Here is a 50,267-nt window from a genome sequence, read left to right on the forward strand (position 1 = left end):
CCGCCCCGGGGTCTCGGGGGGTCGGAGGGGCGCGGGCGGGGGGCGGGGCCCACCCCCCACCAAGCCCCAAAACCCGCGACAACGCCCCACGGCCGCGCCGGGCGCCGTCCGCGGTGGCCGCCGCGATCGCCTGCTGGATGGCGTCGAGCCGCCGGTGGACCGCGTCGATGTCCCCCCGCGTCGCGGACATCCGCGCCGGTTCGAGCCAGACGACGATGCTGCCGCCGGGACCGAGGCCCGCCTCGGCGACGTCGCCGGCGCCGTCGGCACCCTGGGCGCGGAGGGCAGCCTCGACGTCCGCGCGCCGCAGCCCCTCCCGCCGCAGCGACCGGTCCAGGAACCGGCCGTGCCGGATCAGCGGGACGTCGGAGCCCTCGAACAGCCGGACGGCCCGCTCGGAGCGGGACACCACCCGGACGACGACCGCGTTCGTGGCGACGAGCACCGCGGCGGCCAGCAGCCCCCCGGCGACGCTGTCGTCGGGCCCGATGAGCGCGTTCTGGACGACGGTGGACAGCAGCAGCACGACGACGAGGTCGAACGAGTTCAGGTGGGCCAGGTTGCGCTTCCCGGCGACCCGCAGCAGCAGGGCGAGCGCCGCGTAGACCGCGACGGTGCGGAGGACCTTCTCGCCCGCGGGGACGTCGAGGGTCCAGACGTCCGACACGGTCCGGGGCCGTCCGGGTCACGCCGAGGCGCGGGCCCGGCTCCAGGCCGCGCGCGCCTCGGCGGTGGTGGGGTCGAAGTCGGCCTTGGTCCGCCGGAACAGGTCCTGCAGGTCCCGCCAGAGCTGGTCGGCGGACGGGCGCCCCCAGAACCAGTAGCCGCAGTAGACGCGGTCGATCACCAGTCCCGGCGCCAGCACCAGCGTGTGGGGCACGGTGGCCGGGTGGTGCGGGTCGGTGTACTCGTCGATGCCCAGCGCCCGCTGGACCGCGAGGTCGCCGTCGGAGAGGAAGGTCCACCAGGCGCCGGTGGAGCTCTTGAGCTTGTAGGTGTCGTGCAGGTCGTTCGGCACGATCGTGACCAGCGAGGTGAAGGCGATCGGGAGGACCTCCTGGAGCCTGAGCAGCTCCCGGTGGTGGGCCCGCTCCCGGGGGCAGTGCTCGCCCCGGCCGAGCTGCAGCACCATGGCGTCGGAGCCCTGCAGCTGCGACAGCCGCCACGGGGTCCCGTTCTCGTCGGGCAGCTCGAAGTCCGGCACCACGGCGCCGACGTCCAGTCCGGTGCTCATCGGTCCTCCTCGTCGCGGGGACCGACGCCGCCGATCCCGGTCCGGATGCGGTAGACGCTCGTGGGCGCCGTGACGTACAGGGTGCGGCGGTCCGCGTCGCCCCAGGCGAGGCCGACCGGGCGCTCCGGCAGGTGCAGCGTGCCCAGGTGCCCGCCGTCGGGGGACAGCACCCGGATCCCGGAGCGCCCGCAGACGTACAGGTCGCCGTCCCGGTCGACGGTGATGCCGTCCACCGCGTCCTCGCCGCCGGCCGGGTGGACGACCACCCGGCCGCCGGACAGCGTGCCGTCGGCCGCCACGTCGTAGCGCACGACCGCCGGGCGGGCGGGGTCCCGGTCGGCGACGTAGAGGTGCCGCTCGTCGGGGGACAGGGCGATCCCGCCGGGATCGGTGAGCCCGTCCTCGACGAGGCGCACGACGCCGTCGCGCACGCAGAAGACGCCGCTGGACGGGAGCTCCCGCTCCGGGTCGTCGGCGCCGCCGGGCAGGCCGGACGGCGGATCGGTGAAGAAGAGCGTGCCGTCCGAGCGGTACACCAGGTCCTCCGGGCTGTTCAGCCGCCGGCCCTCGTGGCGGTCGGCCAGGACGGTGGTGTCGCCGTGCGGCTCCACCCGCAGCACCCGGCGGTTGCCGTGCTGGCAGATGGTCAGCCGCCCCTGCGGGTCGACGGCCAGCCCGGCCGAGCCGGGCGCGGTGAACCGGCCGATGTCGGTGCCGGCGTAGCCGCTGTGCGACCGGAACACCGTGACCCCGCCCCAGGGCGTCCACCGGTAGACGTGGTTGGTGGCGGGCGAGCTGAACAGCAGGGCGCCGTCGGCCGTCCACACCGGGCCGGCGGTGGACTCGAGGCCGCCGGCGACCCGCTCCGCCCCTGCGCCCGGCTCCAGGACGGCGTCCAGGCCGGCGTCCGCCCGGGTGGTCCGCAGCAGCACCGGCTCGGTCCGCCGCGCCCGGTCGGCCGGGTAGAGGTCCAGCGTGGCGCTGCGCAGCCAGATGTAGTTGCGGGGGGAGGCGGAGACGGGGCCGTTGGCGCCGAACACCGCGATCCGGAAGGTCTGGCCGGGCCGGGCGTCGTCGGTGAGCACCACGCGGTTCGGGGCGTTGAAGCCGGCCACCACCTGGCCGCCGGTGTCGCCCAGCGCCACGGGCAGCCGGCCGTCCACCCAGACCTCGGCGTAGTCGTCGACCACGACCTCGAAGACCACCGTGGTCCCGGTCGGGTCCAGGTCCCCGACGCGCTCGGGGAGGGTCACGCTCACCCGGTACCAGTTGAAGCAGACCCGCCCGCCGGCCAGGCGCAGCTGCGTGTCGCCGGGCGAGAGCACCCGCCAGGCGGAGTCGTCGAAGTCGGCCGCCCCGGCGTGCGGCAGCACGTCGAAGGTCCGGTTCGGCACGTCGCCCGGGCCGAGCGGGTCGGCCGGCGAGCCGACCTCGACGAAGTCGATCTCCTCGACCCGGGCGTCGCTGTACCGCCAGGTGGCCCCGACCAGCGCGGCGCCCTCGTCGGTCTGCAGGTCGACGACCGCGGCCGGGGCGCCGGGCAGCAGCTGCGGCGGCCGCGGCAGGTCGGCGGCCGGCCGGTGGCCGGTCGGCGCGGCCGTGGGGACGGCCGTGGAGGTGGCCGCGGACATGACCGTGGCCACGGCTACGCCACCACCTTCGTCACGAGGTACAGGAAGGGGTCGGAGACGTCGACGAACTGGTGCGGCACGCCGGCCGGGACGACCAGCACGTCGCCCTCGCCGAGGTCGTGGGCGGTCCCGCCGTCGAGCGCCTCGGCGCGCAGCTCACCCGGCCCGACCTCGTGCGCGGAGCGCATCGTGCCCCCGGTGACGACCGTGGCCCGGCCCTGCACGACCCGCATGACGTCGACCACGGCGGCGTGGTACTCCACCGCGCCCGGGGCGGTGCGCCGTCCGGCGTCGACCTGGTAGCGGGCGGTGTCGACCAGCAGTCCGCCCGAGCGGAACCGCTCCTCGACCTCGGGCGCGGGGACGAGGACGGCGTCCTGCACGCCGGCGCCGGAGGCGGCCCGCCGGCCGGCGTCCCGGCCGATCTCGGCCAGCTCCTGGTCCTCGTCGGCCGAGGACGCGCCGCTCACGCCCACGGCGCCGACGACGTGGCCGTCGACCTCGATCGGCATGCCGCCCTGCAGCGGCACCGCGCCGGCCAGGTGCAGCGCCGACGGGCGCCCGCCGGAGGCCTGCTGCTCGAAGTCCCGGCTCGGGCGCCGGTAGAGCGCGGCGGTGCGGGCCTTGTCGGTGGCGACGCCGACGCTGGCGACCTGCGCCGCGTCGGGGCGCCACAGGTACACCAGGTCGCCACCCGCGTCGACGGCCGCGGCGACCGGCGCCACGCCGCGGGAGGTGGCCGCGTCGGCGACGGCCCGGATCGCGACCTGCGCGGCGGTGGCGCCCAGCGCCGGCACCTCGCGGGTGCTGAACGGCGCGGCCGCGCCGGCCAGGGAGACCGCCTCGTCCTCGTCCGGGGTCTCGCCGCTGGTGCCGATCGCGCCGACGACCTGGCCGTCGACCGTCAGCGGCACGCCTCCGGTCAGCGCCCGCGCGCCGTGCAGCGCCAGCGCGCCCAGCCGCCCGCCGGTCACCTGCTCCTCGATCTCCCGGCTCGGCCGCACGAAGACCGCCGCGGTCCGGGCCTTGTCGACGGCCACCTGGTCGCTGGCGGCCTGGCTGTCCTCCGTCCGGCGCAGGGCGAGCACCCGCCCCGCGGCGTCGACGATCGCGATGACGACCCGGTGGCCGTGCGCGGTCGCGTGCTTCTCGGCGGCGGCGAGGACCGCGTCCACGCCGACGCCGTCGAGGACCCTGCGCGTGCGGACCGCGGTCATGGCGGTCACGCTCCTCTCGTGTTCAGGACGGCGACCCACACGGCCGTGTCCGCGGTGATGAACAGCCGGTCGCGGTCGCGACCGCCGAAGGTGAGGTTGACCGCGCCGGGCACGGCGAGCCGCCCGAGCAGCGCTCCGCCGGAGGTCAGCACCCGGACGCCGTCGGGGCAGCAGACGTAGAGCCGGCCGGCCACGTCCACGGCGAGCCCGTCGGGGGTGCCCGTGGGCGTGGTGTCCACGACCCGCCGCGCGGCGAGCGCGTCCCCGCCGACGACCTCGTAGGCGTAGACGTGGTGCGGCCGGTCCCGGTGGTGGCTGCCCGGCTCCTGCTCGGCGCCGCTGTCGGCGACGTAGAGCACCGTCCCGTCGGGGGAGAAGACCAGCCCGTTGGGCTTGTCGAGGTCGTCGGCGACCACCCGCAGCCGGCCGGTGGCGGGGTCGAACCGGTACACCGCGTCCGGCAGCTCGGGCGCGGGACGGAAGCCCTGCAGGTGCCCGTACGACGGGTCGGTGAACCAGATGGTCCCGTCCCGGTGCACGACGACGTCGTTGGGGGAGTTCAGCGGACGCCCGTCGTGGGCGTGCACGACCGTCGTCGTCGCCCCGGTGGCGGGGTCGAGGTGCGCCAGCCGGGCGGGGGAGTCGGGGCCGCCCTGGTCGCACACCAGCAGACCGGACCTCCACGCGGTCATCCCGTTGGGCGCGACGACGGTCCCGGGCACGGTCGTCACGGGATCGGCGCCGGCGCCGGCCCGGTCACCGTCCAGCGCGACCCGCCGGACCAGCGCCCCGGGCGGCCGGCCCCGGGGGGTCGTGGTGACGTAGAGGGCGTCGTCGCGGGGCAGGTACGTCGGGCCCTCGTGCGCGTCGCACCGGACCAGGACCGCCAGCGACGGGGACGTGCCCGTGACGGCGGCGAACCCCGCGTCGTCCGCGACGACGGCGTCCGCCGACAGACCGGTTGCCATCGCCCCTCCTCCCGTCCCCCCGACCGCGGGGGGCTCGTGCACCGGCTGTCCCGGGTCGGCCGCGGGCGTTTCACCACCTCCTCGTCCCGCCGTGCTCGGCCGGGCGTGTAACCGATCCCCGGGGTGCACCGACGTCAGGGGTGCAGGGGCTGCCGTCCGGGCGGTTCCCCCGAGAGGTCAGGGGTGGTCGGTCATGGCTCCCAGGACGACAGACGGGTCCGGGCTGGTCGAGCTGGCCCGCCGCGAGCACGGCGCCGTCGAGGTGACACTGCTCTGGGACCGGGGGACCGGCGCCGCGGTGGTCGTCGTGTGGAACTGGGACACCGGCACCTGCCTCCGGCTGGAGGTCGAACCCGGGCGGGCCGGCTACGCGTTCGCCCACCCCTACGCGGTCGCCGCCGAGCAGGAGGTGTCCTCGGGTGACGTCCTCCAGGCGGCCTGACCGCAGCGCCGGCGCGGCCCGGCGCCGGAGGTGGCTGTGGCCGGCCGCGGGCCTCGCCGTCCTGCTCGCGGTGGTGCTGGTCTGGTTCCAGCCGCAGAAGCTCCTCTACGGCCAGCGGGTCGACGAGGCCCTGCCGACCGTGGCGGCCGGACCACCGGGGAGCGCCGCCCCCGGCGCATCGTCCGGCGCGGCGACGGCGCCGCAGCCGCCGGTGGAGCTCGCCTCGGGCGGCTTCGTCTCCCGGGAGCACGCCACGAGCGGCACCGCCCGGGTCCTGCGCCTCGCCGACGGGCGGGTGGTCGTGCGGTTCGAGGACTTCGCGACCTCCAACGGGCCGGTGCTGGTCGTCTGGCTGTCCCCGAACCCGGCGCGGGGGGAGGAGGACGCGTTCGGCGACGGGCACGTCGCGCTCGGGCCGCTCAAGGGCACCGCCGGCGACCAGAACTACCTCGTCCCCGCCGGCGTCGACACCTCCGCGTACGCGAGCGTGGTCGTCTGGTGCGACCGCTTCGACGTCGTCTTCGGCGCGGCCGACCTCGCGCCGCCCGGCTGAGCACCCGACCCACGAGAGGCACGTCATGGCTGATCCGATCCACCCGCTGCGCGACCACCCGCGGATGGCGGCCGAGACCGGCCGGGTCGAGCCCGTCCCGCGGCGGATCCGGGCCACGCTGGCCGGGCGGACGGTCCTCGACACCACGCGCGCCCGCTACCTGTGGGAGATCCCCGCCTATCCCCAGTACCTGGTGCCGGTGGCGGACGTCGATCCCGCCTGCCTGGTCGACGAGGGGTCCGAGCAGCACTCCGCGCACGGCACCGCCCGCCGCCACGGGCTCCGCGCCGGCGGGGAGGACCGGCCCGGCAGCGTCCGGGTCTTCGGAACCGACGCCGCCGAGGGGGTCGCCGGGACCGCCCGCTTCGACTGGACGGCGCTCGACGCCTGGTACGAGGAGGACGAGCAGGTCTTCGTCCACCCCCGCAGCCCCTACGTCCGGGTCGACGCGCTGCGGTCCCACCGCCACGTCCGCGTGCAGCTCGACGGGCAGGTCCTCGCCGACAGCCGGAGCCCGGTGCTGCTCTTCGAGACCGGACTGGTCACCCGCTACTACCTCCCGCGCACCGACGTGGCGTTCGAGCGGCTCCGCAGCAGCGACACCCGGACGGCCTGCCCGTACAAGGGCGTCACCTCGGAGTACTGGTCGCTGCGCGGGGACGGCGGGACGCCGGCTCCCGAGGACGTCGCCTGGTCCTACGCGTTCCCCACCCAGCAGGTCGCACCGATCGCCGGTCTCGTGGCCTTCTACAGCGAGAGGGTGGACGTCGAGGTCGACGGGGTGGCCCTGCCGCGAGCCCGGACCCGCTCCACCTGACCCGGCGTGCCGGGGAAGGGGGACCAGCTGCTCCGGCGTGGTGACCGTGGGGCCGCGGTGGCGACCTGGCAGTGGCGCCTCGTCCAGGTCCTCGACAGGAGGATCGACGTCGACGAGGTCTTCGGGCCGATGACCGAGCAGGCGACCCGCGACTTCCAGAGCACCTCGGGCCTCGCCGTGGACGCCGTCGACGGCCACGCACCCGAGCCGCGATGGTCCGGGCCCTCGGCCTCTGACGCGCACGGGGCGTCGGGGTGGATCGTCCGTACGCACGTCCTTCGAGCGGAGGTGGATGGCGATGACCGGGCAGCAGAGGTGCGACCTCGTCCTCGAGGGCGGTGGCGTCAAGGGCATCGGCCTGGTCGGCGCCCTCTCGGTGCTGGAGGAGGCCGGGTACCGCGTCCAGCGGGTCGCCGGGACCTCGGCCGGGGCGATCGTCGGGTCGCTGGTCGCCGCGGGGACCCCTGCGGCGCGGCTGGCCGAGATCATGGCCGGGCTGGACTGGCGCCGGTTCCAGGACAGGAGCCTGGTGGACCGCATCCCGATCCTCGGCAAGGCGCTGTCACTCGCGTTCGACAAGGGCCTCTACGAGGGGCGGTACCTGCGCGACTGGCTGGTCGACCGGCTGGCCGAGCGCGGGGTGACCACGTTCAGCGACCTGGCGATCACCCCGGAGCAGGACCCGGGCTCCGCGCTGCCACCGGAGAAGCGCTACCGGCTGACGGTGGTCGTCTCCGACGTCACCTGCGGCCTGATGCGCACCCTCCCGGCGGACTACGACCGCTACGGCCTCGTGGCCGACGACGTCCCCGTCGCCGACGCCGCGCGGGCCTCGGCCTCCATCCCGTTCTTCTTCGAGCCGGTGACCCTCGACGACGTCCGGGAGAGACGGAAGGTCGTGCTGGTGGACGGCGGGATGCTGTCCAACTTCCCGGTCGGGGTCTTCGACCGCCGCGACGGCCGGCCGCCGCGCTGGCCGACCTTCGGGATCAAGCTCTCCGCCAGGGGTCCGGCCACGCCGCCCGGGTTCGCGGTGCGCGGCCCGGCAAGCCTCAGCCTGGCGTTGCTCAAGACCCTGATCGGCCACACCGACCGGGCCCACCTCAACGACCCGGACGTCGTCGAGCGGACGATCTTCGTCGACACCGACGGCGTCTCGGCGACCGACTTCGACCTCGACCGGGCGACCGCCGACCGCCTCTACGAGAACGGCCGCACCGCCGCGCGGCAGTTCCTCGACACCTGGGACTGGGACGCCTACCTCGCCCGCCGCACCACCCGGCTGGGGGCCGAGCCGAGGATCCCGCAGCAGGCGCCGGCGCCCGACACCCTGGAGGCAGCACCCGGCACCTGACGGCCCGGCCTCCCCGGACACGGGCGAGGCGCGCACCGCCGTGGTGGACTCGTTCCCTCGGACGGCCGCGGCGTCGTCCGCAGGCGGCTGCAGAAGTGGCGTCGTGCGGGTGCGGCCACGCGGGCTCGTCCTGCTCGCTCCCGCCGCCGGGTGGGCCGCCCGGTTCAGTCGGGCTGGTCGACGCAGAGGATGTTGCCCTCGCTGTCGGTGAACCAGGCCGCCCGCCCCATCCCGGGGATCGAGGCGATGGGGCCGGCCCACTCGACACCGGGCATGTCGTAGTGCTCGAACCGCACGCCCTTGGCCTCGAGGTCGTGGACCTGGGACTCGATGTCGTCGACGTGGACCTGGGCGAGCGTGTGCCCCGCCCGCCCGGCGAAGTCGGTGCGGTAGACGGTGAAGCTCGTCCCGCCGGTGGTGCGGTACGTGAGCTGGACGCCCTCGACCTCGGCGACGGGGGTGAGGCCGAGCTTGTCGGCGTAGAAGTCACGCGCCCGGTCGAGGTCGCTGGCCGGGATGTTCGCCTCGACGCGGCTGTCGTTCAGCATGGCCGGCTCCGGTCGGCTCGGTGGAGTTCCCCCGTGCGGACGCCCGGACGGTAGACCCGCGGCCGGGCCGGAGGAAGGGTCCCTGGTCACGGGTGCGGCGCGGGCGGATCCGGCCGGTCGGTGCCTCGCTACGGGGACCCGGCGGTCGCCGGGCCACGGCCCCGCAGCAGCGTGGCGGTGACCCGTCGCACGCGTGCCACGACGGCGTCGGCGTCCTCGTCCGTCGAGCCGAACTGGCCGTCGGCGAGGAGGGCGGCGTGGCCGTGGGCCACGGTGAGGACGTCGACCGCCAGGTCCCTCGCGGCCTCCTCGTCCGCGTCGCCGTCGGGCCGGGCGGCGAGCGCCCGGGCGGCTGCCAGCCAGGTGCCGTAGCTCTGCAGCGCCGCCTCGGCCAGCGCCGGGAACCGGGACTTGGTGACCTCGGCGCGGAACAGGGCACTGAAGAGGGCCGGCTCGTCGACGGAGAACCGGACGTAGGCGGCCGCTGCCGCGCTGAGCTGCGCGGCCGGGTCGGACTGCCCGGCGATCGCGGCGTCCAGCCGAGGCCGGAGCACCTGGTGGGCCCGGACGCCGACGGCCGCCAGCAGCGACTCCTTGTCCGGGAAGTGCCGGTACGGAGCGCCGACGCTCACGCCGGCCCTGCGCGCGGCCTCGGCCAGGGAGAAGCCGTGCACCCCCTGCTCGCGGATCAGCTCGATCGCCGTGTCGGTGAGCACCGCCGGGAGGTCGCCGTGGTGGTAGCCGCGCTCCGGTCCCGACGTCTTGACGCTCCTGGGCATGCATGTCACCTTAGTGACCGCAATGTATGTAGTACTCACATACATCTCGGAGGGAGCCCGACGTGCCGCACACGTGGGAACACCAGTCACGGCCGGACCTGCACGGGGCGGTGGTCCTCGTCACCGGGGCGAGCAGCGGAGTGGGGGCAGCGACGTCGCGTGCCCTCGCGGAGACGGGAGCCCACGTGGTGCTCGCGGTCCGCGACCCGGACAAGGCCCGCGCCGTCGTCAGCCGCATCGCCGACACGGTCCCCGGTGCCTCGCTCGAGATCGCGCGGGTCGACATGGCCGACCTCGGGAGCGTCCGGGCCCTGGCCGAGTCGGTCGCGCGCCGCCACGACCGTCTGGACCTGCTGGTGAACAACGCCGCGGTGGCGGCCGTCCCGCGGCAGGTCACCGTCGACGGCCTCGAGTTGCAGATCGCCGTCGCCCACTTCGGCCACTTCGCGCTGACCGGCCGCCTGCTGCCGCTGCTGCTGGCCACCCAGGACTCACGGGTGGTGACGGTGACCAGCGGCATCGCCGCCAGGCCCCGGATCGACCTCGCCGACCTGCAGTCCGAGCGGGACTACCGCCGCTACCCCGCCTACGCCCAGGCCAAGAGCGCCAACATGCTCTTCGCCCTGGAGCTGCACCGCCGCCTGGAACGGGCGGGTGCCGAGACCCGCAGCCTCGCCGCGCAGCCGGGGTGGACCCGCTCGGGACTGGGGCCGGGGGACACCGCCGGCCGCGTCGAGCGGGCGCTCATCGCCGTCGGCAACGCGCTGTTCGCCCACGATCCCGAGGTGGGCGCGCAGCCGATCCTGACGGCGTCCCTCGCGCCGCTCCCCGGAGGCACCTTCGTCACGCGCCGCCGCCTGAACGGCCTCAAGGGCGCCCCGGTGCCGGTGGCACCGGACCGGATCCCGGCCGATCCCGAACAACAGTCCGGCCTGTGGGCAGCCTCGGAGGCGCTCACCGGCGTGACGTTCCCCCTGTCCCCCGCGGGGTCGCCCGGTGCGCCGGTGTCGGGGGAGGAGGTGAGCCGGCCGTGAGGACGGCCCTGGTCACCGGGGCCACGAGCGGCATCGGCCGGGCCACCGTCGAGCGGCTGCTGCGGGACGGCTGGCACGTCCTGGCAGCCGGCCGGCGCGCCGGGCCCCTGGCTCCGCTCGTCGAGGCCGGCGCCCGGCCGGTCGTCTTCGACGTCACCGATCCCGCCGGCACGCGGGTCACCGTCACGGAGGCGGTGGAGGCGTCCGGCGGTCGGCTCCACGCCCTGGTCAACGCCGCCGGGTACGGCCTCTACGGTGCCGTGGAGGCCACCGACCTGGACCGGGCGCGGGACCAGCTCGAGGTCAACGTCCTCGGCCTGGTCGCGGTGACGCAGACGGCGCTGCCCTCCCTGCGCCGCGCCGGGGGAGGCGTCGTCGTCAACATCTCCTCGGTGGCCGGCCGGATGACCACGCCCATGGCGGGCTGGTACTCGGCCTCCAAGTACGCCGTCGAGGCGCTCTCCGACGCGCTCCGCGCCGAACTGCACGACGACGGCATCCGCGTGGTCGTGGTCGAACCCGCCGCGATCGCAACGGGCTTCGAGACCGTCGCCCTCGCGCACGCCCGCCGCAACAGCAGCCCCCGCTACGCCCGGATGGCCGACGACCTCGAGCGGCTGGTGCGCGACGGGTTCCGCGGCGCGCCACCTCCCGACGTCGTCGCCGACGTCGTGGCCCGCGCCGTGAGCAGCCCGCGGCCCCGGACGCGCTACCTCGTGCCGCGCCAGGCCCGCGCGCTCGTCGCTGCCCGCGGCCTGCTCGGCGACCGCGCCTTCGACGCGGTGATCCGTCACCGCATGCGCTCAGGGCGACCGCGGACGCGGAGTGGCGCGATGGCCTGAGGGCCTCCTCGCGCGACGAGACCCTCGTCGTCGTGGACGGACCGCCGTCTGAGCGCGGTGAGCGGCCACGGCGGTGCACACTCGCTGCACGGGACGGTCGGGCGGGACGAGGCGGCGGGCAGGACCGATGACGGACACAGGAGTGGACGGTGTGACCGTCGTGCGCGGCGGCACGACGGTGCTGAGCGACGTGACGCTGCTGGCGGCCGACGGCGAACTGCTCGTGGTGCTGGGCCCGTCCGGCAGCGGCAAGTCGACGCTGCTGCGTGCCGTCGCCGGTCTCGAGGAGGCCGGCTCCGGCGACGTGCTGATCCGGGGCCGCCGGGTCACCCGGCTGCCGTCCGCCGAACGGCACGTGGCCATGGTGTTCCAGTCGTCCGCCCTGTTCCCGTTCCTCGACGTGGCGCGCAACCTCGGGTGGGGACTGCGGGTGCAGCACCGGCCCGAGGCAGAGGTGCAGGAGCGGGTCCGCGGCCGGGCCCGGCAGCTGCGGCTCGGCCGTCTGCTGTCCCGCCGGCCGGGTCAGCTGTCCGGGGGCGAGCGCGGGCTGGTCGGCATCGGCCGAGCGCTCGTGCAGGTCCCGGACGTCTTCCTCCTCGACGAGCCCCTCGGCGACCTCGACGCCGTGCAGCGCGTCGAGGTCCGGCGGCAGATCGTCGCGGCCGTCCGTTCCCTCGGCGTCCCCACCTTCTACGTCACCCACGATCCGGCCGAGGGCCTGGTGATCGCCGATCGGGTCGCGCTGCTGCACGAGGGCCGCATCGTGCAGGTGGGCAGGCCCAGGGAGTTGTACGAGCGGCCGGTGGACCTGTTCGTCGCCGAGTTCATCGGCGACCCGCCGATCGGGCTGCTGTCCGCCCGGCTGGTGTCCGCCGGTGGGCAGGCCGGCTTCCAGGTGGGTACCCGGACCCTGCCCCTGTGGCAGGCGGTGCCGCCGTCGCTGCTCGACCACGTCGGCCGCGAGGTCGTCCTCGGACTGCGCGCCGAGGACGTGCACGACGCCCAGGCCGGTTCCGACCCGGACGCCGTCACGCTGGACGGGGTGGTGAGCCACGTCGAGTACACCGGGCGGCACCACGTGGTCGCGGTCGTGGTGGACGCTGCGCCGGACGACCCGGACGGCGGACCGCCCGGAGGCGGTTCCTCCGGCGGCATCCTGCACGCGTTCTTCCCGCCGCGGGCGGTGATCCGCCCCGGGGACGCGGTGCGGGTCACCGTGGACGCGACTCGCGCGCACGTGTTCGACCCCGCCACGGGCCGTGCGCTGCACCACCCTCTGGATCGGCGCTGAGCACCACCGCGTCGAACGCCGGACTCCCCGTCCGCGCCGGCCGGCTTCCTGGCCCGGCTCGGCTGCACCCGCATCGGCTCCCGGCATCTTCGGGGAGCGGACCACGAAAGCGCTGTTCAGAGCGGCTGAACCGCAGGCCAGCGTCGAGCCTCAGTGGGTGGGTCATCGGGCGAGTTGTCGCGTCCGGACCGGCACGGAGGTATCGGTCAGCCGTAGACGTCGGCACGGTGCGAGATGCGCACGACCCGGACGAGGACCTCGTCGTCGTGGATCGAGTAGACGACGCGGTACTGGCCCCGTCGCGCGGACCAGTAGCCCTCGAGATCGAAGCGCAGCGGCTTGCCGACGCGGTACGGGTCCGCAGCCAGCGGCCCGTAGAGGAAGTCGACGACCGCGACAGCCACCGGCTCGGGGAGGTCGCGCTCGATGGCCCGCTTGGCCGCTGCCGAGAGGACGACGGTGTACCGACCCGGGCCGATCACCGCCGGCGGGCCGCGAGTGCGGCCCGCACCTCCGCCTCTCCGTAGGCCTCGCCGCCGGCCATCTCCTCCTCTGACTGCCGGATCTCCGAGCGCGCTCGAGGGTCGGACAGGATCTCCAGGGTCTCCATCAGGGACTCGTAGTCCTCGACGGCCAGGATGACCGCGACGGGGCTGCCGTTCCTCGTGACCGTGACGCGTTCGTGCGTGCCGGCGACCTCGTCGATCACCTGACTGAAGTGCGCCTTGACCGCCGCCAGCGACCGCGTCGTCATGACCACAATCATGGTCAGCCAGCGGGCGGCGGTCAAGGACCTCGGCCGGGAGGCCGGTCAGCTCGTCGAGCACTTGCTCGCGGCCGAGGGGCGATCAGCGAGCAGGAGGAACAGTGGACGCGCCAGCCGCTGCGCTCGATGGTCCACGGTGTGTCGGAACTCGGTCCCAGGAGCCCGGGGAGGCGACCGGAGGAGTACGCCCGATCAACTGCAGGACGTGGGTTGTCCGTCGAGTGATCGCTGTGCTCCCCTGGCGTTGAGCGCCGACTCATCCATCCGCGCTGGTAGGACGCTTGGCCCTGCTCGGTTGGACCCGCATGGGTTCGCCCGGCATCTTCGGGTAGTCCGGCGGATAGGGGAGGTCGCCCAGGCCGGCGTCCCTCTCCTGCCGCTCGGCGAGCTCCAGCAGCGGCTCGATGCCGAACGCGTGCCCAGCCAGCCCGGCGTGCTTGTCACCGACCGCCGTGAAGCGGGCCGGCATGGTCAGCACGTCGAAGTCGGTGGGGTGGACGTCGGGCAGCTCGTCCCAGTCCAGCGGGGCCGAGACCGGCGCGTGCGGCTTGGGCCGGATGGAGTAGGCGGAGGCGATGGTGCGGTCCCGAGCCATCTGGTTGTAGTCGATGAAGATCTTCTGGCCGCGCTCCTCCTTCCACCACGACATGGTCACGCGGTCGGGCAGGCGCCGCTCCAGCTCGCGGCCGAAGGCGATCACCGCCCGGCGCACCTCGGTGAAGGTCCAGCGCGGCTGGATGGGCACGTACACGTGCACCCCCCGCCCGCCGGAGGTCTTGGGCCAGCCCTCCATGCCGAGCTCGTGCAGCAGTTCCCGTACGTGCGGGGCCACCCAGACGGCGTCGGCGAAGTCGGTGCCCGGCTGCGGGTCGAGGTCGATGCGGATCTGGTTCGGCGACTCGACGTCGTCCTTGCCGACCGGCCACGGGTGGAACGTCAGCGTGCCGAGGTTGGCGCACCACGCGACGACGGCGACCGAGTCGGGCGCGATCTCGTCGGCGGTCCGCCCGCTGGGGAAGGTGATGTGCGCCGTCGGCACCCAGTCGGGGGCGTTCTTGGGGACCCGCTTCTGGTAGAACGCGTCGCCGGTGTTGTCCACCCGCGTCGACAGCCGGGCCCCCTCGAACACCCCGCCGGGCCAGCGCTCGAGCGTGGTGGGCCGGTCCCGCAGGGCGAACAGGATCCCCTCGCCGACGGCGACGAAGTACTCGACGACGTCGATCTTGCGGATGCCGCGCTCGGCGAAGTACGGCTTCTCCGGGTTGGAGACGCGCACCTCGTGCCCGTCGATGGTCAGGACCACCGCGTCCTTGCTGCTGCTCGCCATCCGTCAGCTCCCGGGGCCGGGGCGGCTCAGGCCGGGCACGTCAGCCCGTCCTGCGGCGCCGTGAGGTCGATGAGGTAGGCGTTCACCGCCGTCGTGACGCACTCGGTCTTCGGGTAGGCGGTGTGGCCCTGTCCCTGCCAGACCACCAGCACGCCCGCGGTGAGGTCCTCGGCCATGTTCTCGGCGCCGGGCAGCGGGGTCACCGGGTCACCGCTGTTGCCGACGACGAGGAGCGGCGCGCTGCCCTCGGCGTCGCGCTCCGGCAGCGGCGTGCGAGGGGCGTCCCACACCCCGCAGGTGTAGAGGCTGGAGGCGGCACCGGCGCCGAAGAGCGGGTAGCGGGTCACCCAGTCCTGCGCGAGGGCCAGTACCTGCTCCTCCGACCAGGTCTCGTCCTCGGGGGTGTCGGCGCAGTCGATCGCGATGCTCGCGTCGGTCTGGTTGGTGTAGGTCCCGTTGGGCAGCCGGCCGGTGTACCGGTCGGTGAGGGAGAACAGCCCCGCGGCGTCGCCGTTGTTGCGCGCGGCGGCCAGCGACTGCGACAGCTGCGGCCACGAGCCGGGGTCGTACATGGCCGCGAGCACCGCCGTGAAGACCACCCCGGGCGTCGCCGTCCGAGTCTCGCCGGGGACGGAGCTGGGGATCGGTGTGCCGGCGGCCTGGGCGAGCAGCTCGTCGAGGAAGCGGCGCGGCTCCCCGCCGAGCGGGCACCCGGAGACCAGCCCGGTGCAGTTGGCCGCGAACGCGTCGAAGGACGCCTCGAGCCCGGCGGCCTGCGACTCGACCCGGGTCTGCGGGTCGGCGTCGGGGTCGACCGCGGCGTCGAGCACCATCGCCCGCACGTTCTCGGGGAACAGCTCGGCGTAGGTGCTGCCCAGCGTCGTCCCGTAGGAGTAGCCCAGGTAGGTCAGCTGCTCGTCGCCCAGCGACTCCCGCAGCAGGTCCATGTCGCGGGCGGTGTCGGCGGTGTTGAACGTGCCCAGCGCGTCGCCGTACTCCTCGGTGCAGGCCTCGGAGATCTCGTCGGTGATGGCCAGGACGTCGTCCATCTGCTCCTGCGTCGTGGGTCGCGGCTCGGCGGCGGTCGAGCGGTCCTTCAGCTCGGCCGGGATGCACTCCACCGGCGTGGACAGGCCGACGCCGCGGGGGTCGAAGCCGACCAGGTCGAAGCGGCGCAGCACGTCCTCGGGCATCGACAGCGCCAGGCTCAGCGCGGCGTCGGCCCCCGACCCGCCCGGGCCTCCGGGGTTGACCAGCAGCGAGCCGATCCGGTCGGTCTGCCCGGCGAGCGTGGCCCGGACGAGGAACAGCGGCAGCGTGGGGCCGTCGGCCTCGTCGTGGTCGATGGGCACCTCGGTGCGGCCGCACTCGAAGAACAGGTCGCGCTCGCTGCCGGGCGTCCCGGCGATCAGCTGGGTGATCTGCGCGTCACAGTCGGTCCAGGCGATCGGCGCGGCCTCCACCTCGGCCGGCGCCGACGACTCCGCCGCCGACGAGGCCTCGGCCTCACCGGCCGACTCCGAGAACGAGGTGCAGCCGGTGACCGCCAGGAGCAGTCCGGTCGAGGCGGCGAGCACACCGCGGCGCAGACGCATGATCACCACGGTAGGAGGCCGGTGCCAGGGGTGCAGGGCGGTGTCCGGGACCTCACCCCGAGAGGACCTCGGCGAGGTCGTAGCGCACCGGGACCTCGAGCTGGTCGTAGGTGCAGCTCACGGCGTCGCGGTCGGGACGCCAGCGCAGGAACTGCCCGGTGTGCCGCAGCCGCCGGCCCTCGAGCTGGTCGTACTTGATCTCGACGACGAGCTCGGGCCGCAGCGGCACCCACGACAGGTCCTTCTTCGCGTTCCACCGGCTCTGCGCGCCCGGCATCCGGTGCTCGCCATCGGCCTGCAGCTCGGCGTTCGCCCACTCCCGCCAGGGGTGGGTGTCCAGGGCGTCGGTGCGGTAGGGCGCCAGCTCCTCGACCAGCTCGGCGCGCCGGGCCATCGGGAACGACGCCGCGACGCCGATGTGCTGCAGGCCGCCGTCGTCGTAGAGGCCCAGCAGCAGCGACCCGACCACCGGCCCGCTCTTGTGCCAGCGGAACCCGGCGACGACGCAGTCGGCGGTGCGCACGTGCTTGACCTTGGTCATCAGCCGCTGGTCGGGGCCGTAGGGCAGATCCGGGGCCTTGGCGACGACGCCGTCGAGTCCGGCGCCCTCGAACTCCTCGAACCAGCGCCGCGCGGTCCCGGCGTCCTGCGTCACCGCCGTCACGTGCACCCGCTCGTGGGTGCCGGACAGCACCTCGCGCAGCCGCGCCCGGCGCTGCGCGAACGGCGTCTCCATCAGCGACTCGTCGCCCACCGCCAGCAGGTCGAAGGCGACGAAGTGCGCCGGGGTCTGCTCGGCGAGCAGGTCGACCCGCGACTTCGCCGGGTGGATGCGCTGCAGCAGTGACTCGAAGTGCAGCCGGTCGCCCTGAGGCACCACGATCTCGCCGTCGACGACGCAGCGCTCCGGCAGCGCCTCCTTGACCGCGGCCACGACCTCGGGGAAGTAGCGGGTGAGCGGGCGCTCGTTGCGGCTGCCGAGCTCGACCTCGTCGCCGTCGCGGAAGACGATGCAGCGGAACCCGTCCCACTTGGGCTCGTAGAACGTCCCGTCCGCCGTGGGCAGCGTCGTCGTGGCCTTGGCCAGCATCGGCTTCACCGGCGGGAGAACGGGCAGGTCCATGCCGGCCAGTCAATCAGCGCTGTCCGACGGTGCACAGGACGACGTCGACCGAACGGGTGGCGCGGCCCGATCCACGAGATGACCAGATGACCAGACTAAGTGCATGACGGTGTCGGTCGGGGTGCACGAGGCGAAGACGCACCTGTCCCGGCTGCTCGAGCGGGTCGCGGCCGGTGAGGAGGTCGAGATCACCAACCGCGGGCGCGTGGTCGCCCGCCTGGTGGCCCCCGCACGGCGCACGCCGAACTTCGGCTTCGACCGCGGCAACGTGTGGATCGCCGACGACTTCGACGAGCTGCCGGAGGACCTGCAGCGGGCGTTCGAGGGCGAGGAGTGAGGGTCCTCCTCGACACCCACGTCCTCGTGTGGGCGGCGACCACTCCGGAGCGGCTGGGATCCGACCTCCAGGCGATCGAGGACGCCGAGCAGAGGCTCCTCTCCGCGGTGTGCGTGTGGGAGCTGGCCGTCAAGCAGGGCCTGGGCAAGCTGACCCTGGGGTCCGACGTCCGCACCTGGGCGCGTCGGGTGGCCGCGGAGCTGGCGCTGGACCACCTGCCCGTCACCGCCGAGCAGGCGGTCGCGGTCGAGCACCTCCCCGACGTGCACCGTGACCCCTTCGACCGGCTCCTGGTGGCTCAGGCCGTCGCCGAGGGGGCCCTGCTGCTGACCGCGGACTCCCGCCTCGCCGGGTACGGGGGCGCCGTCCGGCTCGTCGGCTGAGGTCGGTCGCGGCCGGTGGCGGCGCCGCCGGGACTCAGCCCGGCCGGTCGACCAGCCCGATCGCTGCCGGAGGGGTCGCAGCGGGGCGGACGGCGGGCAGCCGGACGGTGGTGTCGTCGAACGGTGCGGGGTGCGCGTCGTGGCCGGGCGACGTCCGCGGACGCGCCCCCGGCGAGGCCGCGACGGCGGCGCAGACGAGGACGATGAGCAGGCCCGCGCCCTTGGGCGAGTGCAGGACCGCCGCGAGCCGGCCGAGGTGCGGCACGGCGAACCACAGCTCGCCGCGCACCGAGGAGGCCGGGACCGGGTCGAGGTCCGGGGCGTCGTTCGCGTCGCCCCGGGTGGTGAACACCGGAACCCCGCTGGTGGTGTCCACCGCGACGACCCGGTGGGTCACGAGCTCCGGGGCGCCGGGACGGCGCTGGAACGTGATCACGTCGCCGGGCTCGACCTCCGCCGTGTCGGCCGTGCGCGTGAAGACCATGCCGCCCACCGGCAGGCCGGGCGTCATGCTCCCGCTCAGGACGGCGAGCGCGGAGCCGCCGGTGACCGCGGGGTAGAGGGCGATGCCGAGTGCGGCCGCCGTCGAGGTCACCAGTACGAGGCCCAGCACCCAGGAGACGAGTCGGCGCAGCCGGCGCACGAGCGCGTTCCCGGCCGCGGGCTCCGCGGCGCTGGCTCGGCGGGACACGTCCCGATGCTCCCCGGCGGGCCGGCGGCCCACATCATCGAAATCGACGATGTGCCGGTGGACCCCGCGCGCGCACGATCGTCCGCGTGCGCTGCCGGTTCCCCGTGACCCGCCGTCGTGGGGCAGGTGGCGCGTGAGGCGCGGCACGGCCTGGGCCCTCGGCGGTGTCCTGGCTGGGACGCTGGTTCTCGGCGTGGACGGCACGACGGCCACGTTCGTCGACACCGCCGTCCTCCCAGCGAAGGCGGGGGCGGGGTCGGTGACCCTCGACGTGACGCCGGAGGGCCCGGTCGCGGGTCACCGGCTGCTGATGAACCCGGGCCAGGGCGGCACCGTCCGGGTCGCCACGGACGTCTCCGGAGCCGCGCCGGCCGAGCTGCGGCTCGCGGTGGTCGGCGTCCCCGAGGAGCGGCCGTGCGCCGGGCTCCCCGACATCACGCTCACCGTCCGGCCGGCCACCGGGGCACCGACCGTCGCTGACCTGTGCGAGCTGGCGACCGGGCGCGGCGCTCCGTTGCTCCTCACGGACGCCCCGGACAGCGAGACCACCCTGTCGCTCACGGCCACCGGGGAAGGCGGCTCCCCGGCGGCCGACCGCTGGGACGGCACCCTCCGCCTCACCCTGGAACACCGGGGAGGCGGCTTCAGCGACGCGCGTGACGTGCCCGTCCGCGTCGTCCGGCCCGACGCCCAGGGAGGCCACGGCGGCGGGGCAGAGCCCGGTCGCGCCGGCGGGGACTGACCGCTCCCGGGGGCGGTCAGCGTGCCGGCAGCGGGCCCGGCCGGTCGAGCCAGCCCGACCGGCGGGCGAGCGCCACCGCCTGCAGCTGGGAGTTGACCGCCAGCTTCGTCAGCACGGCGCGGATCTGCGTGCGGACGGTGGCCTCGCTCACGTGGGCCGTCGCCGCGATCGTCGCCGCGGGCATGCCGGCCGCGAGGCACCGCAGCACCTCGTCCTCCCGCGGGCTCAGCTGCCGGAACGGCGCCAGCCGGGCGGTCTCGTCGGCGCGCGCCCGCCGGGCGGCGGCGAGCAGGTCCTGACGGCGCCCCTCGTCGAGCACCGGCCGTCCCTCCCGAACGGTGCCCAGCACGCGGACGAGGCTCTCGAGGTCGGTGTCCTTGGGCAGGACCGTCACCGCGCCACGCTCCACCGCGGTGCCCCAGGTCCCGTTCCCCGTCTCCGCGGTGAGGACCACGACCCGGCAGTCCGCGCTGGTGAGCGGACCGACCAGGTCGAGGCCGTCGATCGGCACGCCGTCGGCCCCGGTGCCGAGCCGGAGGTCGAGGAGCACCGTCGCCGGGGCGGCCGCGGCGCAGACCCGGGTGATCCCCTCGGCGGTGTCGGGGACCACGCGCCGGGCGGGGACGCCGGCCGCCCGCAACCCGATCTCCACCGCCTGGGCGAACAGCGAGTGGTCGTCGACCAGCAGCACCGGCGGGCCGTTCATCGCGCCAGGCCCAGTTCGGTGGGCACGTCCACGGCGGACCGCGGTCGCGGGACCGCCGCACTGCGGGCCGCCTGAGCCGGGGCCCGGACGGGCAGCGTGAGCACGAAGCAGCAGCCGACGGGGCTGTCCGCCGTGGTGAGGTCGCCACCGTGCCGCCGGGCGAGGTCCCGGGAGATGGCCAGACCGAGGCCCTCGCCGGGGCTGTCGGGGCGCCGCGCGCCGGCCTCGAAGACGGTGTCCCGGGGACCGGCCGGGAGGCCGGGGCCGTCGTCGGCCACGGTGACCATGAGCCGGTCGGTGACCTCGACCGACACCCGGCACAGTGACCGAGGCGTGTGGGACAGGACGTTGCCGAGGAGGTTGCCCAGGATCACCGCCAGGGCATCGCCGTCCACGGCCACCGGCGCGGTCCCCGAGGGGGACCAGGCCACCCGCAGGCCGCGCTCCCGGTGGCTGACGACCAGGGGCCGGACGACCCTGTCGAGGTCGACGACGGTGACCGACGGCGTCCGATCGGGCAGTCGCAGCATGCGCCCGAGCCTGGCCAGCTCCAGGGTGATCGACTCCTCCAGGTCGGCGCGGGCAGCGCTCGCCGGTCCCAGGTGGCGGACGGCGGAGGACGCGGCGCGGACGCCGGCGACCGCCGCCCGCGCGTCGTGCAGGCAGGCGCGGGCCTGCTGCAACTCCCGCTCGTGGCCGGCGAGCTGCTCCAGCAGCCCGGCGACGTAGCGCTCCTGACCGGCCAGCGCGCCGGTGAGGCGGTGGAGCCCGACCAGGACGGCGGCCAGCGCGACGGCGAGGAGCCCGGTGTCCTCGACGGCCTGCACCGCGGCGGCGGTGCCGGGCACGACGGCCGGGAGGCCCGGCGCGGCGGTGAGGAGCCCGACGACGAGCGCGCTCGCGCCCAGTGCCCCGGAGGACCTCCGGTCGTGGGCATCGAGCCGGTCGCCGCGCGGGGTGGCGCCGGCGACGAGGACCCACAGCGCGCCGGCCAGCACGAAGCCCGAGGCTCGTGCGGCGCCGCCGAAGGGGATCGACGGACCGAGCGTCCCGGCGGCCACGAGTACCGCTGCGACGAGGGGGAGCGCGACCAGCCCGGCACCGATCGCGGTGTCCCGCCGCGGCCGGGTGCCGGCGTCGGTGGCGGCGCGGAGAACGGCGCAGGCGGCGGCCACGACCACGGCCAGCCCGACGCCCTCGGCCAGGTCCGGCGACCGCTGGTCGAGGAGGGCGGAGGCCGCGACCGTGGCGGGATCGTGCAGGCCCAGCAGGACCAGCCCGACGCCGGTGTACCAGGTGGCCCGCGTGCCGGTCACCCGCCAGCAGAGCAGGAACATCGCACCCGCGGCGACCAGGCCCAGGGTCGCGAGCAGCACCAGGACGGTGTGCCGCGCCTCGTGGCCGGCCGTGACCAGGACCGTGAGCGCCGCGGCGACGACCGTGCAGCGACCGACGGACAGCCACCGCCGCCCAGAACTGATCGCGCACATGCTCCGCACTCCTCGAACCCTCCGTCGAACGAAGGGCACCACATCACACGGACGGGTGACAGCACGGCGGCCCGCGACGAGGGAGAGGCGCCAGCGCCACGCGGTGACTCTGTGACAGACGTGTTCCGGTACCGGAGTGGATCAACAGAACTGACGATGCCGCGGAGGGCGTGCGCGACCGAGGCTCTCGTCGTTCGCCGCACGCATGCCGGCGAGAACCGTCGCCGTGACGGGGACACCGACAGGAGACACCCGTGAAGAAGATCGCACTCGCCTCCGCCGCCATGGGCGGCGCCGCGCTGCTGGCCTTCGGCGCCAGCGGCACCTTCGCCGCCCTCAGCGACACGACCACCCAGGATGTCGGCACGGTTGCCGCCGGCAGTGTGGTCGTCAACACCTGGGACAAGACCAGCGCGAACATGGCCAGCACGCCCCTCACCCCGGGCGACAGCGTCGTGCGGAGCTACTACGTCCAGAACGGCGGCAGCGTCGCGGGCAGGCCGAGCGCGCAGGTCCTCAACGTCACGAACGTCGACGACGGCTGCACGTCGAGTTCCGAGCGATCCATCGACGACTGCACCAACCCCAGTGCGGGCGACCTGGCCGCTCAGGTCGTCGTCAGCTACGCCACCTTCGCGCCGACCGGGACGGACTGCGTCGTCCCGAGCAATCAGCGGTACGTGACGCTCGGTGGGCTGACCGAGATCGGTGGCAAGCAGGCCTCGGACGGGTCGACGCTCGCCGCGCAGCAGGCCCTTTGCGTCGCCTTCCAGCTGACCTTCGTCGAGGGGGAGAGCGACAACAAGGCCCAGGGCGACTCGTTCACCGCCCAGGTGCAGTTCGGCCTCGAGCAGGTCGTCTGACCGACACCCTCCGTCGAGGGCGGTCCGGGGTCTCCCGGGCCGCCCTCGCGGCGTTCAGGAGCCGAGCGCGTAGCGGGTGAACAGGACGCCGTCCTCCTCGAGCACCTGGACCAGCCGCGGGCGGACGACGTCGGCCAGCGCCCGGTCGAGCAGCCGGGCCGGCCCGCCGACCAGCGCGGGGGAGACGGTGAGGTCGAGTTCGTCGACCACGCCCGCGTCCAGCGCCGCCGACAGCAGCGCCGGCCCGCCCTCGCACACCAGCTGCCCGAGGCCGCGGTCGGCCAGCCGGTCGAGCGCGAGCGGCAGGTCGACGTCGTCGTCGCCGCAGACGAGCACCTCGACGCCGGCGTCGGCCAGCGCGGCGCGGCGGCCGGAGTCGGCGGCGGCGCAGGTCACCAGCAGGGTCGGGGCCTGCGCCAGCCGGTCGCCGGGCGCCAGCGACGCCCGGCGCGAGACCACCGCCACCGGCAGCTCCGGCGGCCGCCCGAGGGAGGCACGCAGCCGGCCCACCGCGGAGTCGGCGGGCACCGGGCGGTAGCCCTCGGCCGCGGCGGTGCCGTGCCCGACCAGGACGGCGTCGGCCAGGGCCCGCAGCACGCGGAACACCCGCTGGTCCCCGGGCGAGCCCAGCCCCGCGCTGCGCCCGTCGACGGCGATCGCGCCGTCGAGCGAGACGACGAAGTCGACCCGCACCGACCGCCCCGGCGGCCGCCGGTAGGCCGCGGCGAGGGCGGCGTCGTCCGCGACGGGCCCGGCGTCCGGGAACAGCCGCCGCACGGTCAGCGCGTGGTGAGCACGGCCGCGCTCTCGGCCGGCAGCGTCACCGTGTCGCCGTCCAGCGCCGGGTCGTCCCCGGTGGCGAACAGCACGCCGGTGGCCGGCCGGTCGAGGTCGACCTCCCGCGGCTCGCCCGACAGGTTGGCCACCACCCGCAGCGCGCCGCGGTGCACCACCAGGAGGCGGTCCTCGTCGTCCCAGCCGACCTCCACCGCGCCCAGGTCCGGGTCGACCAGATCCGGCTGCGCCCGGCGCAGCGCCAGCAGCGCCCGGGTGGTCGCCAGCAGCCGCGCGTGCGGCTCCCGCTCGGGCTCCGACCAGTCCAGCTTCGAGCGGGTGAACGTCTCCGGGTCCTGCGGGTCGGGCACCTCGTCGGCGTCCCAGCCGTGCTCGGCGAACTCGCCCTTGCGCCCCTCGGCCGTCGCCCGCCCGATCTCCGGGTCGGTGTGGCTGGTGAAGAACTGCCACGGCGTCGAGGCGCCCCACTCCTCGCCCATGAACAGCATCGGGGTGAACGGGCCGGTGAGGACCAGCGTCGCGCCGACGGCGAGCAGGCCGGGGGACAGCGACGCCGAGATGCGGTCACCGATGGCGCGGTTGCCGACCTGGTCGTGGTCCTGCAGGTAGCCGAGGAACGCCCAGCCCGGCAGCCGCGCGGTGTCGACCGGCCGGCCGTGGGACCGGCGGCGGAAGCTCGACCAGGTGCCGTCGTGGAAGTACGCGCCGGTCAGCGTCTTGGCCAGTCCCGCCAGCCCGGCCGCGGCGAAGTCGCCGTAGTAGCCCTGCCCCTCGCCGGTGAGCACCGCGTGCAGCGCGTGGTGGAAGTCGTCGCTCCACTGCGCGTGGATGCCCGTGCCGTTGGCGGCGCGCGGGGTCACCAGCCGGGGGTCGTTGAGGTCGCTCTCGGCGATCAGTGTCAGCGGCCGGCCCAGCGCCGCCGAGAGCCGGTCGACCTCCTGCGCCATCTCCTCGAGCACGTGGGTGGCCCGCTCGTCGACCAGCGCGTGGACGGCGTCGAGCCGCAGCCCGTCGACGTGCATGTCCCGCAGCCACATCAGCGCGTTGTCGAGGATGTAGCGGCGCACCTCGTCGGAGTCGGGCCCGGACAGGTTGATCGACGAGCCCCACGGGTTGGGCCCGCCCTCGCTGAACACCGGCATGAACAGCGGCAGGTAGTTCCCCGACGGGCCGAGGTGGTTGTAGACGACGTCCTGGATCACGCCCAGGCCGCGCTGGTGGCAGGCGTCGACGAACCGCTGGTAGGCCGCCGGCCCGCCGTAGCTCTCCTGCACCGTGTACCAGAGGACGCCGTCGTAGCCCCAGTTGTGCGTGCCGTCGAAGCCGTTGACCGGCAGCAGCTCGACGAAGTCGACGCCGAGGTCGACGAGGTGGTCCAGGCGCTCGACCGCCGCGTCCAGGGTGCCCTCGGGCGTGAAGGTGCCCACGTGCATCTCGTAGACGACGCCGCCGGCCAGCGGGCGCCCGGTCCAGGCGCCGTCGCCCCAGGAGTGGGCCGCGGGGTCGAAGCGGCGGGACGGGCCGTGGACGCCGTCGGGCTGGCGGCGCGAGCGCGGGTCCGGCCGCACGGTGTCGTCGTCGCCGAGCAGGAAGCCGTAGTCGGCCTCGGGCGCGGCCGGCACCTCGGCGCGCCACCAGCCGCCGTCGTCGCGGCGCATGTCGTGCACGGCGCCGTCGACCTGCAGGCGCACCCGCTCCGGCACGGGCGCCCAGACGGCGAACTCGGCGGCAGCGGACATGCGAGGACCTCCCGGCGGTGGTGCGGCTGACCGGACCCTCTTGCCCGCTGGGGGAGCGGTCAACCGCCGCGGGCGGCGGCCCGCGGGGGAGCGGGTCCCCCGGCGGCCGCGCGGCTCACGGCCGGCCGAGACCCCCGGGCTCCCGGCAGCCGGGGGAGGACCCCCCGGCTGCCGGAGGACTCACGGGAGCTGCAGCTCCTGACCGACGTAGATCCGGTTCGGGTCGCTGCACTCGTCGCGGTTGGCGGCCCACACCGCCCGCCAGCCACCGTCGACGCCCTGCGCCCTCGCGATCTTGCCGAGGGTGTCGCCGCTCTTCACGACGTAGGAGCCGCCCTCACCGTCGCCGCGGTCCCAGCGGGAGCCGCGGTCCCAGCTGCGGTCGGCGTCCTCGGCCGGTGCCGGCGCCGGCTCCTCGGCGGCCGGAGCGGGAGCGGGGGCAGGAGCGGCGGCCGGCTCCGGAGCCGGCGCGGGGGCCGGCGCGGGGGCCGGGGCAGCCGCGGCCTCGGGCGAGCCGGCCTCCGGCGCCGACGGGTCGAGGTTCTTGCCGCAGGTCGGCCAGGCGCCCGGGCCCTGGACGTCGAGCGTGGCCTCGGCGACGGCGATCTGCTGCGCCTTGGTCGCCAGGTCGGCGCGCGGGGCGTAGTCGAGGCCGCCGAAGGCCTCCCAGGTGCTCTGGCTGAACTGCAGGCCGCCGTAGTAGCCGTTGCCGGTGTTGATGCTCCAGTTGCCGCTGGACTCGCACTGGGCGACGGCGTCCCAGTCGTTGGGGGCGGCGGCCGAGGCCGGGCCGGCCGCGACGCCGATCGCGGCCGCGGCCACGCCGGTCGTCACGAGGGCACGGCGGAGGAAGGACGTGGACGTGCGCATGCGGGATCTCCGATCCGCCGCCTGCGAGGTGAGCTGTCGGGTTCGGAGCGATCGGTGCCCCGGCCGCACGTGTGCGGCTTCACCCCCAGGCGCTGCGTCCGGTCCCCCCGTGACCGCGGCGCACACGCCGAGATGGGTCCCCCACCCCCGTCCTGGCTGTGCAGGAGGAACGGAGCCCGGCGGACGGGGTTCGGCGGACCGGCTCCGGCACGCCGCCGTCGGTCGGCCGCGTGCGGGAGCCAAGGTAACGGTCGCATCACGGGACGGCACACCGGCCCCACCCGTCACGGCGTGCCGCCCGGCGTCCCGGGTCCGGCCCGGGCGCGGCACCGCAGGTCACGGCGGCGCCGGGCGGCGCCGCCGTGACCTCCGTCTCATCCTCGGACGAGCAGCGCCACGGGCAGCCGGGCGAGCAGGCCCGCCACGGGCGCCCCGCCGGCGTCGGCCACGACCCGGGTGTCGGTCAGCACGTCGCGCCAGGCGCCCGTGGGCAGCGCCAGCGCGGTGTCGCCCCAGCCGGTGGCGGCCAGCGCCACGGGCAGCCGGGTCGCCACCGTGACCGCTCCGCCCCGGTCGAAGGCGACGACGGAGCCGGCGGCGCTGCCGGTGGCCTCGACCGGCGTGTAGCCGGAGAACAGCTCCGGGGAGTCCCGGCGCAGCCGCAGCGCCCGGGAGGTGACCAGCAGCTTGGCCGCGCCGGTGTCGTCGACCCCGGGCACCTCACCGCCGTCGAGGCGGGCCAGCAGCCGCCGGCGCTCGTCGTAGTCGACCGGGCGGCGGTTGTCGGGGTCGACCAGCGAGCGGTCCTCCATCTCGGTGCCCTGGTAGACGTCGGGGACGCCGGGCATGGTCAGCTGCACGAGCTTCTGCGCCAGCGCGTTGGACCGCCCGGCCGGGCCGATGCGGGCGACGAACGCCTCGATCTCGGCGTTGGTCGCCGGGGCGTCGTACGCGGCGTCGACCATCCCGTGCAGCTGCGCCTCGAAGGCCTCGTCGACGTCGGTCCACGTCGTCGAGGTGCCCGCCTCCCGGGCGGCCTTCTCGGCGTAGGCGTGCGCCCGCTCGCGCGACAGTGGCCAGGCGCCGACCAGGTTCTGCCACACCAGGTGCGCCAGCGGCCGGTCGGGCAGCGGGTGGCGCGCGAGCCAGCCGCGTACCAGGTCCGCCCACTCGGTGGGCACCTCGGCGAGCACGGCCAGCCGAGCCCGGGTGTCCTCGCTGCGCTTGGTGTCGTGCGTGGTCAGCGTGGTCATCGACTCGGGCTTGCGCGCCCGCCGCCGGGCCTGCGCCTCGTGGAACTCCGCGACCGTGCTGCCGAACCGGGCCGGGTCGCCGCCCACCTCGTTGAGCACCACGAACCGGGCCCAGCGGTAGTAGGCGCTGTCCTCGACGCCCTTGGCCATCACCGGGCCGCTGGTCTGCTCGAACCGGGTGGCCGCCTCGGTGCCGGCCCGCGCCAGCACCGGGTGCAGCGCGTCGACCGCGGCGACCAGGTCGGGACGGCGGTCGCGGACGGCGGCCACCGTGGCGTCGAGGTGCTCGCGGCCGTCGGGCAGGTAGGTGCGGTAGACGTCGAAGCTGGCCAGCAGCTCGGCCAGCGCCTCCTCCTCCGTCTCGACGTCGATCCCGGGCAGCTCGCCGATCACCCGCACCAGGCGGGCGACCTCCGAGCCGAGGCTGCCGTCGGTGACCTCGCGCTTGCAGTGGTGCACCAGCCGCGCGTAGTCGACCTCGCGGCCCGACAGCTCCGTGTCCAGCGCGGTGAGCGCCGCCTCGCCGGCCGGGTCGACCAGCACGTCGTCGACCTCGGCGAGGGCGTCGTAGCCGGTGGTGCCGGCGGTGCGCCAGCTCTCCGGGAGGTCCTCGCCGGGCTCGAGGATCTTCTCGACCACCGTCCAGCGCCCGCCCGAGGCCTCGGCCAGCCGGTCGAGGTAGCCCCTCGGGTCGGCCAGGCCGTCGGGGTGGTCGATCCGCAGCCCGTCGACCGCGCCGTCGGCCACCAGTTCCAGCACCAGCTCGTGGGTGGCGCGGAAGACCTCGGGGTCCTCCACGCGCAGCCCGGCGAGGGTGTTGATGGCGAAGAAGCGGCGGTAGTTGAGGTCGGAGTCCGCCCGCCGCCAGTCGACCAGCTCGTAGTGCTGCCGGTCGTGCACCTCCTGCGGGGACCCCTCCCCGGTGCCCGGGGCGATGGGGAAGCGGTTGTCGTAGTAGCGCAGCTCCCCGTCGACGACCTCCAGCTCCGCCACGTCGTCGGCCGAGCCGAGCACCGGGATGCGCACCCGGCCGCCGAAGTCCCAGTCGATGTCGAATGCCGCCGCGTGCGCGCTGTCCCGCCCGTGCCGCAGCACGTCCCACCACCACGGCGCCTCGGCCGCGTCGGCCACGCCCATGTGGTTGGGCACCAGGTCGAGCACCAGCCCCAGGCCGTGCTCGTGCAGTGCGGCGACGAACCGGTCCAGGCCAGCCCGCCCGCCGCGCGACTCGTCGACGTGCGCGTGGTCGACCGTGTCGTACCCGTGCGTGCTGCCCGCCGCCGCGCGCAGCAGGGGCGAGGAGTAGGCGTGGCTGACACCGAGGTCGGCCAGGTAGCCGGCCACCGTGGCGGCGTCGTCGAGGGTGAAGTCGGCGGTCACCTGCAGCCGGTAGGTCGCCGTGGGGACGGCGCGCCGGCGCTCCTGGCCCGTCGGGCCGCTCACGAGCGGCGCTTGGCCGACAGCACGACCATCGACCGGTCCTGCAGGGTCAGCGACTCGCCCGGCTTGAGCTCGACGCGCTCGACCTCGCCCAGCTCGGCGGTGTCGAGGACGACGGTCCACACCTGCGCGTACTCCTCGGGCGGCAGGGCGAACTCGATCGGCTCGTGGTGGGCGTTGAAGGCCAGGAAGAAGTGGTCGTCGACGACGTCCTCGCCGCGCTCGTCGGTCGACCGGATCCCGTGCCCGTTGAGGTACATGCCGATCGACTTGGCGTAGCCGGCGTCCCAGTCGTCCTCGGTCATGAGGTCACCGGAGGGGGTCAGCCAGGCGATGTCCTGCACCGGCTCGCCCTCCGCCCGGCGGACCGGGCGGCCGTGGAAGAAGCGCCGCCGCCGGAACGTCGGGTGCTCGGTGCGCAGCCGGGTGACCAGCTTGGTGAACTCCAGCAGCCCCTCGTCGACCTCGTCCCAGTGGATCCAGGTCAGCGGGGAGTCCTGGCAGTAGCCGTTGTTGTTGCCCTTCTGCGTGCGGCCCAGCTCGTCGCCGTGCAGCAGCATGGGCACGCCCTGGCTGAGCATCAGCGTGGCGAGGAAGTTGCGCCGCTGGCGGGCGCGCAGGGTGAGCACCTTCGGGTCGGTCGTGGGTCCCTCGACGCCGCAGTTCCAGCTGCGGTTGTGGCTCTCGCCGTCGTTGTTGCCCTCGCCGTTGGCCTCGTTGTGCTTCTCGTTGTAGGAGACCAGGTCGGTGAGCGTGAAGCCGTCGTGGGCGGTGACGAAGTTGATGCTGGCCACCGGGCGCCGCCCGGAGTGCTGGTAGAGGTCCGAGGAGCCGGTGATCCGGCTGGCGAACTCCCCGACCGTGGCGCTCTCCCCGCGCCAGAAGTCGCGCACCGTGTCGCGGTACTTGCCGTTCCACTCCGTCCACAGCGCCGGGAAGTTGCCCACCTGGTAGCCGCCCTCGCCGACGTCCCACGGCTCGGCGATCAGCTTCACCTGGCTGACCACCGGGTCCTGGTGCACCAGGTCGAAGAACGCCGAGAGCCGGTCGACGTCGTGCAGCTCGCGGGCCAGCGCCGAGGCGAGGTCGAAGCGGAACCCGTCGACGTGCATCTCGGTGACCCAGTACCGCAGCGAGTCCATGATCAACTGCAGCGCCTGCGGCGTCCGGGCGTTGAGCGTGTTCCCGGTGCCGGTGTAGTCCATGTAGTACTGCGGGTCGTCCTCGACCAGCCGGTAGTACGCGCGGTTGTCGATGCCCTTGAACGACAGCGTCGGCCCGAGGTGGTTGCCCTCGGCGGTGTGGTTGTAGACCACGTCGAGGATGACCTCGATGCCCGCCTCGTGCAGGGTGCGGACCATCCCCTTGAACTCCTGCACCTGCATGCCGTTGTCGGTGTTGCTCGCGTACTCGTCGTGCGGCGCGAAGAACCCGATGGTGTTGTAGCCCCAGTAGTTGCGCAGGCCCTTCTGCTGGAGGGTGTCGTCCTGCACGAACTGGTGGACCGGCATGAGCTCGATCGCGGTGACGCCGAGGCCCTGCAGGTAGGAGACGACGGCGGGGTGCGCGATGCCGGCGTAGGTGCCGCGCAGCTCCTCGGGCACGTCGGGGTGGGTCATGGTCAGGCCCTTGACGTGGGCCTCGTAGATGACCGTCTTGTGGTACGGCGTCCTCGGCGGGCGGTCGACGCCCCAGTCGAAGTACGGGTTGACGACGACGGACTTCGGCATGTGCGCCGCGGAGTCCTCGTCGTTGCGCTCGCCGGTGTCGAAGTCGTAGCCGAAGACCGACGGGTCCCAGTCGATCTGGCCGTCGATGGCCTTCGCGTAGGGGTCGAGCAGCAGCTTGTTCGGGTTGCAGCGCAGCCCCTGCGCGGGGTCGTAGGGGCCGTGCACGCGGTAGCCGTAGCGCTGCCCGGGCTGGATGCCGGGCAGGAACGCGTGCCACACGTAGCCGTCCATCTCCGGCAACCGGATGCGGGTCTCGGTGCCGTCGTCGTCGAACAGGCACAGTTCGACCTTCTCGGCCACCTCGCTGAAGATCGCGAAGTTGGTGCCGGTGCCGTCGAACGTGGCTCCGAGGGGGTAGGCCGTTCCGGGCCACACCTGGGTCATGGACGTGTTTCCTCCTGCACGGGCGCCCCCGGCGGGGTCAGGGGGCGCGGTGGCCCCCCGCCACGACCGTCGGCAGGGGGTCTGGGCACAGGGTGCCCGCGCGTCCCTTGCCCGAAAGGGGCGGCTCCACACCTGACGCGGCGGAGGTCACGTCCGCGCCTCCCGCCCACCGTCCGGGGCGCCCCGGACGACGACGCCCCCCGCGGCAGGCCGCGGGGGGCGTCGTGCGCAGGTCCGGCGGTGCCGTCGGTGGCCCGGTCCGGGGAGCGCGTCGCGGGGTCCGACCTCGCCCGGCGTCCGGGTGGCACTGGTCCCTGGCGCGCGCTCCTGCGAGGCGTCACGCTAGCGCCCGGGCTGCACCGGCACGAGCACCGAGGCCGCGATCGGTCAACCGGCGGCGTCCCCCCGGTCCCGTCCGTCGCAGGGGCCACGTCCGGTCCCACCGGTTTCTGTCGCCGGTCGGTCGTACCGTCGTTCCCGTGCGCGCGACCACCGACATCCGGCCCACCCAGGGGCGTTTCCGCGTCGTCAGCGAGTTCCAGCCCTCGGGCGACCAGCCGGCCGCGATCGAGGCGCTCGCCCGGCGGGTGAACTCGGGCGAGACGGACTCCGTGCTCCTCGGCGCCACCGGCACGGGCAAGTCGGCCACCACGGCCTGGCTCATCGAGCAGGTGCAGCGGCCCACCCTCGTGATGGCGCCCAACAAGACGCTCGCCGCGCAGCTGGCCAACGAGTTCCGGGAGCTGCTGCCCGACAACGCCGTCGAGTACTTCGTCTCGTACTACGACTACTACCAGCCCGAGGCCTACGTCCCGCAGACCGACACCTACATCGAGAAGGACTCCTCGATCAACGAGGAGGTCGAGCGGCTGCGGCACTCCGCCACCCAGGCGCTGCTCACCCGGCGCGACGTCGTCGTGGTCGCCACCGTGTCCTGCATCTACGGCCTGGGAACCCCGCAGGAGTACGTCGACCGGGCGCTGCGGATCTCGGTGGGGGAGGAGCGCGACCGCGACGAGTTGCTGCGCACGCTGGTCGAGGAGCAGTACACCCGCAACGACCTGTCCTTCACCCGCGGCACGTTCCGGGTGCGCGGCGACACGATCGAGGTCTTCCCGGTCTACGAGGAGCTCGCCGTCCGGATCGAGATGTTCGGCGACGAGGTCGAGCGGCTGTACTACCTGCACCCGCTGACCGGCGAGGTGGTCCGCGAGGTCGAGGAGCTGTTCGTCTTCCCCGCCACCCACTACGTCGCCGGCCCCGAGCGCATGGAGCGGGCCATCACCGCCATCGAGGCCGAGCTCGAGCAGCGGCTGGCCGAGCTCGAGCGGCAGGGCAAGCTGCTGGAGGCGCAGCGGCTGCGCATGCGCACCACCTACGACATCGAGATGATGCGCCAGGTCGGCTTCTGTTCCGGCATCGAGAACTACTCCCGGCACATCGACGGCCGCGCGGCGGGCTCGGCAGGTGCCTGTCTCATCGACTACTTCCCCGACGACTTCCTGCTGGTCATCGACGAGTCCCACGTCACCGTCCCGCAGATCGGCGGCATGTACGAGGGCGACATGAGCCGCAAGCGGACGCTGGTCGAGCACGGCTTCCGGCTGCCCTCGGCGATGGACAACCGCCCGCTGAAGTGGGAGGAGTTCACCGACCGGATCGGCCAGACGGTCTACCTGTCGGCGACGCCGGGGCCCTACGAGCTCGGCCGGGTCCAGGGCGACGTCGTCGAGCAGGTCATCCGCCCGACCGGCCTGGTCGACCCCGAGGTCGTGGTCAAGCCGACCAAGGGCCAGATCGACGACCTGGTGCACGAGATCCGGGTGCGGGTGGAGAAGGACGAGCGGGTCCTGGTCACCACGCTGACCAAGAAGATGGCCGAGGACCTCACCGACTACCTGCTCGAGCTGGGGATCAAGGTGCGGTACCTGCACTCCGAGGTCGACACCCTGCGCCGGGTGGAGCTGCTGCGGGAACTCCGGCAGGGCGAGTACGACGTGCTGGTCGGCATCAACCTGCTGCGCGAGGGGCTCGACCTGCCCGAGGTGTCCCTCGTGGCCATCCTCGACGCCGACAAGGAGGGCTTCCTCCGCTCGGGCACCTCGCTGATCCAGACGATCGGCCGCGCCGCCCGCAACGTGTCCGGGCAGGTGCACATGTACGCCGACACGATCACCCCCTCGATGGCGACCGCGATCGAGGAGACCAACCGGCGCCGCGAGAAGCAGATCGCCTACAACCGCGAGCGCGGCATCGACCCCCAGCCGCTGCGCAAGAAGATCGTCGACATCCTCGACGGCATCTACCGCGAGGCCGAGGACGGCGGCGCGGAGCTGGTCGGGGGCTCGGGCCGCCAGCAGTCGCGCGGCAAGGCACCGGTCCCGGGGCTGTCGTCGAAGACCCGCGGGAAGGCCGGCGCCATCGACGTCCAGGGCCTGCCGCGGGCGGAGCTGGCCGACCTGATCAGCCAGATGAACGAGCAGATGCTCGCCGCCGCCCGCGAGCTGCAGTTCGAGGTGGCCGCCCGGCTGCGCGACGAGCTGTCCGAGCTGAAGAAGGAGCTGCGCCAGCTCGACGCCGCCCACGCCTAGGAAGCAGACGCAACCGTCCGGATCGACCGGGAACCCGGAACGGTCCACCGGCCGTTGGCCGTTGCGGACCTCCCGTGTGGCGCGCCCTGTTGTGCGGGTACCGGTCCCGCGTGGAGGGGAGTATCCCGACGCGGTGGTGTCGTCAGCACGGGCCGCGGCCCCGGCGCCATCGGCCGACCGGTTCCCGGTCGGTGGGAGAGACCTCCGGTGCTGACAGCTGCCAGTGGACCGGAGGTACCGCCTGATGGACGTCCCGCTCTGGGTGTGGGGGATCACCGTCGCCGCGATCGTGGCCATGATCGCGTTCGACTTCATCGGCCACGTGCGCACGCCGCACGCGCCCACCCTGCGCGAGTCCGCCACCTGGTCGGCGATCTACGTCGCGCTCGCCATCGTGTTCGGGATCCTGGTCTGGTGGTTCGCGGGCGCGCAGTACGGCGGTGAGTACTTCGCCGGCTACATCACCGAGAAGAGCCTCTCGGTGGACAACCTGTTCGTCTTCGTCCTGATCATGGCCAGCTTCGCGGTGCCCCGGGAGCTGCAGCAGAAGGTGCTGCTGTTCGGCATCGCCTTCGCCCTCGTCCTGCGGACGGTCTTCATCTTCCTCGGCGCCGCGGCGATCGAGAACTTCAGCTGGGTCTTCTACCTCTTCGGCGCGTTCCTCATCTACACCGCCATCGCCCAGGCGCGGGCCAGCGGCCACGACGACGACGAGTTCAAGGAGAACGCGTTCCTCCGGCTCACCCGGAAGATCGTGCCGACGACGCAGGAGTACCACTCCGACCGGATGACCACGAAGATCGACGGCAAGCGGTACATCACCCCGCTGGCCATCGCGCTGGTCGCCATCGGCAGCGCCGACATCCTCTTCGCGGTCGACTCGATCCCGGCGATCTTCGGCCTGACGCAGGAGACCTTCCTCGTCTTCACCGCCAACGCCTTCTCGCTGCTGGGCCTGCGGCAGCTGTTCTTCCTCATCGACGGCCTGCTCGACCGGCTGGTCTACCTGCACTACGGCCTGGCGGTGATCCTCGGCTTCATCGGCATCAAGCTGCTCATCCACGCGCTGCACGAGAACGAGCTGCCGTTCATCAACGGCGGCGAGCACGTGACCGCGATCCCCGAGGTGCCGACCTGGCTGTCGCTGGCGGTCATCGTCGTCACCCTGTTCGTCACCACCGTCGCGAGCCTCGCACGCAGCCGCCGCGACGCCCGCGAGGCCGCCGCGCAGGGCACCGTCGGCCGGGGCGCGGCCGCGGTGGCCGGCGAGACCGGGGTCCCGACCGCGGAGCGGCAGAGCGAGGACCAGCCGCGGCCGGCGAGCCGGCCCGCACCACCGGCCTGACCGCGGTCCGCGGGGTCACCCGGGCGGGGCACCCCGCCCGCGTTGCCGAGCCTGTTGCTCCCGGTGACCGTGCGGCAGTATCCGAGACACGTCCGCTCCGCCGGGTGCCCGACCGGGGCCCGGCGCAGCGGTGCCGGGGGACAGCGCCGGGCGCCCGCGCCTGCGCACCTGCCCGGTGGCGCCGGCCCGTCCGGCGTGCTGCGCCAGCGGCGACCGCCGCTGCGTGACCGACAGTGACATGGGAGTCCAACTGATGGGTGTCAGCCTCTCCAAGGGCGGGAACGTCTCGCTGACCAAGGAGGCGCCGGGCCTGACCGCGGTGAACGTGGGCCTGGGCTGGGACGTCAACACGTTCTCCGGGGGCGACTTCGACCTCGACGCGTCGGCGATCATGGTCGACGCCGGTGGCAAGGTCACCCCCGACGACTCGGGCTTCGTCTTCTTCAACAACCTCCGCAGCCCCGACGGCTCGGTCGTCCACGTCGGTGACAACCTCACCGGTCAGGGCGAGGGCGACGACGAGGTCATCCAGGTCAACCTGGCCGGGGTCCCGCCGACGGTCGACAAGATCGTCTTCCCGGTCTCGATCTACGACGCCGACAACCGCAAGCAGAACTTCGGCGCCGTGCGCAACGCCTTCATCCGCGTCGTCAACCAGGCCAACGGCTCGGAGATCGCCCGGTACGACCTCACCGAGGACGCCTCGGTCGAGACCGCCATGGTGTTCGGCGAGCTCTACCGCAACGGCCCGGACTGGAAGTTCCGCGCCGTCGGCCAGGGCTACGCCTCCGGCCTGCGCGGCATCGCCCAGGACTTCGGCGTCAACGTCGGCTGACCGCCACCGGGCCCGGACGGCACCCGTCCGGGCCCGGTGCCCCCGCGCGCGCCGACCCCTCCCGTTCCGGGTCTCCCCGACGTACTGTCCCCGCGCTTCCGACCCAGCCCCCGAGACCCGGAGGTCCCGCCCCGCCATGCCCGCTGCCCCGGTGGCCGCCGTCCACCCGCCCGCACCCCGCTCCCTCGGCTGAGCGGCGGCAGCGTGGTCCACGTCCTGACCCGGGGCGGCAACGTCGGCCTGGCCCAGGCCGGCCTGACCGGTCCCGTCGTCGTCACCCTCACCTGGAACCCGGCGCCGGGCGTCGACGCCGACCTCTCGGCGTTCCTCACCACCGGCGCCGGCCGGGTCCGCAGCGACGACGACTTCGTCTTCTACAACCAGCCCGCGGGTGCCGGCGGCGCGGTGCGCCACCTCGGCAAGTCCGTCCGCGGCGGCGTCACCGTCGACCGGGTCCGCATCGACCCGGCCGCGCTGCCCGCCGACGTGGAGAAGGTCGTCATCGGCGCCTCCCTCGACGGCGCGGGCACCTTCGGCGGGCTCACCGGCCTGGCCGTCGAGGTGGCGCCCGACGGCGGCGCGCCGGCGGCGGTCCGCTGCGAGCTGGCCGCCGGACCGGAGACCGCGCTGGTCTTCGCCGAGGTCTACCGCCGCGGGGCCGACTGGAAGGTCCGCGCGGTCGGGCAGGGCTACACCGGCGGCCTGGCGGCCATGGCCACCGACGTCGGCGTCAGCGTCGACGACGAGCCCTCCGCCGCCCCGGCGCCGGCCGCTCCCGCCGCCCCGCCGCCCGCACCTGCCGCGAGCGCGCCGCCGGTCAGCATGGAGAAGCGGCGGCTGGTCGACCTCGAGAAGAAGCTCGCCACGCAGGCGCCGCAGATGCTCAGCCTGGTCAAGTCCGCCGGGGTCAGCCTGGAGAAGCGCGGCCTGGGCGAGCACACCGCCCGGGTGGCGCTGGTCCTCGACATCTCCGGCTCGATGGCCGCGCTCTACCGCGCCGGCGCCGTCCAGCGGCTGGCCGAGCGGGTGCTCGCGCTGGGCCTGCGCTTCGACGACGACGGCGTCGTCGACGTCTTCCTCTTCGGCAAGGACGTGCACCGGCCCGAGCCGGGTCTGCAGCTGGAGGGCCACCAGCAGTACATCGCCGAGCTCACCTCCCGGTACCCGCTGGAGTACGACACCCGCTACGGCGCCGCGATGGCCGCCGTCCGGCAGGCCTACTTCGGCGACAGCCGCGAGCGCGTGGAGCCGCAGCCGGCGCAGGTGCCCGTCTACGTCATGTTCCTGACCGACGGCGCCCCCAGCGACAAGGCGGTGGCCACCCGGCAGATCCGGTCGGCGTCCTACGAGCCGGTGTTCTGGCAGTTCATGGGCATCGGCCCGGAGCGGCAGTTCTCCTACCTGCAGCAACTCGACGACCTCGAGGGCCGCTACACCGACAACGCCGACTTCTTCGCCGTCGACCAGGACGACCTGATGGGCCGCCGGCCGATCAGCGACGACGCGCTGTTCGACCGGCTGATGACCGAGTACCCCGGCTGGCTGCGCCGGGCGCGCGCCCAGGGCCTGCTGCGTCCCTGAGCCGCACCTGCCCGAGACCCACACCGGCCGTCCAGGCCCCGTCCAGCCCGCATCCAGCAGAGGGTGAGAGGGATCGACCGTGCGCCACTTCGCCTACCTGACCGACGACGAGCGGGAGCGGCTGTTCGCCGTCCCGCCGGGGGAGGTCGGCCCCGCCACGCCGCGCGCCATGCTGGCGCTCGCGCTCGGCGCGACGCTCTACACCCCCGGCACCCGGCCGCTGCTGGATGCCGACGCCGCCCGTGCCGCCGCGGCCGGGGCCACGAGCACCGTGTGGTGCCTCGAGGACGCCATCCCGCACGCCGCCGTGGGGGAGGCCGAGGCCAACGTCGTCGCGGCGCTGCAGCGCATCGACCGCCGGGTGGCCGAGGGCGACACCGCGCCGCTGCCGCTGGTGTTCGTGCGGGTGCGCACGCCCGAACAGATCCGCTCGATCGCCGTCGGGGCGGGTGCGGCGCTGTCCCGGCTGACCGGGTTCAGCCTGCCCAAGGCCACCGGCGCCACCCTCGGGCCGATGCTCGAGGCGATCGCCGAGGTCAGCGCGGACACCGGCCACCCGCTGTACGGCATGCCCATCCTCGAGACGCCCGACCTCGCGTGGCGGGAGACCCGCGCCGACGCGCTGGCCGCCCTCGCCGAGGTGGTCGCCGCCCACCGTGAGCAGGTGCTGTGCCTGCGCGTGGGCGGCACCGACCTGTCGGGGCTGTTCGGCCTGCGCCGCGACCGCGACACCACCATCTGGGACGTCGCCGTGGTCCGCGACTGTCTGGCCGACGTGGTTAACCGCTTCACCCGGGGCGGCGAGCACGTGGTGACCGGCGCGGTCTGGGAGCACATCCCCGGCCCGCGGCTGTTCAAGCCGCAGCTGCGGCAGTCGCCGTTCACCGAGCAGCACGAGGGCCGGCTGCGGCAGCGGATGATCGCCGGCGACCTCGACGGCCTGGTGCGCGAGGTCGCCCTCGACAAGGCCAACGGGGTGCTCGGCAAGACCGTCATCCACCCGGCGCACGTCGCGGTGGTCAACGCGCTGCTCACCGTCTCCCGCACCGAGTACGACGACGCCCTCGAGATCCTCACCGCCCGCGGCCGCGGCGGGATCGCGGTGTCCGAGAACGGCCGGATGAACGAGATCGGCCCGCACGCGCTGTGGGCCGAGCTGATCAGCCGCCGCGCCGCGGTGTACGGCGTGGTCGCCGACGAGGCCGCGCTGGTCGACCTGCTCTCGGCCGGGGAGCGCCGGCTGGCCGAGGTGTTCGGCGGGAACGAGGTCCACCGGGCGTGACCACCACGATCACCGGTGCCCCCTGGCTGGGCGGCACCGTCTCCGCGCTGCTCGACGTGCGGGCGTCCGACCCCGGCCGCTTCGCCACGCTGTGCGGCCTCGCGCTGCGCGACAACCCGCGCCGCGCCCACCTCGTCGTCTCCCGTGTGCTCGGCAAGCACGTCCCGGTCGCCCCCGCCGACGTCCTCGCCGCCGGGCACGCGGTCGGCGACGCCGTGGCCGCCGTCCTCGGCGGCGAGCTGCCCGGCCTGGTCGTCGGCTACTGCGAGACCGCCACCGGGCTCGGCCACGCCGCGGCCGCCCGGCTCGGCGCGACCGCCCTGTCCACCACGCGGCGGGTGCACCCCGGCGTGCCCGTGGCCGCCGCGTTCGAGGAGGAGCACTCCCACGCCGTGGCCCACGCCCTGCAACCGGCCGGGCCGGTGACGCTGGCCGCGCCCGGCCCGCTGGTGCTGGTCGACGACGAGCTGACCAGCGGGCGCACCGCGCTCAACACCGTCGCCGAGCTGCACGCCCGCTGGCCGCGGTCGCGCTACGTGATCGGCGCGCTGCTCGACGCCCGGCCGCCCGCCGCCCGGGCCGCGTTCGCCGAGCGGGCCGCCGCGCTGGGCGTGCGGGTCGACGTCGCCGCCGTCCTCACAACCGCGCTCACCCTCCCCGACGACGTCCTCGAGCGGGCCGCGGCCGCCCGCGCCGGGCTGCCCGGCCCGGCGCCGCTGCCCACCGGGGCGCCCGGCGCGGTCCGCGTGCACGAGGGGCTGTGGCCGGCGGGCGCGCCGACCACCGCCCGGCACGGGCTGACCGCCGCCGGCACCACCCGGCTGCACGCGGCCGCCGGCACGGCCGCCGCCGCGCTGGCGCCGGCGCTGGCCGGTAGCCGCGGCGTCCTCGTGCTCGGCACCGAGGAGCTCATGTACGCGCCCACCGTGCTCGCCGCCGCCCTCGACCGGCGGCTCGCGGACGTCCCCGTCACCACCCAGTCGACCACCCGGAGCCCCGTGCACGCCGCCGACGACCCCGGCTACGCCCTGCGCCGCAGCCTGGCCTTCCCCGCCCCCGACGAGCCCGCCCGCACCTCGCGGGTGCACAACCTCGCCGACCCGGCGGCCGTCCCCCCGGCCGGCCCGTGGTCGGACCTGCGCGCCGACGACGTCGTGGTCGTGGTCGACGCCCCGGCCACCGACGCCGCGCCGCTGGCGGAGGCGCTGCAACCGTTCGCCGCCCGCGCGGTGCACGTGGTCCCCGTGCCGCTGTCCTCGCCGCTGGCGGAGCCGGCCCCGTGACCGCGCTGCAGCCGCCGCTCGCGCCGGCGGTGCCCGGCCGGTTCGGCTCGTACCCCGTCGAGGACGTCACCTGGCTGCTCACCGACCTGTCCGGGGTGGCGCTCGAGCGCGGCACCGAGGACCGCGAGGAGGCCATCCAGTCGGGCACCCACTACTCGGAGATGCTGCCGGTCGAGTACCAGCCCGACGACGCCTACCTCGCACTGTTCACCAGCGCGCTGGAGGCGTCGGCGGAGCGGCTCGCCGACGCCGTCGCCCGGGTCGGCGAGCTGGTGTGGGACGCCGCGGCCGCCGCCGGGCACACCCCCGTCCTGGTCTCGCTGGCCCGCGCCGGGACGCCGATCGGCGTGCTGCTGCGCCGCTGGTTCCGGGCCTCGCGCGGCATCGACGTGCCGCACTACACCGTCTCGATCATCCGCGGCCGCGGCATCGACCAGGTGGCGATGGCGCACGTGCTGGCCCGCCACCCGGCCGGTGCGGTGCGCTTCGTCGACGGCTGGACCGGCAAGGGCGCCATCCAGCGACAGCTGACCGAGGCCGTCGCCGGCTGGGTCGCCGCGCACCCCGAGCACGCCGCGCTGGACGACCGGCTCGCCGTGCTGGCCGACCCCGGGGTGTGCACCGAGCTGTTCGGCACCCGCGACGACTTCCTCATCCCCAGCGCCTGCCTGAACAGCACGGTGTCCGGGCTGGTGTCGCGGACCGTGCTGCGCGAGGACCTCATCGGCCCGGGAATGTTCCACGGCGCGAAGTACTACGCCGAGCTCGCCGGCGCCGACGTCTCCGCGCTGTTCGTCGACACCGTGGCGGCCGCGTTCCCCGCCGTCGCCCCGGCCGACGACGTCCCCGCCGCGCGGCGCCGGCCGACCTGGGCCGGGTGGGCGGCGGTCGAGGCGATCGCCGCCGAGCACGGCATCGCCGACGTCAACCTGGTCAAGCCCGGGGTGGGGGAGACCACCCGGGTGCTGCTGCGCCGGGTGCCGTGGCAGGTGCTGGTCCGGCCCGACCGCGCCGCCGACCTGCGGCACGTCGTCGCCCTCGCGCAGGCCCGCGGGGTGCCGCTGGTCGAGGTGCCCGGCCTGCCCTACTCCTGCGTCGGGCTGATCCGGCCGGTGGGCCGGTGACCGCCGTCCTGCCGGCGACCCTGGCCGCCGTCGACCTCGACCGCACGCTCATCTACTCCGCGTCCGCGGCCGGCGGCACCGACGGGCTGCGGGTCGTCGAGCACCTCGACGGCGCCCCGCTGAGCCACGCGACCCCGGCGTCGTGGGAGCTGCTGGCCGAGCTGGCGCGCCGCGCCGTCCTCGTCCCGGTGACCACCCGCACCGCCGCGCAGTACGAGCGGGTGCAGCTGCCGGTGGTGCCCCGCTACGCGCTGTGCGGCAACGGCGGCGTGCTGCTCGCCGACGGCGTGCGGGACCCCGAGTGGGACGCCTGGGCGGCGGCCACCGCGGCGCAGGCGGGGCCGCTGGCCGAGCTGCTCGCGCCGCTGGAGGCGGTGGCCGGCGAGCCCTGGGTGCGCACCGTGCGCGCCGCCGAGGGCCTGTTCGGCTACCTGGTCGCGCACGCGCGCGAGGCGATCCCGGAGGAGTGGCTCGCCGCTGCCGGCGCCGCCGCGGCCGCCGCCGGGGCCACGCTCAGCGTGCAGGGCCGCAAGGTCTACGTCGTCCCCGCGGGGCTGTCCAAGGCCGCCGGGCTGCTGCGGCTGCGCCGGCTGCTCGCGGGCGCCGGCCCCGCGCCGCGGCTGCTGTGCGCCGGCGACAGCCTGCTCGACGCCCCGATGCTGCTCGCCGCCGACGCCGCCGTCCGGCCCGCGCACGGCGAGCTGCACGAGCAGGGCTGGACCGGCGCGCGGGTCGCGGTCACCGCGGCCACCGGAGCCGCGGCGGGGGAGGAGATCGTGCGCTGGCTGCTCGAGCGGACGTGAGGTCACTCCGCCCGGGCGGTGCGCACCAGCCCGGCCAGCCCCCGCTCGATCGACTCGGCCTCCCGCAGCACCGCGCCCCAGTCCGGCCGGTCGGCGCGGGCGGCCGCCTCCAGCGCCGGAAGCCGGCGGGCGAGGTCCTCGAAGGTCCGCCGGTAGCGGCGGGCGCGGTCCTCGGGCAGCCCGGCCAGGAACCGCCGGGCGTCGACGACGGCCCGCTGCACCGCGCCCAGCAGCGATGCCGGATCGGACCGGACGGCGTCCAGCCGGGCCAGCCGCTCGGTCGCCGCGCGCACCTCGTCGTCGACCCGCCCGGCCGCGGCGCGGACCCGGACGAGCTGCGCGGCGGCCTCCGGCACGTCGACCGGGGACGCGTCCAGCGCCGCGGTGAGCGCGGTCAGCGCCGCGTCGGCCTCGGCCAGCGCCTCGGCCGCCCGCTGCGGCGCGCGCTCGACGTCGGCCCACGCCGACAGCGGATAGCGCCGCCGCAGCTCGCTCATCACCGGCGCCAGCCGCTCGTGGCGGGTGCCCAGCGCCTCCCGGCGGGTGCGCACCGACGCCGCGCCGCGGCGCACCTCGGCGGCACGGCCGGCCAGCCCCCGGAGCCGCTCGGCCCCCGCGTCGGCGGCCCGGCGGGCCCGCTCGGCCGCGGCCACCGCGTCGGCGGCCCGGCGCTGGGCGAGGGCCGCCTCCGCGCCGGCCAGCGCGGTGGCGGCGTCGTCGAGCAGGACCGGCACCCCGGGGTCGGTCAGGCCGGTGGCGGCGGAACCGGCGAGCGCGTCGCGGGCGGCGGTCAGCGCGGCCGACGCCGCGGCCACGGCCGCGCCGGCGGAGGCCCGGACGCCGGTGGCGGCGGCGAGCACCTCACCGTACTGCTCGCGGAAGCGCCGCACCTGGTCGAGGACCCCGCGCAGCGCGGCCGCGGCGGCGTCGAGCTCCCGGGCCGCGGCGCGGGCGCGCCCGGGGTCGACGTCGTCGTGACCGGCCAGCGCCTGCAGGTAGTGTCCGATGACCGCGTCGGCGTGCGTCGAGAGGTCGTGCCAGTCGCGCGCCAACGAGTCGGGGACGGGGATGTGGTGGTGAGCCCGTCGTCCACCGGCGCCCGCGGTCCCGCCGGCCTCCTCGGCCGCGGCCACCGCGTCGGGCAGGTCGGCCAGGGCCGCGTCGAGCTCCAGCATCGCCGCGGCGGCGGCCTCGCGGGCCGCGCCCGCCTCGCGCCGGCCGGCCTCCCGGTCGCGCCGCCACCACCGGGGAGCGGGGTCACCACCGAGCCCGCCCACGACCGTCTCCCTCCGCGTCGCCGGCGCGCTCGCGCCCCGGCGTCGTGCCTACCACGTCGGGACCGCGCGCTCCCGGACGGACGGTCCGGTCCGCCCGTCCGGTCGACTCCGTCACACCCGTCGCCCGCCGCCCGGGCGGCGGGAACGTCTGGCACCCGGGGCCCGTTGGACCGTGGGTTCGCCTCCCGGCCGATCCGGCTCGGTGCTGTCTGCCGTACTCGTCGCCGCCTCGTCCGTCAGGCGTCGGAAAGGAAACCCTGATGCTCCGCTACTTCGGCTTCTCCGTCGGTCTGACGGTGGCCGCGCTCGTCACCGCCGTGCTGTTCGGCGGTCCGGCGGCCCTGCTGGCCGTCGCCGTCCTCGGCGTGCTCGAGGTCTGTCTCTCGTTCGACAACGCCGTGGTCAACGCCAAGGTGCTTCGCCGGATGAGCCCGCTGTGGCGGAAGCTGTTCCTCTACGTCGGCATCTTCATCGCCGTGTTCGGCATGCGGCTGCTGCTGCCGATCGTGCTGGTCGCGGTCACCGCGCAGCTGTCCATCCCCGAGGTGTGGGACCTGGCGCTGTCGGACCAGGAGGCCTACGCCGAGAACGTCGAGGCCGCGGCCGAGGCGATCTACACCTTCGGCGGCATCTTCCTGCTGATGATCTTCCTGAACTTCCTCTTCGACGAGGAGCGGGACATCCACTGGCTGGCCTGGCTGGAGCGCCCGCTGGCCAAGGCCGGCAAGCTGCCCTACCTCGCGATCATCATCGCGCTGGCGGTCATCTACATCGGCTCGCAGATCGCCGACGACGACAAGTACGCCACCGTGCTCGTCTCCGGCCTCGCCGGCCTGTTCACCTACCTGCTGATCGGCGGCCTCAACGAGCTCATGGAGGCCCCGGAGGACGACGACGCCGACGACGTGACCGCCACCGGCGCGTCGACCACCGGCGGCAACGCGGCCGGCACCGCGACCAAGGCCGTGGCCGGCGCCGGCTTCGCCGCGTTCCTCTACCTCGAGGTGCTCGACGCGTCGTTCTCCTTCGACGGCGTCATCGGCGCCTTCGCCCTGAGCAGCGACATCTTCATCATCGCGCTGGGCCTGGGCATCGGCGCCTTCTGGGTGCGGTCGCTGACCATCTACATGGTCGACAAGGGCACCCTCGACGAGTACCGCTACCTCGAGCACGGCGCGATGTGGGCCATCGGGTTCCTCGCCGCGATCATGATCCTCGAGCTGCGGTTCCACATCAGCGAGTACGTCACCGGCCTGACCGGCCTGCTGTTCATCATCGCCGCGGTGGTCAGCAGCGTCCTGGAGTCCCGGCGGGAGCGGGCCGCGGTGCCCGCCCACGCCGAGGAGCCGCGCGAGGAGGAGGTCGTCGCCGGCCGGCGCTGACGCCGTCCCTCCCAGCGGCTCCGGGGCACCCGCCCCGGGGCCGCTGGTGCGTCCGGGACACCCGGGAGTGGGTCCGGGGCGGAGCACCTTCCGCGCGGGGGGACCTCCGGTTACGGTCCCGCCGGTCCCGATCCCCGTACCGAGAGGCATCCGTGGCACTGCTCACCGCCCACAAACGCGTCCTGCACGCCGACCTCCAGGGCGACCGCGTCCGGGCCGCCAGCGGCTCGATGGTCGCCGTCGAGGGCAACGTCGACTTCAAGAGCTCCGGCATGGGCGGGGGCGGCGGCATGCGCGCGGCGCTCAAGCGCGCCGTCGCCGGCGAGAGCCTCTCACTGATGGACTGCGCCGGCCACGGCCGCGTCTACCTCGCGCTCGACGCCATGGACGTCCTCGTCGTCGACCTGGCCGGCGACACGCTCACCGTCGAGAGCCAGCACATCCTCGCCCACACCGAGCAGCTGCGCCTCGACGTCCAGTTCGCCGGCCTGCGCGGCATGACCAGCGGACACGGCCTGGCGACGACGACGGTCACCGGCCACGGGCAGGTGGCGATCGTGTCCGAGGGCCCGGTCATGGCGCTGGAGGTCGCGCCCGGTGCCGACCTCGTCGTCGACCCGGACGCCTACGTCGGCTCCCGCGGCCAGCTGTCGATGAACCTGGTGTCGGGCGTCTCGTGGAAGTCGCTGGTCGGCGAGGACGCCGGCGAACCGTTCTCGCTCCGCTTCACCGGCTCCGGCCTGGTGCTCGTCCAGTCCGCGGAGCGCTGAGCCATGTCCTTCGAGACCGTCAACAGCAAGGTCGTGCGCGCGCACGTCGGCCCCGGCACCCCGGTGCTCGCCCGCCGCGGCTCGATGCTCGGCTACTCCGGGCAGGTCACGTTCCGCCCGGTGCACGGGCAGGGCCGCGGCATCGGCGGCATGGTCGGGGCGGCGATGTCCGGCGAGTCCAACCCGATGATGGCCACCGAGGGCACCGGCCAGGTGCTCTACGGCTACAAGGGCCTGCACGTCACCGTCCTGGAGCTCGACGGCAACGCCGCCCTGGTGTGCGAGGCCGACCGGCTGCTGGCGCACGACGCGACCCTGCAGACCAGCGTGCAGTTCCTCGGCTCGGGCGGCATCCGGCAGGCGATCAGCGGCGCGATGACCGGGCAGGGCCTGTTCACCACCAACGTCCACGGCCGCGGCGCGGTCGCGCTGCTGTCGCACGGCGGCGCGTTCCCGCTGCAGCTGGCCGGGCAGCAGGTCGGCGTCGACCCGCAGGCCTACGTCGGCCACGTCGGCCAGCTGTCGGTCGACCTCGCGGCCAAGGTCGGCTTCCGCGACGTCGTCGGCCGCGGGTCCGGTGAGGCGTTTCAGCTGAGGATCAGCGGCCACGGCACCGTGTACGTGCAGGCCAGCGAGAAGAAGTTCTGAGGGCGACGAGATGACCTACCCCCCCGGCAACCCCTACGGCCAGCCGCAGGGCAACCCCTACGGCCAGCCCCAGCCCTACGGCCAGCCGCAGCCCTACGGCGGTCAGCCGCAGCCCGCGTACGGCCAGCCGCCCTACGGCCAGCCTCCCTACGGCGCGCCCCAGCACCCCGGCGGGCAGCCACAGCCCTACGGCGGTCAGCCGCAGCCGCCCTACGGCGGCCAGCCGGCGCCGGGCGGCCAGCCCAGCGGCGTGCCGAGCACGCTGAACCCGCACACGCTGCCCGACGACGACAACGTCAACCCCTACGTGTTCTGCATCGCCCTCAACGGCGAGTGGTTCATGAGCAAGGGCGCGATGCTCGCGTACTACGGCAACATCCAGTTCGACGCGGTCACCGAGTACTCGTCGGCGCAGGCGTGGGTCGCCGCCCGCTTCTCCAGCCCGGTGTACATCTCCGACTGGGTGGTCGCCCAGGGCCACGGCAAGCTGCTCATCGGCGACCGGGGCTTCGACCTCAACAGCTACGACCTCGACGACGGCAACCTGACGATCAAGGCGAGCAACCTCTGCGCCTTCTCCAAGCAGCTGGAGCTCAAGCAGTCGATCGTGCCGGGCTTCGTCACCCTCATCGGGACGGGGAAGTTCATCGCCTCGTCCAACGGGCCGGTGATCTTCGTCGAGCCGCCGTTCCGGGCCGACCCCGACGCGCTGCTCGGCTGGGCCGACTGCCCGTCGCCGTCGGTGCACCACGACGCGCAGTGGATGACCCAGAACCTGCGCGGGATGCTCTCCGGCGCGCTGGGCCGGGCCTCCGGCGAGGAGCGGCAGTACGACTTCACCGGTCAGGGCACGATCCTGCTGCAGTCCTCCGAGGTGGCCCGCGAGGACCCGGCCGTGCTGCGGCTGGTCGAGTCCCAGACGCAGCTGCTCACCAACAGCCAGGCCGGCTCGCTGGGCCACCGGCTCGTCGCCCGGTCCCAGCAGCAGTAGCCCGCCGTCCCCGGCCCGGGTCCCGCGCGGACCCGGGCCGGGGGTGAGCGCTGCACTACGCTCGGTGCGCCATGCGGCCCGCCGACCTCGCCCTCGTGCGCACGCCGGGGACGCCCACCGTCTCGCCCGACGGGCGCATGGCGGTGGTCGCCGTCGACCGGGCCGACGCCGACGGCGTCCGCGGGCAGCTGTGGGCCGTGCCCACCGACGGCTCCGCGCCGGCCCGCCCGCTCACCTCCAGCGCGCACGACTCCGCGCCGGCGTTCTCCCCGGACGGGCGCTGGCTGGCCTACCTGTCGGCTCCCCTCGGCGGCCCGCCGCAGGTGCACCTGCTGCCCACCGCCGGCGGCGCCCCCCGGCGGCTCACCGACGCGCCGGCCGGCGCCGGCGCCCCGGTGTGGTCGCCGGACTCCCGGCGGCTGGCCTGGATCGCCCCCGTGCCCGAGGCCCACGACGGGCCGCGGCTGGTCACGTCGCTGAGCACCCGTGCCGGTGCGCCACGGACCTGCGTGGTCGTCCTCGACCTGCCGGCGGACCCGCTGGGCGACGACGCCGGTGCGCTCGCGGCGCCGCGGCAGCTGACCGACGGCGCCGGGCACGACGCCGACGTGACCTGGTCGCCCGACGGCACCGCCCTCGCCTTCGTCGCCGCCCGGCACCCCGGCGCCGACCGCGACGCCGTCCGCGACGTCTACCTGGTCCCGGCGACCGGCGGCCGCCCGCGGCGGGTCACCCGCAGCCGCGGCGCGTGCCGGCAGCCGGTGTTCGACGCGGCCGGCACGACGGTCCTCGTCGTCGCCCGCCCCGACCTGGGGCCCGACGGTCTCGACGTCACCGCGTCCGCGCCGGTCCTGTGCCGGGTACCGGTGTCCGGGGGCGAGCTCGAGCCGGTGCCGGGGCGGGTGGTGCCCGACGGCGCGCCGGGGCCCGTGCGCGACGGCGGCGCGGCGCTCGTGGGCGCCGAGCGGGAGGGTGCCGTGGAGCTGGTGCGGGTGCCGCTCGACGGGGGCCCGCCCGCGACGCTGGTCGACGGCCCGTTCGCCGTGCGCGGGTGCTCCGCCGCGGCCGGCGTCGTCGTCGCCACGGTCGCCCACGACCGCTCGGCCGGGGAGCTGGTCGCGATCACGCCCAGCAGGCGTCGGCTGCTCACCGGCTTCGGCTCCGCGCTGGGCGCCACGGGTCGGCTGCACCGCACCGCGCAGCGCGCCGTCGTCACCCCGGACGGGACGGAGCAGCGGGTGTGGGTGACCGTGCCGCCGGGGCCGGGCCCGCACCCCGTGCTGCTGGAGCCCGGACCGGCGCGGCCGGAGTGGTCGCTGGCCGACGAGGTGCAGGTGCACGTCTCGGCCGGCTACGCGGTGGTGCGGTGCGACGCGGACGCCGGCGACGTGCTCGCCCTGCTCGACGCCGTCCTCGCCGACCCCGCCCTCGACGCCGGCCGGGTCGGTCTCGCCGGCGGGCCCGGCAGCGTGCCGCTGCTGACCCGCACCGACCGGTTCGCGGCCGCCGTCGTCGACTGGACCGGGGGGCTCGACCCGTGGGGGGCGGACGACCCCGCCGACGTCGCGGCCGTCGTCACGCCGACGCTCGGCGTGCAGGACGAGCGCTGTCCGGCCGGGGCCGGCCGGCGGCTGTTCGCGGCGCTGCAGCGCCGGCGGGTGCCCAGCGCGCTGCTGCTCGTCCCCGGGGACGACCCCGCGGCGGGCCGGCCGCGGCACCGGGCGGCCCGGCTCGAGCACCTGCTCGACTGGTGGGACCGCTGGCTGCCCGTGGCGGCGACGGGGCCCGCCGACGAGGTGGCGGAGGCCTCCGGCTGAGCGCGGGGCGCGGACCGGAGGAGAGGGGGGCCCCCTAGGGTCGGGGCACGCAATCCGCCGCTCAGCGAGCAGGACCCGGTCCGCCGGGGGCCTGCGGGAGGTCTCCGTGGTCGACTACACGAAACGTCCGAAGTCCCCGCCGCCCCAGCCGCCGCAGGGCCAGCCGCCGCAGGGTCAGCCGCCGCAGGGTCAGCCGCCGCAGGGTCAGCCGCCGCAGCCCGGTCCCCACGGTCAGCCGCAGCCGTACGGGCAGCAGTCGCCGGCCACGCAGCCGGGCGGCGTGAACATGAGCAAGGTGTCGCTCACCAAGTCCTCGCCGTCGGTCTCGCTGACCAAGACGGCCGGCACCACGGGCGTGCTGAGGGTCAACCTCAACTGGACCTCCAGGCCTGGGGGCGGCGGAGGCGGTGGCGGCGGCTTCCTCAAGCGGCTGGCCGCGGCCGCCGGCGGCGGGGCGATCGACCTCGACCTGGGTTGCCTCTACGAGTACGCCGACGGGTCGAAGGGCGTCATCCAGGCGCTGGGCAACGCCTTCCGCGGCCAGCACGACCTGGGCGGCGGCCGGGCGATCGCGTGGCTGGACGGCGACGACCGGTCGGGCTCGAGCTCCGGCGGCGAGAACCTGCTGATCGACCTGCAGCACACGCAGCTCATCCGCCGGATCCTGGTGTTCGCGCTGATCTACGAGGGCGTGCCGAACTGGGGTCAGGCCGACGCCGTCGTCACGATGTTCCCGGCGAGCGGGCCGCAGATCGAGGTGCGTCTCGACGAGCACGACCCGCGGGCCCGGATCTGCGCGATCGCGATGATCCAGAACCAGGGCGGGCAGCTCGTCGTCAACCGCGAGGTGCGCTACGTGCACGGCGGCCAGGACGTGCTCGACCGCACCTACGGCTGGGGCATGGACTGGACGCCCGGCCGCAAGTGAGCCGCTGAGCCGGCGCGCCCGGGGCTCACCAGCCCCGGGCGCGCCGGCCCCGTGGCGGCGACCCGCGCCTCGGGTCGTAGGGCCTCCCGGACCTCCCTACTCGATGGTCGTGCACCCGGAACGGGACCTGCGACGGATGTGGCCGTCGCCGGACCGGCCCTAGCGTGGGCCCGGTCCTGACACAGATCTCATCCGGGGCCGGTAGCCGGACGAGACGGTCCACGAGAGGCCACGCCGACGACCGCTGCCCCGAGGACCGGGCACCACGACACGGGTGGGGCGTCGGCAGCGCTGTCCTGGCCGGTCCTCCCCGGGGAGAGCTCATGAACGAGACCACCCGCGTCAGGGCGGTCGACCCGGGGGACGCCCACGCGGCGGCCGCTGGAGCGGATCCCAGTGGTGCCTTCACCCACCGGCAGATCCGCACGATCATCGTCGGCCTGATGGTGGCGATGTTCCTCGCCGCCCTCGACCAGACCGTGGTCGCCACCGCCATCCGCACGATCGCCGACGACCTGCAGGGCTACGACCTGCAGGCGTGGGCGACGACGGCGTTCCTCATCACCTCGACGATCGCCACGCCGCTGTACGGCAAGCTCTCCGACATCTACGGCCGGCGGCCGTTCTACCTGTTCGCCATCGCGGTGTTCGTGCTCGGCTCGGTGC

The 50,267-nt window shown here is 74.9% G+C and carries 47 protein-coding genes, 1 pseudogene and 1 riboswitch; of the genes and pseudogenes, 27 read left to right on the top strand and 21 right to left on the bottom strand.

The features are described from left to right. The 5 genes from ACI79V_RS19290 to ACI79V_RS19310 form a co-directional block, all read right to left on the bottom strand. Positions 1-667: YetF domain-containing protein (locus ACI79V_RS19290; RefSeq protein WP_456891821.1), on the bottom strand; the 667-nt coding region annotated here is incomplete at its 3' end. An 18-nt stretch (positions 668-685) separates the two neighbouring features. Further along, entirely contained in the window at positions 686-1,234 is a 549-nt protein-coding gene (locus ACI79V_RS19295) for a redoxin domain-containing protein (RefSeq protein WP_456891823.1), read from the bottom strand. Then, positions 1,231-2,877, bottom strand: a complete 1,647-nt coding sequence (locus ACI79V_RS19300) for an SMP-30/gluconolactonase/LRE family protein (protein WP_456891824.1) — start codon at positions 2,875-2,877, stop codon at positions 1,231-1,233. Before ACI79V_RS19300 ends, ACI79V_RS19295 begins: the two co-directional genes overlap by 4 nt. Before the next feature lie 2 nt (positions 2,878-2,879). Continuing rightward, positions 2,880-4,082 carry a heme-binding protein gene (locus ACI79V_RS19305; RefSeq protein WP_456891825.1) on the bottom strand — a complete coding sequence of 401 codons (1,203 nt, stop codon included), beginning with the start codon at positions 4,080-4,082 and terminating at the stop codon, positions 2,880-2,882. 5 nt (positions 4,083-4,087) lie between these two features. Further along, complete coding sequence (locus tag ACI79V_RS19310) at positions 4,088-5,050, bottom strand: SMP-30/gluconolactonase/LRE family protein (protein WP_456891827.1); 963 nt, start codon at positions 5,048-5,050, stop codon at positions 4,088-4,090. 193 nt (positions 5,051-5,243) lie between these two features. Between ACI79V_RS19310 and ACI79V_RS19315 the strand changes: the two genes are divergently transcribed. The 5 genes and pseudogenes from ACI79V_RS19315 (at position 5,244) to ACI79V_RS19335 (ending at position 8,216) form a co-directional block, all read left to right on the top strand. Then, positions 5,244-5,492 (top strand): hypothetical protein, encoded by a 249-nt coding sequence (locus ACI79V_RS19315; protein ID WP_456876923.1) that lies wholly within the window; start codon positions 5,244-5,246, stop codon positions 5,490-5,492. Beyond that, the gene (locus ACI79V_RS19320; protein ID WP_456891829.1) at positions 5,470-6,045 is read left to right on the top strand and encodes a DM13 domain-containing protein; all 576 of its coding nucleotides are present in this window, start codon (positions 5,470-5,472) and stop codon (positions 6,043-6,045) included. The genes ACI79V_RS19315 and ACI79V_RS19320 overlap by 23 nt, the downstream gene beginning before the upstream one ends. Positions 6,046-6,070: 25 nt before the next feature. Beyond that, positions 6,071-6,862 carry a DUF427 domain-containing protein gene (locus ACI79V_RS19325; RefSeq protein ID WP_456891831.1) on the top strand — a complete coding sequence of 264 codons (792 nt, stop codon included), beginning with the start codon at positions 6,071-6,073 and terminating at the stop codon, positions 6,860-6,862. Positions 6,863-6,919: 57 nt separating this feature from the next. Beyond that, a pseudogene (locus ACI79V_RS19330) lies at positions 6,920-6,988 on the top strand (hypothetical protein); the annotation flags it as partial. A gap of 172 nt (positions 6,989-7,160) precedes the next feature. Beyond that, complete coding sequence (locus ACI79V_RS19335; RefSeq protein ID WP_456891833.1) at positions 7,161-8,216, top strand: patatin-like phospholipase family protein; 1,056 nt, start codon at positions 7,161-7,163, stop codon at positions 8,214-8,216. 164 nt (positions 8,217-8,380) lie between these two features. Here the strand turns inward: ACI79V_RS19335 and ACI79V_RS19340 are convergent, their stop codons facing one another. Further along, the gene (locus ACI79V_RS19340) at positions 8,381-8,764 is read right to left on the bottom strand and encodes a VOC family protein (protein ID WP_456891835.1); all 384 of its coding nucleotides are present in this window, start codon (positions 8,762-8,764) and stop codon (positions 8,381-8,383) included. A 128-nt stretch (positions 8,765-8,892) separates the two neighbouring features. Beyond that, a complete protein-coding gene (locus ACI79V_RS19345) occupies positions 8,893-9,543 on the bottom strand; it encodes a TetR/AcrR family transcriptional regulator (RefSeq protein ID WP_456876916.1) in 651 nt (216 codons plus the stop codon). 62 nt (positions 9,544-9,605) lie between these two features. Here ACI79V_RS19345 and ACI79V_RS19350 point away from each other — a divergent pair, with 62 nt between their 5' ends. The 3 genes from ACI79V_RS19350 to ACI79V_RS19360 all read left to right on the top strand — a co-directional run bounded on the left by ACI79V_RS19350 (position 9,606) and on the right by ACI79V_RS19360 (position 12,710). Then, a complete protein-coding gene (locus ACI79V_RS19350; RefSeq protein ID WP_456891837.1) occupies positions 9,606-10,577 on the top strand; it encodes an oxidoreductase in 972 nt (323 codons plus the stop codon). After that, the gene (locus tag ACI79V_RS19355; RefSeq protein ID WP_456891839.1) at positions 10,574-11,419 is read left to right on the top strand and encodes an SDR family NAD(P)-dependent oxidoreductase; all 846 of its coding nucleotides are present in this window, start codon (positions 10,574-10,576) and stop codon (positions 11,417-11,419) included. The genes ACI79V_RS19350 and ACI79V_RS19355 overlap by 4 nt, the downstream gene beginning before the upstream one ends. Positions 11,420-11,570: 151 nt before the next feature. Next, the gene (locus ACI79V_RS19360) at positions 11,571-12,710 is read left to right on the top strand and encodes an ABC transporter ATP-binding protein (RefSeq protein WP_456891841.1); all 1,140 of its coding nucleotides are present in this window, start codon (positions 11,571-11,573) and stop codon (positions 12,708-12,710) included. A 206-nt stretch (positions 12,711-12,916) separates the two neighbouring features. Here ACI79V_RS19360 and ACI79V_RS19365 read toward each other — a convergent pair whose 3' ends face one another. The 5 genes from ACI79V_RS19365 to ACI79V_RS19385 form a co-directional block, all read right to left on the bottom strand. Next, positions 12,917-13,192, bottom strand: coding sequence for a type II toxin-antitoxin system RelE family toxin (locus ACI79V_RS19365; RefSeq protein WP_456891843.1), 276 nt, complete (start codon positions 13,190-13,192; stop codon positions 12,917-12,919). Beyond that, the gene (locus tag ACI79V_RS19370; RefSeq protein ID WP_456891845.1) at positions 13,189-13,464 is read right to left on the bottom strand and encodes a type II toxin-antitoxin system Phd/YefM family antitoxin; all 276 of its coding nucleotides are present in this window, start codon (positions 13,462-13,464) and stop codon (positions 13,189-13,191) included. Before ACI79V_RS19370 ends, ACI79V_RS19365 begins: the two co-directional genes overlap by 4 nt. Before the next feature lie 268 nt (positions 13,465-13,732). Further along, positions 13,733-14,803, bottom strand: coding sequence for a DNA polymerase domain-containing protein (locus ACI79V_RS19375; protein WP_456891847.1), 1,071 nt, complete (start codon positions 14,801-14,803; stop codon positions 13,733-13,735). A gap of 26 nt (positions 14,804-14,829) precedes the next feature. Next, a complete protein-coding gene (locus tag ACI79V_RS19380; RefSeq protein WP_456891849.1) occupies positions 14,830-16,398 on the bottom strand; it encodes an alpha/beta hydrolase in 1,569 nt (522 codons plus the stop codon). 52 nt (positions 16,399-16,450) lie between these two features. Next, a complete protein-coding gene (locus ACI79V_RS19385; RefSeq protein ID WP_456891851.1) occupies positions 16,451-17,521 on the bottom strand; it encodes an ATP-dependent DNA ligase in 1,071 nt (356 codons plus the stop codon). A 103-nt stretch (positions 17,522-17,624) separates the two neighbouring features. Between ACI79V_RS19385 and ACI79V_RS19390 the strand changes: the two genes are divergently transcribed. Further along, positions 17,625-17,858, top strand: coding sequence for a type II toxin-antitoxin system Phd/YefM family antitoxin (locus ACI79V_RS19390; protein WP_456891853.1), 234 nt, complete (start codon positions 17,625-17,627; stop codon positions 17,856-17,858). Further along, positions 17,855-18,241 carry a type II toxin-antitoxin system VapC family toxin gene (locus ACI79V_RS19395; protein WP_456891855.1) on the top strand — a complete coding sequence of 129 codons (387 nt, stop codon included), beginning with the start codon at positions 17,855-17,857 and terminating at the stop codon, positions 18,239-18,241. The genes ACI79V_RS19390 and ACI79V_RS19395 overlap by 4 nt, the downstream gene beginning before the upstream one ends. A 34-nt stretch (positions 18,242-18,275) precedes the next feature. On the opposite strand, the gene ACI79V_RS19400 is transcribed toward ACI79V_RS19395, so the two are convergent. Then, entirely contained in the window at positions 18,276-18,932 is a 657-nt protein-coding gene (locus tag ACI79V_RS19400) for a signal peptidase I (protein ID WP_456891857.1), read from the bottom strand. Between the two features lie 133 nt (positions 18,933-19,065). Between ACI79V_RS19400 and ACI79V_RS19405 the strand changes: the two genes are divergently transcribed. Continuing rightward, positions 19,066-19,674: a hypothetical protein gene (locus ACI79V_RS19405; protein WP_456891859.1), complete on the top strand. Its 609-nt coding sequence runs from the start codon at positions 19,066-19,068 to the stop codon at positions 19,672-19,674. A gap of 16 nt (positions 19,675-19,690) precedes the next feature. Here the strand turns inward: ACI79V_RS19405 and ACI79V_RS19410 are convergent, their stop codons facing one another. Continuing rightward, entirely contained in the window at positions 19,691-20,380 is a 690-nt protein-coding gene (locus tag ACI79V_RS19410) for a LuxR C-terminal-related transcriptional regulator (RefSeq protein WP_456891861.1), read from the bottom strand. Continuing rightward, positions 20,377-21,870: a sensor histidine kinase gene (locus ACI79V_RS19415; protein WP_456891863.1), complete on the bottom strand. Its 1,494-nt coding sequence runs from the start codon at positions 21,868-21,870 to the stop codon at positions 20,377-20,379. Before ACI79V_RS19415 ends, ACI79V_RS19410 begins: the two co-directional genes overlap by 4 nt. Before the next feature lie 254 nt (positions 21,871-22,124). On the opposite strand from ACI79V_RS19415, the gene ACI79V_RS19420 reads away from it, so the two are divergent. Then, positions 22,125-22,733, top strand: coding sequence for a TasA family protein (locus ACI79V_RS19420; RefSeq protein WP_456891865.1), 609 nt, complete (start codon positions 22,125-22,127; stop codon positions 22,731-22,733). 54 nt (positions 22,734-22,787) lie between these two features. On the opposite strand, the gene ACI79V_RS19425 is transcribed toward ACI79V_RS19420, so the two are convergent. The 5 genes from ACI79V_RS19425 to glgX form a co-directional block, all read right to left on the bottom strand. Further along, positions 22,788-23,510: a dihydrofolate reductase family protein gene (locus ACI79V_RS19425; RefSeq protein WP_456891866.1), complete on the bottom strand. Its 723-nt coding sequence runs from the start codon at positions 23,508-23,510 to the stop codon at positions 22,788-22,790. Between the two features lie 2 nt (positions 23,511-23,512). After that, complete coding sequence (treZ, locus tag ACI79V_RS19430; RefSeq protein ID WP_456891868.1) at positions 23,513-25,267, bottom strand: malto-oligosyltrehalose trehalohydrolase; 1,755 nt, start codon at positions 25,265-25,267, stop codon at positions 23,513-23,515. A gap of 180 nt (positions 25,268-25,447) precedes the next feature. Continuing rightward, the gene (locus ACI79V_RS19435) at positions 25,448-26,137 is read right to left on the bottom strand and encodes a transglycosylase family protein (RefSeq protein ID WP_456891869.1); all 690 of its coding nucleotides are present in this window, start codon (positions 26,135-26,137) and stop codon (positions 25,448-25,450) included. Between the two features lie 3 nt (positions 26,138-26,140). Then, a riboswitch (cyclic di-AMP (ydaO/yuaA leader) is annotated at positions 26,141-26,268 on the bottom strand. 243 nt (positions 26,269-26,511) lie between these two features. Further along, a complete protein-coding gene (gene treY / locus ACI79V_RS19440; protein WP_456891871.1) occupies positions 26,512-28,833 on the bottom strand; it encodes a malto-oligosyltrehalose synthase in 2,322 nt (773 codons plus the stop codon). After that, entirely contained in the window at positions 28,830-30,944 is a 2,115-nt protein-coding gene (gene glgX, locus ACI79V_RS19445; protein WP_456891873.1) for a glycogen debranching protein GlgX, read from the bottom strand. The genes treY and glgX overlap by 4 nt, the downstream gene beginning before the upstream one ends. Positions 30,945-31,423: 479 nt before the next feature. On the opposite strand from glgX, the gene uvrB reads away from it, so the two are divergent. The 8 genes from uvrB to ACI79V_RS19485 all read left to right on the top strand — a co-directional run bounded on the left by uvrB (position 31,424) and on the right by ACI79V_RS19485 (position 41,788). Then, positions 31,424-33,535: an excinuclease ABC subunit UvrB gene (gene uvrB / locus ACI79V_RS19450; RefSeq protein ID WP_456891875.1), complete on the top strand. Its 2,112-nt coding sequence runs from the start codon at positions 31,424-31,426 to the stop codon at positions 33,533-33,535. 244 nt (positions 33,536-33,779) lie between these two features. Further along, positions 33,780-34,880, top strand: coding sequence for a TerC family protein (locus ACI79V_RS19455; RefSeq protein ID WP_456891877.1), 1,101 nt, complete (start codon positions 33,780-33,782; stop codon positions 34,878-34,880). A gap of 238 nt (positions 34,881-35,118) precedes the next feature. Next, a complete protein-coding gene (locus ACI79V_RS19460; protein ID WP_456874248.1) occupies positions 35,119-35,715 on the top strand; it encodes a TerD family protein in 597 nt (198 codons plus the stop codon). 204 nt (positions 35,716-35,919) lie between these two features. Continuing rightward, positions 35,920-37,296, top strand: coding sequence for a VWA domain-containing protein (locus ACI79V_RS19465; RefSeq protein WP_456891879.1), 1,377 nt, complete (start codon positions 35,920-35,922; stop codon positions 37,294-37,296). Positions 37,297-37,375: 79 nt separating this feature from the next. Then, positions 37,376-38,578: an HpcH/HpaI aldolase/citrate lyase family protein gene (locus ACI79V_RS19470; RefSeq protein WP_456891881.1), complete on the top strand. Its 1,203-nt coding sequence runs from the start codon at positions 37,376-37,378 to the stop codon at positions 38,576-38,578. Then, a complete protein-coding gene (locus tag ACI79V_RS19475; RefSeq protein ID WP_456891883.1) occupies positions 38,575-39,861 on the top strand; it encodes a phosphoribosyltransferase domain-containing protein in 1,287 nt (428 codons plus the stop codon). Before ACI79V_RS19470 ends, ACI79V_RS19475 begins: the two co-directional genes overlap by 4 nt. Then, positions 39,858-40,985, top strand: coding sequence for a cysteine protease StiP family protein (locus ACI79V_RS19480; RefSeq protein WP_456891885.1), 1,128 nt, complete (start codon positions 39,858-39,860; stop codon positions 40,983-40,985). Before ACI79V_RS19475 ends, ACI79V_RS19480 begins: the two co-directional genes overlap by 4 nt. Continuing rightward, a complete protein-coding gene (locus tag ACI79V_RS19485) occupies positions 40,982-41,788 on the top strand; it encodes a hypothetical protein (protein ID WP_456891887.1) in 807 nt (268 codons plus the stop codon). Before ACI79V_RS19480 ends, ACI79V_RS19485 begins: the two co-directional genes overlap by 4 nt. Positions 41,789-41,790: 2 nt before the next feature. Here ACI79V_RS19485 and ACI79V_RS19490 read toward each other — a convergent pair whose 3' ends face one another. Next, on the bottom strand, positions 41,791-43,065 hold the full coding sequence (locus ACI79V_RS19490) for a hypothetical protein (protein ID WP_456891888.1): 1,275 nt from the start codon (positions 43,063-43,065) through the stop codon (positions 41,791-41,793). 260 nt (positions 43,066-43,325) lie between these two features. Between ACI79V_RS19490 and ACI79V_RS19495 the strand changes: the two genes are divergently transcribed. The 7 genes from ACI79V_RS19495 to ACI79V_RS19525 all read left to right on the top strand — a co-directional run. Then, a complete protein-coding gene (locus tag ACI79V_RS19495; RefSeq protein WP_456891890.1) occupies positions 43,326-44,447 on the top strand; it encodes a DUF475 domain-containing protein in 1,122 nt (373 codons plus the stop codon). Between the two features lie 152 nt (positions 44,448-44,599). Then, the gene (locus tag ACI79V_RS19500) at positions 44,600-45,217 is read left to right on the top strand and encodes an AIM24 family protein (protein ID WP_456874240.1); all 618 of its coding nucleotides are present in this window, start codon (positions 44,600-44,602) and stop codon (positions 45,215-45,217) included. Between the two features lie 3 nt (positions 45,218-45,220). After that, complete coding sequence (locus tag ACI79V_RS19505) at positions 45,221-45,865, top strand: AIM24 family protein (protein ID WP_456891892.1); 645 nt, start codon at positions 45,221-45,223, stop codon at positions 45,863-45,865. 10 nt (positions 45,866-45,875) lie between these two features. Next, positions 45,876-46,856, top strand: a complete 981-nt coding sequence (locus tag ACI79V_RS19510; RefSeq protein ID WP_456891893.1) for an AIM24 family protein — start codon at positions 45,876-45,878, stop codon at positions 46,854-46,856. Between the two features lie 71 nt (positions 46,857-46,927). Beyond that, positions 46,928-48,673: a prolyl oligopeptidase family serine peptidase gene (locus ACI79V_RS19515; protein ID WP_456891895.1), complete on the top strand. Its 1,746-nt coding sequence runs from the start codon at positions 46,928-46,930 to the stop codon at positions 48,671-48,673. A 286-nt stretch (positions 48,674-48,959) separates the two neighbouring features. Further along, entirely contained in the window at positions 48,960-49,601 is a 642-nt protein-coding gene (locus ACI79V_RS19520) for a TerD family protein (protein ID WP_456891897.1), read from the top strand. Positions 49,602-49,924: 323 nt separating this feature from the next. After that, positions 49,925-50,267, top strand: a 343-nt coding sequence (locus ACI79V_RS19525; protein ID WP_456891899.1) for an MFS transporter, incomplete at its 3' end; no start/stop codon positions are given.

Source organism: Geodermatophilus sp. SYSU D00700, assembly GCF_054050255.1.

Bases quoted from the DNA above. Each gene is read 5' to 3' on its own strand.
- ACI79V_RS19370 (WP_456891845.1), bottom strand. From the start codon at position 13,464: ATGACGACGCGGTCGCTGGCGGCGGTCAAGGCGCACTTCAGTCAGGTG.
- ACI79V_RS19310 (WP_456891827.1), bottom strand. From the start codon at position 5,050: ATGGCAACCGGTCTGTCGGCGGACGCCGTCGTCGCGGACGACGCGGGG.
- ACI79V_RS19515 (WP_456891895.1), top strand. From the start codon at position 46,928: ATGCGGCCCGCCGACCTCGCCCTCGTGCGCACGCCGGGGACGCCCACC.
- ACI79V_RS19410 (WP_456891861.1), bottom strand. From the start codon at position 20,380: ATGAACGGCCCGCCGGTGCTGCTGGTCGACGACCACTCGCTGTTCGCC.
- ACI79V_RS19455 (WP_456891877.1), top strand. From the start codon at position 33,780: ATGGACGTCCCGCTCTGGGTGTGGGGGATCACCGTCGCCGCGATCGTG.
- ACI79V_RS19325 (WP_456891831.1), top strand. From the start codon at position 6,071: ATGGCTGATCCGATCCACCCGCTGCGCGACCACCCGCGGATGGCGGCC.
- ACI79V_RS19340 (WP_456891835.1), bottom strand. From the start codon at position 8,764: ATGCTGAACGACAGCCGCGTCGAGGCGAACATCCCGGCCAGCGACCTC.
- ACI79V_RS19335 (WP_456891833.1), top strand. From the start codon at position 7,161: ATGACCGGGCAGCAGAGGTGCGACCTCGTCCTCGAGGGCGGTGGCGTC.
- ACI79V_RS19305 (WP_456891825.1), bottom strand. From the start codon at position 4,082: ATGACCGCGGTCCGCACGCGCAGGGTCCTCGACGGCGTCGGCGTGGAC.
- ACI79V_RS19315 (WP_456876923.1), top strand. From the start codon at position 5,244: ATGGCTCCCAGGACGACAGACGGGTCCGGGCTGGTCGAGCTGGCCCGC.
- ACI79V_RS19415 (WP_456891863.1), bottom strand. From the start codon at position 21,870: ATGTGCGCGATCAGTTCTGGGCGGCGGTGGCTGTCCGTCGGTCGCTGC.
- ACI79V_RS19520 (WP_456891897.1), top strand. From the start codon at position 48,960: ATGAGCAAGGTGTCGCTCACCAAGTCCTCGCCGTCGGTCTCGCTGACC.
- ACI79V_RS19375 (WP_456891847.1), bottom strand. From the start codon at position 14,803: ATGGCGAGCAGCAGCAAGGACGCGGTGGTCCTGACCATCGACGGGCAC.
- ACI79V_RS19390 (WP_456891853.1), top strand. From the start codon at position 17,625: ATGACGGTGTCGGTCGGGGTGCACGAGGCGAAGACGCACCTGTCCCGG.
- treZ (WP_456891868.1), bottom strand. From the start codon at position 25,267: ATGTCCGCTGCCGCCGAGTTCGCCGTCTGGGCGCCCGTGCCGGAGCGG.
- ACI79V_RS19460 (WP_456874248.1), top strand. From the start codon at position 35,119: ATGGGAGTCCAACTGATGGGTGTCAGCCTCTCCAAGGGCGGGAACGTC.
- ACI79V_RS19295 (WP_456891823.1), bottom strand. From the start codon at position 1,234: ATGAGCACCGGACTGGACGTCGGCGCCGTGGTGCCGGACTTCGAGCTG.
- ACI79V_RS19385 (WP_456891851.1), bottom strand. From the start codon at position 17,521: ATGGACCTGCCCGTTCTCCCGCCGGTGAAGCCGATGCTGGCCAAGGCC.
- ACI79V_RS19380 (WP_456891849.1), bottom strand. From the start codon at position 16,398: ATGCGTCTGCGCCGCGGTGTGCTCGCCGCCTCGACCGGACTGCTCCTG.
- ACI79V_RS19505 (WP_456891892.1), top strand. From the start codon at position 45,221: ATGTCCTTCGAGACCGTCAACAGCAAGGTCGTGCGCGCGCACGTCGGC.
- glgX (WP_456891873.1), bottom strand. From the start codon at position 30,944: ATGACCCAGGTGTGGCCCGGAACGGCCTACCCCCTCGGAGCCACGTTC.
- ACI79V_RS19510 (WP_456891893.1), top strand. From the start codon at position 45,876: ATGACCTACCCCCCCGGCAACCCCTACGGCCAGCCGCAGGGCAACCCC.
- ACI79V_RS19345 (WP_456876916.1), bottom strand. From the start codon at position 9,543: ATGCCCAGGAGCGTCAAGACGTCGGGACCGGAGCGCGGCTACCACCAC.
- ACI79V_RS19435 (WP_456891869.1), bottom strand. From the start codon at position 26,137: ATGCGCACGTCCACGTCCTTCCTCCGCCGTGCCCTCGTGACGACCGGC.
- ACI79V_RS19495 (WP_456891890.1), top strand. From the start codon at position 43,326: ATGCTCCGCTACTTCGGCTTCTCCGTCGGTCTGACGGTGGCCGCGCTC.